Source organism: Halomonas sp. DQ26W (assembly GCF_003339685.1).
Lineage (GTDB): Bacteria > Pseudomonadota > Gammaproteobacteria > Pseudomonadales > Halomonadaceae > Halomonas.
In genome coordinates, this window is record NZ_QPKI01000003.1 from 60,301 (window position 1) to 117,513 (window position 57,213).

Annotated in this window: 52 protein-coding genes and 1 tRNA gene (1 of these 53 only partly in view); 22 read left to right on the top strand and 31 right to left on the bottom strand. The window is 62.9% G+C overall.

The genetic code is table 11. The features are described 5' to 3' along the window. Together DU490_RS02255 and DU490_RS02260 are read right to left on the bottom strand one after the other, a co-directional pair. Nucleotides 1-2,307: DUF3141 domain-containing protein (locus DU490_RS02255; RefSeq protein ID WP_258801143.1), on the bottom strand; the 2,307-nt coding region annotated here is incomplete at its 3' end. A gap of 168 nt (nt 2,308-2,475) precedes the next feature. Further along, complete coding sequence (locus DU490_RS02260) at nt 2,476-3,405, bottom strand: hypothetical protein (protein WP_181869930.1); 930 nt, start codon at nt 3,403-3,405, stop codon at nt 2,476-2,478. A gap of 111 nt (nt 3,406-3,516) precedes the next feature. Between DU490_RS02260 and DU490_RS02265 the strand changes: the two genes are divergently transcribed. Further along, nucleotides 3,517-4,506: a LysR family transcriptional regulator gene (locus DU490_RS02265; protein ID WP_114572721.1), complete on the top strand. Its 990-nt coding sequence runs from the start codon at nt 3,517-3,519 to the stop codon at nt 4,504-4,506. A gap of 182 nt (nt 4,507-4,688) precedes the next feature. Continuing rightward, a complete protein-coding gene (gene lipA, locus DU490_RS02270; protein ID WP_114572722.1) occupies nt 4,689-5,741 on the top strand; it encodes a lipoyl synthase in 1,053 nt (350 codons plus the stop codon). 91 nt (nt 5,742-5,832) lie between these two features. Here lipA and lipB read toward each other — a convergent pair whose 3' ends face one another. From lipB to DU490_RS02325, 11 genes are all read right to left on the bottom strand, one after another. Beyond that, a complete protein-coding gene (gene lipB / locus DU490_RS02275) occupies nt 5,833-6,483 on the bottom strand; it encodes a lipoyl(octanoyl) transferase LipB (protein ID WP_114572723.1) in 651 nt (216 codons plus the stop codon). Further along, nucleotides 6,483-6,797: a YbeD family protein gene (locus DU490_RS02280; protein WP_114572724.1), complete on the bottom strand. Its 315-nt coding sequence runs from the start codon at nt 6,795-6,797 to the stop codon at nt 6,483-6,485. Before DU490_RS02280 ends, lipB begins: the two co-directional genes overlap by 1 nt. Before the next feature lie 67 nt (nt 6,798-6,864). Next, nucleotides 6,865-8,067, bottom strand: a complete 1,203-nt coding sequence (locus DU490_RS02285) for a D-alanyl-D-alanine carboxypeptidase family protein (RefSeq protein ID WP_114572725.1) — start codon at nt 8,065-8,067, stop codon at nt 6,865-6,867. Nucleotides 8,068-8,115: 48 nt separating this feature from the next. Next, entirely contained in the window at nt 8,116-9,120 is a 1,005-nt protein-coding gene (locus DU490_RS02290) for a septal ring lytic transglycosylase RlpA family protein (RefSeq protein ID WP_114572726.1), read from the bottom strand. Continuing rightward, nucleotides 9,117-10,181, bottom strand: coding sequence for a lytic murein transglycosylase B (gene mltB, locus DU490_RS02295; RefSeq protein WP_181869931.1), 1,065 nt, complete (start codon nt 10,179-10,181; stop codon nt 9,117-9,119). The genes DU490_RS02290 and mltB overlap by 4 nt, the downstream gene beginning before the upstream one ends. A gap of 56 nt (nt 10,182-10,237) precedes the next feature. Continuing rightward, nucleotides 10,238-11,398: a rod shape-determining protein RodA gene (gene rodA / locus DU490_RS02300; RefSeq protein WP_114572727.1), complete on the bottom strand. Its 1,161-nt coding sequence runs from the start codon at nt 11,396-11,398 to the stop codon at nt 10,238-10,240. 3 nt (nt 11,399-11,401) lie between these two features. Further along, a complete protein-coding gene (gene mrdA / locus DU490_RS02305) occupies nt 11,402-13,309 on the bottom strand; it encodes a penicillin-binding protein 2 (RefSeq protein ID WP_114572728.1) in 1,908 nt (635 codons plus the stop codon). A 42-nt stretch (nt 13,310-13,351) separates the two neighbouring features. Then, nucleotides 13,352-13,819, bottom strand: a complete 468-nt coding sequence (rlmH, locus tag DU490_RS02310; protein WP_114572729.1) for a 23S rRNA (pseudouridine(1915)-N(3))-methyltransferase RlmH — start codon at nt 13,817-13,819, stop codon at nt 13,352-13,354. Next, nucleotides 13,816-14,178 (bottom strand): ribosome silencing factor, encoded by a 363-nt coding sequence (gene rsfS, locus DU490_RS02315; protein WP_114572730.1) that lies wholly within the window; start codon nt 14,176-14,178, stop codon nt 13,816-13,818. The genes rlmH and rsfS overlap by 4 nt, the downstream gene beginning before the upstream one ends. A gap of 67 nt (nt 14,179-14,245) precedes the next feature. Beyond that, the gene (gene nadD / locus DU490_RS02320; RefSeq protein WP_114572731.1) at nt 14,246-14,947 is read right to left on the bottom strand and encodes a nicotinate-nucleotide adenylyltransferase; all 702 of its coding nucleotides are present in this window, start codon (nt 14,945-14,947) and stop codon (nt 14,246-14,248) included. After that, nucleotides 14,944-16,248, bottom strand: a complete 1,305-nt coding sequence (locus DU490_RS02325; protein ID WP_114572732.1) for a glutamate-5-semialdehyde dehydrogenase — start codon at nt 16,246-16,248, stop codon at nt 14,944-14,946. Before DU490_RS02325 ends, nadD begins: the two co-directional genes overlap by 4 nt. A 95-nt stretch (nt 16,249-16,343) precedes the next feature. On the opposite strand from DU490_RS02325, the gene DU490_RS02330 reads away from it, so the two are divergent. Genes DU490_RS02330 through DU490_RS02340 form a run of 3 tightly spaced genes read left to right on the top strand, consistent with a single transcriptional unit; the run spans nt 16,344 to nt 19,576 of the window. Then, nucleotides 16,344-17,216: a hypothetical protein gene (locus DU490_RS02330; protein ID WP_114572733.1), complete on the top strand. Its 873-nt coding sequence runs from the start codon at nt 16,344-16,346 to the stop codon at nt 17,214-17,216. Then, on the top strand, nt 17,206-18,141 hold the full coding sequence (locus DU490_RS02335; protein ID WP_114572734.1) for a diguanylate cyclase domain-containing protein: 936 nt from the start codon (nt 17,206-17,208) through the stop codon (nt 18,139-18,141). The genes DU490_RS02330 and DU490_RS02335 overlap by 11 nt, the downstream gene beginning before the upstream one ends. Before the next feature lie 31 nt (nt 18,142-18,172). Further along, nucleotides 18,173-19,576 (top strand): bifunctional DedA family/phosphatase PAP2 family protein, encoded by a 1,404-nt coding sequence (locus DU490_RS02340; protein WP_114572735.1) that lies wholly within the window; start codon nt 18,173-18,175, stop codon nt 19,574-19,576. A gap of 44 nt (nt 19,577-19,620) precedes the next feature. Here the strand turns inward: DU490_RS02340 and DU490_RS02345 are convergent, their stop codons facing one another. Genes DU490_RS02345 through mpl form a run of 3 tightly spaced genes read right to left on the bottom strand, consistent with a single transcriptional unit; the run spans nt 19,621 to nt 22,275 of the window. Next, a complete protein-coding gene (locus DU490_RS02345; protein WP_404872825.1) occupies nt 19,621-20,229 on the bottom strand; it encodes a LysE family translocator in 609 nt (202 codons plus the stop codon). A gap of 11 nt (nt 20,230-20,240) precedes the next feature. After that, a complete protein-coding gene (locus tag DU490_RS02350; RefSeq protein WP_114572736.1) occupies nt 20,241-20,903 on the bottom strand; it encodes a flavin prenyltransferase UbiX in 663 nt (220 codons plus the stop codon). Then, nucleotides 20,896-22,275, bottom strand: a complete 1,380-nt coding sequence (gene mpl / locus DU490_RS02355; RefSeq protein WP_114572737.1) for a UDP-N-acetylmuramate:L-alanyl-gamma-D-glutamyl-meso-diaminopimelate ligase — start codon at nt 22,273-22,275, stop codon at nt 20,896-20,898. The genes DU490_RS02350 and mpl overlap by 8 nt, the downstream gene beginning before the upstream one ends. Nucleotides 22,276-22,464: 189 nt before the next feature. Between mpl and DU490_RS02360 the strand changes: the two genes are divergently transcribed. Continuing rightward, the gene (locus DU490_RS02360; RefSeq protein ID WP_114572738.1) at nt 22,465-23,724 is read left to right on the top strand and encodes a 6-phosphofructokinase; all 1,260 of its coding nucleotides are present in this window, start codon (nt 22,465-22,467) and stop codon (nt 23,722-23,724) included. 13 nt (nt 23,725-23,737) lie between these two features. Here the strand turns inward: DU490_RS02360 and DU490_RS02365 are convergent, their stop codons facing one another. Continuing rightward, nucleotides 23,738-25,390, bottom strand: coding sequence for a protein kinase domain-containing protein (locus DU490_RS02365; protein ID WP_404872826.1), 1,653 nt, complete (start codon nt 25,388-25,390; stop codon nt 23,738-23,740). Between the two features lie 379 nt (nt 25,391-25,769). Here DU490_RS02365 and ppa point away from each other — a divergent pair, with 379 nt between their 5' ends. The 8 genes from ppa to purH all read left to right on the top strand — a co-directional run bounded on the left by ppa (nt 25,770) and on the right by purH (nt 34,639). Beyond that, on the top strand, nt 25,770-26,300 hold the full coding sequence (gene ppa / locus DU490_RS02370; protein WP_114572740.1) for an inorganic diphosphatase: 531 nt from the start codon (nt 25,770-25,772) through the stop codon (nt 26,298-26,300). A 263-nt stretch (nt 26,301-26,563) separates the two neighbouring features. Continuing rightward, complete coding sequence (gene dsbD, locus DU490_RS02375) at nt 26,564-28,450, top strand: protein-disulfide reductase DsbD (RefSeq protein WP_114572741.1); 1,887 nt, start codon at nt 26,564-26,566, stop codon at nt 28,448-28,450. Between the two features lie 241 nt (nt 28,451-28,691). Further along, nucleotides 28,692-29,159: an acetyl-CoA carboxylase biotin carboxyl carrier protein gene (gene accB, locus DU490_RS02380; RefSeq protein WP_114572742.1), complete on the top strand. Its 468-nt coding sequence runs from the start codon at nt 28,692-28,694 to the stop codon at nt 29,157-29,159. Nucleotides 29,160-29,188: 29 nt separating this feature from the next. Beyond that, nucleotides 29,189-30,529 (top strand): acetyl-CoA carboxylase biotin carboxylase subunit, encoded by a 1,341-nt coding sequence (accC, locus tag DU490_RS02385; RefSeq protein WP_114572743.1) that lies wholly within the window; start codon nt 29,189-29,191, stop codon nt 30,527-30,529. A 67-nt stretch (nt 30,530-30,596) separates the two neighbouring features. Continuing rightward, complete coding sequence (gene prmA / locus DU490_RS02390; RefSeq protein ID WP_114572744.1) at nt 30,597-31,523, top strand: 50S ribosomal protein L11 methyltransferase; 927 nt, start codon at nt 30,597-30,599, stop codon at nt 31,521-31,523. A gap of 83 nt (nt 31,524-31,606) precedes the next feature. Further along, nucleotides 31,607-32,650 (top strand): tRNA dihydrouridine synthase DusB, encoded by a 1,044-nt coding sequence (gene dusB / locus DU490_RS02395; RefSeq protein ID WP_114572745.1) that lies wholly within the window; start codon nt 31,607-31,609, stop codon nt 32,648-32,650. After that, nucleotides 32,647-32,982 carry a DNA-binding transcriptional regulator Fis gene (gene fis / locus DU490_RS02400; RefSeq protein WP_258801157.1) on the top strand — a complete coding sequence of 112 codons (336 nt, stop codon included), beginning with the start codon at nt 32,647-32,649 and terminating at the stop codon, nt 32,980-32,982. The genes dusB and fis overlap by 4 nt, the downstream gene beginning before the upstream one ends. Nucleotides 32,983-33,055: 73 nt before the next feature. Next, complete coding sequence (gene purH, locus DU490_RS02405; RefSeq protein WP_114572746.1) at nt 33,056-34,639, top strand: bifunctional phosphoribosylaminoimidazolecarboxamide formyltransferase/IMP cyclohydrolase; 1,584 nt, start codon at nt 33,056-33,058, stop codon at nt 34,637-34,639. Between the two features lie 600 nt (nt 34,640-35,239). Here the strand turns inward: purH and DU490_RS02410 are convergent. From DU490_RS02410 to folE, 3 genes are all read right to left on the bottom strand, one after another. Further along, on the bottom strand, nt 35,240-36,697 hold the full coding sequence (locus DU490_RS02410) for an NAD-dependent succinate-semialdehyde dehydrogenase (RefSeq protein WP_114572747.1): 1,458 nt from the start codon (nt 36,695-36,697) through the stop codon (nt 35,240-35,242). A 65-nt stretch (nt 36,698-36,762) separates the two neighbouring features. Further along, nucleotides 36,763-37,083 carry a DUF4190 domain-containing protein gene (locus DU490_RS02415; RefSeq protein ID WP_114572748.1) on the bottom strand — a complete coding sequence of 107 codons (321 nt, stop codon included), beginning with the start codon at nt 37,081-37,083 and terminating at the stop codon, nt 36,763-36,765. Nucleotides 37,084-37,174: 91 nt separating this feature from the next. Further along, nucleotides 37,175-37,732: a GTP cyclohydrolase I FolE gene (gene folE, locus DU490_RS02420; protein ID WP_114572749.1), complete on the bottom strand. Its 558-nt coding sequence runs from the start codon at nt 37,730-37,732 to the stop codon at nt 37,175-37,177. A 264-nt stretch (nt 37,733-37,996) separates the two neighbouring features. Between folE and DU490_RS02425 the strand changes: the two genes are divergently transcribed. Continuing rightward, a complete protein-coding gene (locus DU490_RS02425; protein ID WP_114572750.1) occupies nt 37,997-38,548 on the top strand; it encodes a hypothetical protein in 552 nt (183 codons plus the stop codon). A 98-nt stretch (nt 38,549-38,646) separates the two neighbouring features. Here DU490_RS02425 and DU490_RS02430 read toward each other — a convergent pair whose 3' ends face one another. Beyond that, nucleotides 38,647-39,630 (bottom strand): serine/threonine protein kinase, encoded by a 984-nt coding sequence (locus DU490_RS02430; protein WP_114572751.1) that lies wholly within the window; start codon nt 39,628-39,630, stop codon nt 38,647-38,649. A gap of 45 nt (nt 39,631-39,675) precedes the next feature. Then, the gene (locus DU490_RS02435) at nt 39,676-40,392 is read right to left on the bottom strand and encodes a ComF family protein (RefSeq protein WP_258801159.1); all 717 of its coding nucleotides are present in this window, start codon (nt 40,390-40,392) and stop codon (nt 39,676-39,678) included. Between the two features lie 232 nt (nt 40,393-40,624). Here DU490_RS02435 and bioB point away from each other — a divergent pair, with 232 nt between their 5' ends. The 7 genes from bioB (at nt 40,625) to bioA (ending at nt 46,710) form a co-directional block, all read left to right on the top strand. After that, nucleotides 40,625-41,749, top strand: coding sequence for a biotin synthase BioB (gene bioB, locus DU490_RS02440; protein ID WP_114572753.1), 1,125 nt, complete (start codon nt 40,625-40,627; stop codon nt 41,747-41,749). Nucleotides 41,750-41,760: 11 nt separating this feature from the next. After that, on the top strand, nt 41,761-42,921 hold the full coding sequence (gene bioF / locus DU490_RS02445) for an 8-amino-7-oxononanoate synthase (RefSeq protein ID WP_258801160.1): 1,161 nt from the start codon (nt 41,761-41,763) through the stop codon (nt 42,919-42,921). Next, nucleotides 42,918-43,670, top strand: a complete 753-nt coding sequence (locus DU490_RS02450) for an alpha/beta fold hydrolase (RefSeq protein ID WP_114572755.1) — start codon at nt 42,918-42,920, stop codon at nt 43,668-43,670. The genes bioF and DU490_RS02450 overlap by 4 nt, the downstream gene beginning before the upstream one ends. Further along, entirely contained in the window at nt 43,667-44,461 is a 795-nt protein-coding gene (locus DU490_RS02455; RefSeq protein ID WP_114572756.1) for a methyltransferase domain-containing protein, read from the top strand. Before DU490_RS02450 ends, DU490_RS02455 begins: the two co-directional genes overlap by 4 nt. A 5-nt stretch (nt 44,462-44,466) precedes the next feature. Further along, on the top strand, nt 44,467-45,168 hold the full coding sequence (bioD, locus tag DU490_RS02460; protein ID WP_114572757.1) for a dethiobiotin synthase: 702 nt from the start codon (nt 44,467-44,469) through the stop codon (nt 45,166-45,168). A 44-nt stretch (nt 45,169-45,212) separates the two neighbouring features. Next, nucleotides 45,213-45,297 (top strand) — tRNA-Leu (locus tag DU490_RS02465). A 150-nt stretch (nt 45,298-45,447) separates the two neighbouring features. Next, entirely contained in the window at nt 45,448-46,710 is a 1,263-nt protein-coding gene (gene bioA / locus DU490_RS02470) for an adenosylmethionine--8-amino-7-oxononanoate transaminase (RefSeq protein ID WP_114572758.1), read from the top strand. A 69-nt stretch (nt 46,711-46,779) separates the two neighbouring features. Here bioA and lpxC read toward each other — a convergent pair whose 3' ends face one another. The 9 genes from lpxC to murD form a co-directional block, all read right to left on the bottom strand. After that, the gene (gene lpxC / locus DU490_RS02475; RefSeq protein WP_114572759.1) at nt 46,780-47,691 is read right to left on the bottom strand and encodes a UDP-3-O-acyl-N-acetylglucosamine deacetylase; all 912 of its coding nucleotides are present in this window, start codon (nt 47,689-47,691) and stop codon (nt 46,780-46,782) included. Between the two features lie 112 nt (nt 47,692-47,803). Beyond that, nucleotides 47,804-48,973: a cell division protein FtsZ gene (gene ftsZ / locus DU490_RS02480; protein WP_114572760.1), complete on the bottom strand. Its 1,170-nt coding sequence runs from the start codon at nt 48,971-48,973 to the stop codon at nt 47,804-47,806. Between the two features lie 33 nt (nt 48,974-49,006). After that, nucleotides 49,007-50,290 (bottom strand): cell division protein FtsA, encoded by a 1,284-nt coding sequence (gene ftsA / locus DU490_RS02485; protein WP_114572761.1) that lies wholly within the window; start codon nt 50,288-50,290, stop codon nt 49,007-49,009. Nucleotides 50,291-50,488: 198 nt separating this feature from the next. Further along, entirely contained in the window at nt 50,489-51,214 is a 726-nt protein-coding gene (locus DU490_RS02490; RefSeq protein WP_114572762.1) for a cell division protein FtsQ/DivIB, read from the bottom strand. Beyond that, the gene (locus tag DU490_RS02495; protein ID WP_114572763.1) at nt 51,211-52,140 is read right to left on the bottom strand and encodes a D-alanine--D-alanine ligase; all 930 of its coding nucleotides are present in this window, start codon (nt 52,138-52,140) and stop codon (nt 51,211-51,213) included. The genes DU490_RS02490 and DU490_RS02495 overlap by 4 nt, the downstream gene beginning before the upstream one ends. After that, nucleotides 52,137-53,549, bottom strand: a complete 1,413-nt coding sequence (gene murC, locus DU490_RS02500; protein ID WP_114572839.1) for a UDP-N-acetylmuramate--L-alanine ligase — start codon at nt 53,547-53,549, stop codon at nt 52,137-52,139. The genes DU490_RS02495 and murC overlap by 4 nt, the downstream gene beginning before the upstream one ends. Nucleotides 53,550-53,607: 58 nt before the next feature. Beyond that, entirely contained in the window at nt 53,608-54,663 is a 1,056-nt protein-coding gene (gene murG / locus DU490_RS02505) for an undecaprenyldiphospho-muramoylpentapeptide beta-N-acetylglucosaminyltransferase (protein WP_404872827.1), read from the bottom strand. Between the two features lie 29 nt (nt 54,664-54,692). After that, the gene (gene ftsW / locus DU490_RS02510; protein ID WP_114572765.1) at nt 54,693-55,913 is read right to left on the bottom strand and encodes a putative lipid II flippase FtsW; all 1,221 of its coding nucleotides are present in this window, start codon (nt 55,911-55,913) and stop codon (nt 54,693-54,695) included. After that, a protein-coding gene (gene murD, locus DU490_RS02515) for a UDP-N-acetylmuramoyl-L-alanine--D-glutamate ligase (protein ID WP_114572766.1) crosses the window boundary here: on the bottom strand, nt 55,910-57,213 show its 3' portion. It continues 76 nt past the right edge of the window; 1,304 of the gene's 1,380 nt are visible here — the last part of the coding sequence; the start codon falls outside the window, past its right edge; its stop codon occupies nt 55,910-55,912. The genes ftsW and murD overlap by 4 nt, the downstream gene beginning before the upstream one ends.

A 57,213-nucleotide genomic window follows, 5' to 3' on the forward strand; every position in this document is an offset into this window, starting at 1 on the left:
CTCGGCCTGCTTGGGCTCGGCCTGCTTGGGCTCGGCCTGCTTGGGCTCGGCCCTGGCACCACTCTCTACGTCCGCATGCGAATCAGCGAATGCCTGGCGTTGATTAGCCGGCTCGACCCGCTCCAGGGCCGTGACGAAGAGCTTACGGATATGTTCGTAGCGCTTGCTTGCCCGCTCGGTGAGTTCACCACTAGCGGCCAGCACATGGTCGATATGCTCCAGATGCCCGCGAATCTCATCGCCTGTCTCCCCCAGCAGCAGCTCCGGGATGGCATCGAGGGCAGCCTCTCGATCAAGCTTGAGGATGAAGAACTGGTCACGTACCAGTTGCTTGAAATCAGCCAAGTTACGCCCGGGCTCAAGCTCGGCCCGTGATGCCCGCAGGCGCTTGAAATTGCGCTCATCCGTGGTGGGCGAGCCGCCCAGCACATGGATCACCGAGCGCATCACGGCTTCATGGCTGCCTCCCTCGGCGACCCGGTGACGCAGCTCATCCTGGCGACGCTCGATGAAGCGGCGATGCTCGGGCTCACTACCCGGGCGCCGGCGATGAACGTGCGCATCGCCGCCCAGCCCCACCATGGACTGCAGCAGGGGCTGGCCGTAGACCTGCAGGAACAGCCGCTCGGTAGCGTTGTCGCGCAACTCACGCCAGGCATCGAGCCCCCGGGTAAGCTGGCCCGACGCAACACCTTCGAAGGTCCGGAAGATATTGTCTTCGCCCACCGGATGACGATCCTCACGCACCCAGTCGGCCAATACGGGCAACGGTACGGAAAGCGGATTGCGGTCCGACAGCAACTTGTAACCCAGGCGAATGGGATGCATGCGGCGGATCAAGCGCGACGCCTCGGGGGTCATCACGCCCCGCACCCACGGCTGGACGAAGAGTCGATACAGCCCCAGATTTATTTCGGACACCCGTGCCACGGTAGCGAAACGCGTGTCATCTTCTTCACTATGCCGGATGACGTCACGATTCAATCCCTCGATGGAGCGGGGCTTGAATTCGAGCAGATAGTCCCGTTCGATCAATTCTGCATCGCTGCGCTCGGACGCACTCGTGACGGCGGTCTCGTAGAGTCCCGGGGGCAATACGTCGATGTAGTCGATATTGGCCGTGAACTCGGCATGTTCCTTGCGGGAGACACTACCCGAGACGAAGATCCCTAGGTGGCCGGTAGTATCATGAACGCAATAGACAATGGTCTGCTCGCTGGCGATGATATCGTCTACATCTTCATAGAGATCTCGCACCCAGCCCAGTGCCTGGGGTGGCGGCGTGATGTCATCCCCCTGCGAGCAGAACACCACGACAGGGGAGCGCACGTTGCGCAGATCGATGCGTCGGCCGTCGGAGGTGACCAGCTGCGAAGTGGAGAGACGGTTGCCGATGAAGAGGTTATCGACGATGTACTGAATTTCCTCGCCACCGAGCACCACGTGCCCGCCCCACCAGCGCTCAAAGTTCAGGTAACGATCGGCTTCAGTGTCGACGTTGGCAAATAGCTGGTACTGCTTATCCCACCAGGTATTGGCCGGATTGAGCCTTTCAAAATTCTGTACCAGCATGGCGCCATCGAACAGGCCGCTACCGATGTCGCTGGCCAGCGTGGTCATCCAGCTACCCCCAGACATGCCTCCGGTATACCGCATCGGTGCCTTGCCACGTTCGCCAGCCCAGTAGGAGAGCGGTGCACCGGCAATCAGAATCGGTCCAAACAGATCGGGCTCGAGCGATGCCGCCATCATGATCTGCCATCCGGCCTGGCAGTTGCCAACCACCATCGGCTTCTCTTCGGCCACGGGGTGCAGTTCGATGACACGGCGCAGGAAGGCAATCTCCGCCTCCACGACATCCTCCACCGTCTGGCCCTCTTCGGGGTAAGGCAAGAAGCCGATGAAGTAGCAAGGGTGGCCGGCGCGCAGGGCCACACCTATCTCACTGTCGGGCTTGAAACCACCGATGCCTGGACCGTGTCCCGCGCGGGGATCCACGACCACGAAAGGACGGGACTGGAGGTCCAGCTCGACATCGGACGGTGGTAGGATTCGCATCAACTCATAGTTGACCGGTCGTGGCAGCGTGCGGCCATCCATGACGACTTCGGCCTCGAAACCCAATACGTTGGGGTTGGATTTTTCGATATGCTCCAGGTACTGGTTGCCACGCTCGCGCATCACGTCCATGTACAACACGCTGCGTTCGACGGCATCACGCCAATAATCGAATGCGGCACGGCCGAAACCGAAGGGGTCCATTAAGGACATCGCCTCTATAGGCGGTGTCGGCATCAGTGAGGTCATGTTCGACTCCAGGGTTCGCTGTTGCCGATTGTGTCGGCACCAGGAGGGAGATTGATTGCTGCGATGCAACAATCATAGTACGTAGGGGGACATGATGACGAGTCATTTTGTTGAAATTCTGTATCCAAAATTCGCAGCATGCTGTTTTATAGCTTTATTTAAGGATACCTAGAGGATACCCTGCCACTCCGTCAAGGCCCTTCGCTCCCTGCGTGCCGCTTCGTCAGCATCACGCCCCCAAACCAGTAATCTCGCGTCCGGCGTTCCGGCGCTTTCACCTCGGGGACGGTCGAGCCTGACTCCGGGCCCTCCACTCAAGAACCCCTCTGATCGCGACAACATGTGCAAGCGTGCCTGCCCGGGACGACCCGGCCCATGTCCCATCTGACCGATTCGCGGACGCCGTAGGCGACCACCGCCGACCAACCGTAGCTGTTCAACGGCTAGGTCGAGTCCGGTAAGCACTTCGGCCAAGCCCTCATAGCCTGTCAAGCCAGGCCGCATGCTGATGAAGCCCAAGCTATTTCCCACCAGTGTGAAGCTCAGCGTCACCAGGCCGACCAGTCCTGCCGACTGGGCGCCCTTGATGGCAAGTTGGCCGAGATAGATACGCTGCTCCGGAGTCAACCTGTCACTTGGTGCAACCGCACGGCCGGCATGAAGAATCTCATGTTCGATCAGGGCCAGCGCCTGCCCCCGGGAATCGACCAGTACCGGCAGGTGCAGAGACGGCGATTCATCGTTCAGGGGGCTGAGCGGGACTTGCACTTCTCGCATCAACTGCCGGCTAGCCAGTTGGTCGTGCATTGCCGCCAGCAGGCTGACACAGGGACCGACAAAGGCCATGCCGGCCTGTCGGCTGGCCTTCGCCAAGGTGACCTGGACGGCGGTTTCCGCCTCTGCCGGATGCAGCAGATCACAACCCAGCCGCCGAGCATGCCTCACCAGCTCGCCACCGATCTTGCCATCACTGCCGCGCCAGGCCAGCCCCAGCTCGGTACACGCTTGGCCGGCCCGCAGCGTCTCCAGGCCACTGCCCGCAACCATGACCGATTGCCAAGAGCCTGGCTGCCTGACAGCACTGTCGCTAGATTTCATGAAGCCTTTCCTCGTGGATGCCGAAAACCGGGCATGACCGCTGCCCGCAGGCGGTGATAGCATGAATTCCGATGTTAATGGGTGCCTGGCGCCCCTCCAGCGGATTGATCGATGACCACGCCAAGCCTGCTGAACCGCCTGACCTTTCGCCAACTCCAGGTCTTCCAGGCCGTGTATCGCCAACACTCCTACTCGCGGGCAGCGGAAACGCTGGGCCTTACCCAGCCTGCGGTCAGCGCGCAGATACGCCAGTTGGAACAGGTCATCGGCCAGCCATTGTTCAAGTACACCGGCAAGACCCTGCATGTGCTGCCCGCCGCCGATGCAGTGGCCGCCTCGGCCCAGGCCATTTTCGGCCAGGTATCACGGCTGCAGATGGCACTTTCGGACATGGCCGGCACCATCTCCGGAGAGCTCAACCTGGCGGCCGTCTCCACCGCGCAATATGTCGTGCCCCACCTGATCGCACGCTTTCGCGCCTACTATCCCAATGTCCAGGTGCGCCTGCAGGTATGCAATCGCAGCCAGGCACTCGAGCGTCTGGCCGAGCGCCGCGACGATCTGGTAATCATGGCCATGGTGCCCGAAGATGACGACAATCTGGTGTTCATGCCGATCCTGGAAAACGAACTGATACCGGTGGTGTGGCCAGGGCATCCGCTACTGACGGACTGCGCCCCCACCCTGGAGGACCTCGCTCGTCACTACCTGCTGATGCGCGAGTCGGGCTCCGGGGTTCGTACTGCCTTCGAACAGCAGGCGGCAGAGCAGGACGTCGTCCTGCTGCACACCATGGAGCTTGGCACCAACGAGGCCATCAAGCAGGGTGTGATGGCGCACCTGGGTGTAGCGGTCCTGCCGCGGCTGGCTGTGAAGCTGGAACTGAGGACGGGCCTGCTTTCCGAGCTCACGCTGCCTGGCTTTCCGCTGCGTCGCTCCTGGTGCACGGTCTATCCCCGCGACCGCTTTCCCACCCCGGTAACGGAACTCTTCCTGCGTTTCGTACGCGAGCGGTTGGGCGAGTTCGAGGCTCACTTCAAGGCACCAACGGAACCGATACCAAACCACGGTGTGGTGTGCCTACCGATACACCCAACCTGAGCGGAGACGACGCCGCCTCCGCTGTCCACTCGCGGCGCGAATATGGTAGATTAGCGGCCTGCGTCCAACGTATCAATCTGCGCGCCATGCAGCGCTCGTGCCATTGTCGGCGTCCCTCCCGGAGGCGAATGGTTCACAGCCACATGGCCCTGGCAGCCGCCGAGTGGAGGGGCTCACACCCTATGAGCGACAGCACCTCAAAACGCATTCCCAGCGGTGAGAAGTTCCGCAACGAGCACGGCATGGCCGTGATCAAGGATGGCATCAAGCAGCGCAACCAGGTCGAAGAGAGCCCCGAGCCGGGCCGGAAGCCCCAGTGGCTGCGCGCCCAGATCCCCGGTGGCGAACGCTTCGAGGCGGTCAAGAACAATGTCAGCACACACCACCTGAGCACCGTCTGTGCCGAGTCGCACTGTCCCAACATGGGTGAGTGCTGGAGCAACGGCACGGCCACCATCATGCTGATGGGCTCGGTGTGTACTCGTGCCTGCCGCTTCTGCGCCGTAGATACCGGCAACCCCAAGGGCTGGCTCGACAGCGAGGAACCGGCCAACACCGCCAAGTCCGTGGAACTCATGGGGTTGCGCTACGTGGTGCTGACTTCGGTCGATCGCGATGACTTGCCCGATGGCGGGGCCAGCCACTATGCCGACTGCATCCGCGCCATCAAGACCCACACCCCCGAGGTGGTGGTAGAAGCACTGACCCCCGATTTTGACGGTGACCACCAGGCCATCGAGCGTGTCGTCGATTCCGGCCTGGAGGTCTTTGCCCAGAACGTCGAGACGGTGGAGCGCCTCACTCACAAGGTCCGCGACCCACGTGCCGGGTACCGCAAGACGCTCGACGTGCTGGCCCATGCCAAGCAGCACAAACCAGAAATATTGACCAAGACCAGCCTCATGCTGGGCCTGGGCGAGACCGACGAGGAAATCCTGGCCACCCTAGACGACCTGCGCGCCATCAACGTGGATATCGTCACCCTCGGCCAGTACCTGCGACCCACGCGCAACCACCTGCCGATCGAGCGGTGGGTCACGCCCCATGAGTTCGAGCGCTACCGCCAACTGGGCCTGGAAAAAGGTTTTCTGGAAGTGGCCTCGGGCCCGCTGGTGCGCTCCAGCTATCGGGCCGACCAAGTGTTTGAGAAAAACAATCTCGGCCTCGCGGCGCCCGCCGAGCTACCGGGACAGGCAGCAGATCCTAACCGCATCGACGCCATCAACGTCGGTTAGATACCAGCTGAGCGTAGTTCGAGAAAAAAAGCAGCGCTCGCCATCGCCGGCGCGCGCTGCTCATCAATCGTTTGCAATCATGTAGTCCAGCTCAGGCGCTGGGGGCCAGTGGCTGGGCGCTGCGGAGACCTCTTCCCAACTCATGGGCCAGGCATTCGGCCAAACGTTCGCCCACCGCCTCGACGCCGGGGCAATCGACGACCAGATCGGACAGCCGGGTCATGGACATACCCGCGTAGCCACAGGGATTGATGCGGTCGAAGGGGGAGAGATCCCCATCAACGTTGAGTGCCACGCCATGGAAACTCGCCCCGCGGCGAATGCGCAGACCCAGCGAAGCGATCTTGTCCTGGCCCACGTAGACGCCGGGCGCGTCGGGTCGCGCTCGCGCCACCACATCGAATTCTGCCAGCACGGCGATCACCGCGTTCTCCAAGGCTGAAACCAGCTCCCGCACACCAAGCCGGGCGCGCCGTACATCCAGAAGCGGGTAGAGCACCACCTGCCCGGGGCCATGATAGGTCACCTGGCCGCCGCGATCAGTCTGTATCACGGGAATATCGCCGGGCATCAGTAGATGTTCGGGCTTGCCGGCCTGCCCCTGGGTGAAGACCGGATCGTGTTCCACCAGCCACAGCTGGTCGGGGGTATGCTCGTCACGGGTATCGGTCAGCGTGCGCATGGCCTGCCATACCGGTTCGTAGGCGCGGCGCCCCAGGCGGTGGAACTCAAGATCGCGCATCAAACCACCATATGTACGCGCCCGGTGGCCTTGAGCTCGGCGAACAGCGCCTTGAGCTGGGATTCACCGGTGGCACGCATGGTTAGTCGCACCGATTGAAAGCGTGCGTTGCGACTCTCCACCACTTCCAGCGTTGTCGCATCGAATTCGCTGTCGTGGCGTGCCACCACCTGACAGACCACGGCCGCGAAGTCCTCGGCGGCGTCCCCCACCACCTTGACCGGGTAATCGCAGGGAAACGTGATCGTCGGCGGCGCCCCGGGCGTGTTTGCCGTTGCCGCGCGACGCAGATCGCGCAGGTTGCTGTCGGTCATGAACGTCCTACCCTTCAGAGCATTTCCGAGCATGTTACTCGGCCGTTCCTCGGCATCCAAGGCTCGACTAGTCGAACCATCCACCGACCAGGTTGCTGAAGAAGCGCCTGACCTGATCGAACAGGCGCTTGAAGATATTGCCCTCTTCGATCGACTCGAGCGCCACCAGTGCCTGCTCACCAACGACGTCGTCACCCAACCGTACCTCCAGCGTTCCCACGCGATCACCCTGGCTGATCGGGGCGGTCAGATCCTGACGAATGTCGAGACGGGCACTGAGCTCCTGGTTGCGGGCGCGTGGAACGGTCATGAAGACGTTCTCGTCCACCCCAACGCGCAGCTCGTTTCTTTCACCGCCCCAGATCCGTGGCGCATTGAGCACGGCGCCCTGCTCATAGAGGTTCATCGTCTCGTAGTAGCGGAAGCCATAGCTCAGCAGTTTCTGTGTCTCCTGGGCCCGGGCCTCCTCGGAGCTGGTTCCCATCACCACCGAAATCAAACGCATGTCGTCACGTTTGGCTGACGCCACCAGACCGTAACCCGCCTCGGTGGTCCAACCTGTCTTCAGTCCGTCGACGGTGGGGTCACGCCACAGCAGGCGATTGCGGTTGGGCTGACGAATATCGCTGTAGGTGAAGTATTTTTCTGCGTAGACCGCGTAGTGCTCGGGATAGTCGTTGATGATGTATTGCGAGAGCAGCGCCATATCACGGGCAGAGGAGTACTGTTCCGGATGCGGCAGGCCGGTGGAGTTGGTGAAATTGGTATTGTGCAGTCCCAGGCGCGTGGCGTGCTGGTTCATCAGGTCGGCGAAAGGCGACTCTCCGCCGGCCAGGTGCTCGGCCACGGCGACACTGGCATCGTTTCCGGAGGCGATGATGATGCCGTAGAGCAGGTCACGGATCGACACTTCGGTGTCGACCTCGATGAACATCTTCGAACCACCGGTGCGCCAGGCATTTTCACTGACCCGTACCATGTCGTCCATGCCGATATTGCCGCGATCCAACTCCCGCTCCACCAGGTAGGCCGTCATGAGCTTGGTGAGGCTCGCCGGGGGCAGGCGCTCGTCGGCGTTGTGCTCGATCAGCACTCGGCCGCTATCGGCATCCATGAGAAACCACGACTTGGCAGCAACCTGAGGGGGGGCGGGAATCATGGTTTGCGGCGCAGGCCCAGCCTGGGCCAGGGCCTGGGCCGTCATCAGGACCAGACTCATCAGCAGCGCCGGCAACAGCAGTGAACGGCGTTTAGAAAACAGCACTCTCATTGGCTTGGATCTCATCAAAACATCGGAAAGTCAGGAGCAAGGTGCCGATCAATCGGCACCGTTGACGATAAAGGACTGGTCGAAACCGGCACGCCGCAGTTCGTCGCGTGCCGGTTCGACCAGGGCAGTGCTGGACAATGGTCCAACCTGAACCCGGTACATCCCAGCTGAATCGGCTACCCGCACGGGATGCGACAGCTCATTGTCGAGCTTTGCCTTTAGCGCTTGGGCATTGTCCACCGATCCAAGTGCCGCTATCTGCAGATAGATGGCGCCCTGGTCAGTCGTGGCTTTTGCCGTGGCTCGGCTCGGTACAACGCTCTCGCCAGCCGAACCATCGGCAGATTCAGACGGAGCCTGTCGAGCTGGTTCCGCCAGCGTAACCCGGGGCTCTGCGTCGGGCGGCGATTGGACCACCGGCGAGGCATTCCGGTTCTCGCCATTGCGGCCATTTTCGGCCAGCCACCGTTCCGGATCGATTGCCTCGACCTTCACCCGGCCGGTGCCCCTGTCCAGGATATCCAGGCGAGCCGCAGCTGCATAGGAGAGGTCGATTTCACGGTCATTATGAAAGGGACCACGGTCGTTGACCCGCACGATCACGGAACGGCCGTTTTCCAGGCTCGTCACCCTGGCATAAGTGGGCAACGGCAGTGACCGATGCGCGGCGGTCATCTTGTACATGTCGTAGATTTCGCCATTCGACGTGGCATAGCCGTGGAACTTCTCACCGTACCAGGAAGCGGTCCCCTGCCGGGCGTAGCCGCTGGCGTCGGGCAATACCCGGTAGGTCTTGCCCCACACCTCATAAGTCGGGCGGTTGCCGCCACGGGACGGAGCCTCGACACGCGGCACCGCATCCGGGATTTCGCTGACGTCTGGCGGGTTTTCGGGATAGGCATCGCCACTCATGGCGTAGCGCCCGCCGCCAGCAGGTGCCGCCGTGGGTGTCCTGCTCGATGTCTCACGCTCACCCGAGGGCGCCGAACCTCCGCCACCGGCACAGCCGGCCAGCAAGGTGGCCAACGCCAGGGCGAGATACCAGGGCTTCATTCCCCACCTCCGGCGCCGTTGCTTGTCGTTTCGAGCGGGTGAGCTCCCAGCGCACGCGAGGCTTCGATCGCTTCGGCCAGCTCAGTTACAGCCATGGCATAGAGATGACTGTGGTTGTAGCGAGTGATGACGTAGAAATTTTCGTGCCCCACCCGATAACGCCAAGCGGCTTCAGAGGTCTCCAGCGCTAGCGGCACCACCGAGGCATCGTCATCGAGATTGCCCGCGACCCTGATACCCGACTCGGCAAGCTCGGCAATGCTGGCATAGGGTCTGGCCGTGCGGTTGAAATCGACCGCCTCCGGCGGCGTGTCAGGCCCCTGGGCTTCATGGTAGATCGGGCTGCCCGGCTGCCAACCATGTTCCGCAAAATAGTTGCCTACGCTGCCGATGGCATCGACCGGGTTAGTCCATAGGTCACGCACCCCGTCACCGTCGAAGTCCACGGCATAGGCGCGATAGCTGGTCGGTATGAACTGCGGATACCCCATGGCGCCGGCGTAGGAACCTTTCAGACTGCCCGGATCCACGTCCTGCTCCCGGGTAATTTCGAGAAACGCCGTCAACTCGCCATGAAAGAAACCGCCCCGAACGGGGTGGTGGAAAGCAAGGGTCGACAGCGAGTCGATGACCCGATGGCGACCAGTAAACCTCCCATAACTGGTCTCGACGCCGATGATGGCGGCAATCATTTCCGCCGGTACGCCATATTCGGCTTCGGCACGGGCGAACGCATCGCGATGTGCCTCGATGAAGGCCACGCCCTTCTCGATCCTCTCCGGCTGCAGAAAGATGTCTCGGTACTCGTCCCAGCGCAGCCGGCGCTCAGCGGCGCCTTCCATGGCGTCCAGCACACCCTGCTGGAATTCGGCGCTGCGCAGAGCCGACTCCAGCCACTCGCGCTCGATCCCCCGGTCGACGAGGGTATCGACAAGCTGTCTCGCTCCATCGTGTTCCGCTGGGTCGAAGTCAGCGGCACTCAACCCTGGCGCCAGCACCCACAAGGCCAATGCCGCAACAGCGGTACCGCTCGCCCTTTTCCACTTTCCCACTGGCATCATTCGCTCGCCACTCCTGCAGGGGCTTGTCGGTCGGATATGGTCATCGTGCAGCGTCGCTAACGCGGCAACAGGCGACGGTGGCCATGAATGGACATGAGAATACCGAAACCCGCCAGCAAGGTCACGCTGGAGGTCCCGCCGTAACTGACCAACGGCAGGGGCACACCGACCACCGGCAGGATCCCGCTGACCATGCCGACGTTGACGAAGACATAGATGAAAAATGTCAGGATGATGCTGCCTCCAAGCAGCCGGCCGAAGGTATCGTGCGCCCCTGCCGCCAGCCACAGGCCGCGAGTGACGATCATCAGGTAGAGTACCAGTACGACCAACATGCCCATGAGCCCGAACTCTTCACCCAGCACGGCAACGATGAAGTCCGTATGCCGCTCGGGCAAAAACTCGAGCTGGGACTGGGTCCCCTGGAGCCAGCCCTTGCCCCATACCCCGCCGCTGCCGATGGCAGTGGTCGACTGGATGATATTCCAGCCGGAGCCCAGCGGGTCGCTTTCGGGGTTGAGAAAGGTCAGAACCCGTTGGCGCTGATAGTTATGCAGATTCATCCACAGCAGCGGCAAGGCGGCGGCGGCCAACACGCCCAGGAAGGCGATGAAGCGCCAGGAGAGGCCGGCCAGCAGCACCACGAAGATCGCAGCGCAGGTGACCAGCAGGGAGGTACCCAGATCCGGCTGGCGCGCGATCAACAGCACCGGAACGCCGATCAGCACGCCACAGACCAGCAGATCATGCCAACGGGGGGGCAACTCTCGGCGGCTCAGCCAGGCCGCCACCATCAGCGGCATGGCCAGCTTCATCAGCTCCGATGGCTGGAAACGTACCACTCCGGGAATCGTCAGCCAGCGCTGCGCCCCCATGCCAGTGTCACCCACTAACTCGACCGCCACCAGCATGAGCAGGCTGGCAGCGTAGACCAGCGGGGCCCAGCGCAGCAGGGTGGCAGGTGCCAGTTGCGCAAGCAACAGCATGACCACCACTGCCACCAGGAATCGGGATCCCTGGGCGATGACCGCATCCAGGTTCCGCCCACTGGCGCTGTAGAGCACGCCCAGACCGGCCACCATCAGTACCAGAAGCATGAGCAACAGCCAGGGGTCGAGATGAGTACGCTCCCAGACGCTCTTGCGCCGGGCAATACCGCTCTCCGGTGGGCGCACCGGCCGACGGCGCAGGCCTCTGGTCAGGTACGTCAACGCCATCGATCAGTTTCCCGCCACGGTACCGGTGTCATTCTCCAGTGCCTCCCGCAGTTCCTCGACATCCACTTGTTCTTCCTCAAGCAGCCAGGCATCGGTCATGGCCCTGGCAAGGTGGGCCGCATGGGTGCTGCCCCCCCCGGCATTCTCCACGATCACCGAAACGGCGATCTGCGGGTCTTCCAGCGGAGCGAATGCCATGAACAGCGCATGGTCGCGCAGGCGCTCGGCCAGTTCCTCGGCGTTATAGCGCTGATCTTGCCCCAGCGAGAAGACCTGGGCAGTACCCGACTTGCCACCCATGCGGTACTCGAGCCCCACGCCGGTTCGCCGGGCGGTTCCCTCGTGGCCTGTCATTACCTTCTCCATGCCGGAAAAAATCTTGTCCCACCAGTAGTCATTATCGATTTCCAGAAAGGGCGGGGTATCCGGCAAGTCGAGCGCAACGACCTCTTCCCCGATACGACTTGCCAGGCGCGGCTTCACCCATTCGCCACGGTTGGCCAGCACGGCCGTGGCGGTAGCCAGCTGCAGCGGGGTAACCTGCCAATAGCCTTGGCCGATGCCCACTGACAGCGTTTCACCGGGATACCAGGGCTGACCGAAACGGCCCCGCTTCCAATCCCGCGAAGGCATCAGAGCGGCGCTTTCACCAAAGACATCATGCCCCACCCGCTGACCGAAGCCGAAGGCGCTCATCTGGTCATGTATGCGATCGATGCCGAGATCATGGGCAAGCGAATAGTAATAGGTGTTGTTGGAGACAGCGATCGAGCGCTCCATGTCGACACGCCCATGCCCCCAGCGCAGCCAGTTGCGATAGCGGCGACTGTCGTTGGGCAACTGGTAGAATCCGGGATCGTTGATGGCACGTTCCGGGGTGATTACTCCTTCGGCCAGGCCTGCCATGGCAAGGAAAGGCTTGATTGTGGAACCCGGCGGGTACTGGCCACGGATGGCCCGATTGAACAGCGGCAGGTCGAGGTCTTCCTGCAGTGCTCGATAGGCGGCGAAATCGATACCGGTGACGAACTGGTTGCTGTCGAAGCCCGGTGCCGAAACCATGGCGAGGATCTCGCCCGTACCGGGGGCGATGGCCACGATAGAGCCACGCCGCCCGTCGAGCAGCTCATAGGCCAGGGTCTGAAGCGGCATGTCGAGGGTCAGGGTCAGGTCATGGCCAGGCACAGGGTCAGTACGCCCCAACTCGCGCAACACCCGCCCCCGCGCGTTGGTCTCGACCTTGCGCAGCCCGGCCTGGCCGTGGAGCAGATCCTCGTAGAATCGCTCGACACCGGTCTTGCCAATGAAGTGCGTCCCAGCGTAGCGGCCGAGATCCAGCGTCTTCAACTCATCGGCATTGATGCGTCCGACATAGCCCAGCGCATGCGCCGTAATATTGGCATCCGGGTAGTAGCGTAGAAGCTGAGCCTCGACCTCGATGCCCGGCAGGAGATGCCGGTTAACCGCCAGTCGAGCGATCTGGGCTTCATCCAGGTCGCTCATCAACAGCGCCGGCTGGAAAGGACGCTGACGCTGGCGTGAGCGCAGACGAAAGGCATCGGCTTCCTCTACGGAGAGTTCCAACAAGGCTTCCAGCCGGTCGAGGGTCCCATCCAGGTCCTCGACCCGTTCGCGGATCAGCGTCAGATTGTAGGTGGGACGATTCTCGGCGAGCAGCACACCATTGCGATCCTGAATCAGGCCTCGGGTCGGGGGCAACGGTTCGACCCTAACGCGATTCTTTTCCGAGCGGGTACTGTAGACCTCATGCTGAACTACCTGCAGGTACACCAACCGACCCATCAACAGCCCGGTCAATGCCACGATCAGCAAGGCGGCAAGCAGCGAACGGACTCGGAAGATGCGCAGCTCCTGCTGCGGATTCTTGAGGGTGTCACGGCGATCGCGCATGCCGGCAATGACCTCTAATGAGTGTTCCGGGGGACCCGCCAATCAGCGGTGATAGGGATGCCCCACCATCAGGGTCCAGGCACGGTAGAGTTGTTCAGCCAGGATCACCCTGACCAGCGGATGCGGCAGGGTCAACGGCGACAGCGACCACCGCCGGTCGGCGCTGGCGGAGAGCTCCGGTGAGAGGCCATCGGGACCCCCTACAATCAGCACCACGTCGCGGCCTTCCAGCCGCCACGCCTCACCTTCGCGGGCCAGGTGTTCGGTACTCCAGCCTTGGCCTTCGACTTCCAGCGCGACCGTGAGTTCATCCCCCCGCAGGCGATCGCGAATACGCTGCGCCTCGAGTGCAACGGCGCGAGCCACATCGGCATTCTTGCCCCTCTGCCCCGGAGCGATCTCCTCGATCTCCAGGGCGAAATCCCGGGGCAATCGCTTGCGATACTCCTCTATGCCTGTATTAACCCAGGCAGGCATGCGGGTACCCACCGCCAGCAGGCGGATCTTCATGCGCCGCCGCGCTCTTCTCTAAGCTCGACGTCGCTAGGCAGGTCCGCCCAGAGGCGTTCAAGATCGTATAGCTGGCGGGTTTCGGGAAGCATGACGTGCACGACCAGGTCACCAAGGTCCACAAGTACCCAGTCGGAACCGGCCTGCCCCTCCACTCCCAGGGGCGGATGGCCAGCGGCCTTGGACTGCTCAACAATGTGGTTGGCCAGCGCTGCCACGTGCCGGGTGGAAGTGCCGCTAGCCACTATCATCAGGTCCGTCACGCTGGTGAGTCGCGATACGTCCAGCATGGCCACATCCTTGGCCTTGAGATCTTCTAGTGCATCTACCACCAATGTCTTGAGCGAATCGTTGTGCATAGCCCCTCGTCAACTGGAAGTCTTGGTCGGTGCCCATTGTAGCGTCTAGCGCAGCCGCTGGCAGCGTTCAATGACGCCGATATAGCGCTCTTTTATCAATTCGCGCTTCCACGGCCTCGGGGAGCAAGTAGCGGATACTGCTGCCTGTGGCCAAGCGACGGCGTACCTCGGTGGCCGAAATCGCCATTTGCGTCGGCAGCGCCAGGCGTAACAACCTTCCCGCTGGTTCTTGAAACAGTGACTCGTCACAATCGACCTCCCGCTGGCCGATCAGTTCGAGCAGTGCGGCGGGCAATGGCGCGTCGTGATCCGGGCGATCAATCACTACCAGGTGGGCCAGCTCGAAGAGCCGTTCCGGTGTTCGCCAGTCCGCCAGGCGGAGGAAGGCGTCATGTCCCAAGACCATCACCAGCCGGGCCTCGGCGCCATACTCATCGCGTAGGCTGGCCAGGGTGTCGGCACTGTAGGAGGGCCCGTCGCGTTCTAGCTCGCGGGCGTCGGCCATCAGCCCTGGTGTCTGTCCAATACCGAGCCTCAGCAGCGTGAGTCGCTCTTCGGGCGGGACCGACGGCTCATCACGCAGCGGCGGCATGCTGGCAGGCACCATGTGTACCCGGTCCAGCATAAGGCATTCGTGCAGTTCGACGGCGCTGCGCAAATGGCCCAGGTGTACCGGGTCGAAGGTTCCTCCCAGCATGGCGATACGCGGCGGCCTTGACACGCCTGTGTCCACTCGACCAGCCGGCACCCCGGTGTGCGTCCGGCTCATCCTCTTACCTGACCGTCGCCAAGCACCACGTACTTGCGAGTGGTGAGGCCTTCGAGGCCGACCGGGCCACGGGCGTGCAACTTGTCGGTGGAAACCCCGATTTCCGCCCCAAGGCCATATTCGAAACCATCGGCGAAGCGGGTCGAGGCATTGACCATCACCGAACTGGAATCGACCTCGGTCATGAAGCGACGGGCCAGGCCATAGTGCTCGGTGACGATGGCGTCGGTATGGTGCGAGCCGTAGCGTTCGATATGTGCGATCGCCGCGTCCATGCCGTCGACCACGCGAATCGCCAACACCGGCGCCAAGTACTCGGCTTCCCAGTCGGCCTCGCTGGCGGGGGTGGCACTCTTCAGCACACGGCAAGTCCGCTCACAGCCACGTAGTTCGACACCATGTTCGGCGTAGGCCTCAGCCAACCGAGGCAACAGCGATTCGGCCAGCGGCGCATCGACCAGCAACGTTTCCATGGTATTGCAGGTGCCGTAACGCTGGGTCTTGGCATTGATCGCGATGGCCATGGCCTTTTCCATATCGGCGGTGGCATCGATATAGACATGGCAGACCCCGTCGAGGTGCTTGATCACCGGTACACGCGCTTCCCGGGTGATGCGCTCGATCAGCGACTTACCACCGCGGGGAATGATCACGTCGACATATTCCGGCATGGCGATCAAGCGCCCCACGGCGGCGCGGTCCGTGGTCGCAACCACCTGCACCGCGCCTTCGGGCAGCCCAGCATCGTCGAGCCCGGCGCGAATGCAGGTCGAAATGGCGGCATTGGACTCGCGAGCCTCCGAGCCGCCACGCAAGATGCAGGCATTACCGGATTTTAGGCACAGGCTGGCAGCCTCGAGAGTCACATTGGGGCGTGACTCGTAGATGATGCCGATGACACCCAGCGGCACCCGCATCTGACCAACCTGGATGCCGCTGGGCCGCATTCTCATGCCATCGATCTCCCCAACCGGGTCGGGCAGGGCCGCTACCTGAAGGAGCCCTTCCACCATGGCGTCCAGTCGTCCATCATCGAGTGCCAGCCGGTCGAGCAGGGCGGCATCGAGCCCGCTATCGCGGCCACGGGCAAGATCCCTTGCATTGGCGGCAAGTATCTCGCCGCGGCGGCGCTGGAGATGATCGGCCATGGCCCGCAGGGCGCTGTTCTTGTTGGCGGTAACGGCGCGGCGCATGTGTGTGGCGGCGGTACGGGCGACCTGACCTAGGCGCACCATATAGGCATCGACATCGCCGATAGTATGCTCGGCGGTGGATTCGGTTCGGGAGGCGTGAGCGGACATGCGGTATCAATATCTCCTGGGCTACAGCCTCAGAGGTGGCTGTGGACGTTATACTGGCGCGACGTCGTGTCGATCACCATAGATAGTAAGGCACCATGCAAAGCAAGTACAAAGTTGGGCTGATGCGCCTGAACCTGCTAGCCGCGGCCATGATGCTGGCCCTGCTGGCCTACCAGACGGAACTCTTCGCCAGTGCCTTGCTGTTATGGCTGGCTGTCGCCTGGCTGGCGGTTACGGCAACTCTGCTCGAATTCAGCCATCGGCGGCCCGCCACAATCCCCTGGCAACTGCTCCCCGGCCTCCTGCTGGCCGGCCTGCTGTGGACCGACCCCGAACGCCACGCATTATGGATCTGGGGCTGGCCGGCCCTGCTGATGCTGCCTCAGCCGGGCTGGATGCTGGGTCTCACCTTCGTGCTCGCCAGCCTTGCCTGGTGGTCGCTCATCGCCGTGCTCGGCTTCGAACAGGCCCTCTTCTCAGGCCTTCTCCTGTTGATTCTGATGCTGCTCGGGCTGGCGCGTAATCTACAGCTCCAGCCGCTGCGACTGGCTTCACGCCAGCGCGTCCGCCTGGCTCCCGGGCTCCCACTATGGACCGCGCACCAACTGGCCACCGACCTGCGTCGTGAGCGAGCACGCTGTCGTCGTGAAGGAGTCCATGGAGAGTTGCTGCTACTCGGCACATCCCGCCATCAGCTTTGGCCATTGGCCCACGACCTGTGCCGCCAGACACACGATTTCGAAACCTGCTACCGCCTCAATCAGCGCACGCTGGCCGCCCTACTGCTCAGCCGGGACCCTGAGCAGGCCAGCTCCCGCCGCCAGGAACTGCTCAACGGCTTGCACGCCCCGGTAAAGGCAAGATTTACCCTTCTCGAAGCCGCCGGTTCTCTCGACGAACAGCTGGCTCTATTCGACGAGCAGGACAGCGTCCTTGAGATCGACCCGGAGACCGACCATGGACGATGAAAGCAATTGGTCGTCAACACGCATTGCCATTGCCTATGCCGCTGGATCCCTGTTGCTGGGCGGCTACGCCGTATGGCATTACCTGATGGGCGACTACGACCGCATCCTGATCCCTGCCATACTCGCCCTGCTGATGCTGGTCGCCACACTGCTGCGCCTCGCACTGGCCACCAAGGCACGTCTCTCAGCTTACCTAGTGCTGATAGCCGGCTACCTGATGCTGGCACTGGAACTGCCGCAGTTGGATAACGTCGCCCCCTTCTGGGCCGGCCTGGCTCCCCTGCTGACACTGCTGCTGGTGCCTTTGCCGCCGGCAATACTGCTCAACATTCTGCTGGCACCGGTCTGGCTGGTGTTGGTCAACGATGGCCAACTCGACAGCGAGCTGGTCCTGGGCTTCCTCGCCCTGATGGTCGTTGCGGCACTGGCGCCCTGGGAACAGAGCCGACAGCAAGCCTTGTTGAAGGCCACCGATCCCAGGGATCCACAATGCAACGCACTGGCCAAGGATACCCTGGACGAACTCCTCGCCAGTGAATATCAGCGCACCGAACTACTCCACCAATCGCTCGCCGTTCTGGTCATCCATCTTCCTCAGCTGGAAATGGCCAGCGAACAGTTCGGCAGCCGGGCACGCCAATCGCTTCTGGACTCACTGTGCCGGGAGGTCAACCGCTGCTCCCGACGGCACGACTTCCTGGGGCGCCATGGCCCTGCCACTTTCTGGCTGGTGTTGCCCGATACCAGCCAGAGCGGTGCCCAGATGGTCCAGCAACGAATCGATCAGGCCATTGACCGAACAGTACTGGTGGATACGGGGCCACTTCGCGCACCCACCGTGCTCTGCCAGCGTCTCGCAGGCGAATCATGGCAGCGGTTCGAACAGCGCCTGCAGACCCTGACACGGCGACTCGCAGAGCAATGAAACTCACCGCCACCCTCAAAGGAGCCGATGCTTGAGCCTGACCGAGAACCTCTACCAGCTCGCCCCTTCGCCGGAAATGCTGCTCTTTTTCATTGGCCTTATCGCCCTGCTCGAGTCCCTGGCGCTGGTCGGCCTGCTACTCCCAGGCGTCATCCTGATCACCGCCGCGGCATCGCTGGCCGGACACCAGGATATGTCCGTCTCTGCAATTCTCCTGGCGGCCTTCGCCGGCGCAGTCATCGGCGACGGGCTGAGCTTCATTCTGGGCTACACCCAGCGTGAGCGGGTCACCCAACTCTGGCCTTTCTCGCGCCACCCGGAATGGCTGGCGCGAGGCGCCCAGTTCTTCCAGCGTTACGGCAGCCTGTCGGTGTTCTTCGGGCGTTTTGTCGGCCCGGTGCGTCCGGTGATACCGCTGATTGCCGGCATGCTGCACATGTCGCCGCGCGCCTTTATCTGGGCCAACCTGGCCTCGGCGGCCCTGTGGGCGCCGGCCTATGTCCTGCCCGGCTACCTGCTGGGCCAGACCTGGCAGCAACTGCTCGGCCTGCCCCCGGGCCTGGGCGGGCTGCTGATCGCCCTGACGCTGCTGGTGGTGATGCTTGCGATCACCTTCTCCTGGCTGCGCCAGCAGTTCAGCCGCAGCGGCCGGCTCTATCGCCTACTGGCAAGCGGGGCACGGCGCCACCCGGGCATGCGCCGCCTGTGGCTGACCCACAGCTGGCGAGGTCGCAGCGAAATACCGTTGGCGAGCTGGTTGCTGCTCATCTTCTCACTGGGGGGGCTTTCGGGCCTGACCATCGCCGTAATACGCCAGCGCGGTCCCTTCGAACTTGATCTCAAGGTACACGCCCTGTTCGACAGCCTGGTGGTTCCGGCCTTGCCCGCTGCCGGCCAGATACTGGCACGCATCGGCGACATGTACGGCATTCTGGCACTGGTCATTCCCTGGGGGCTCTGGCTACTGGCAAAGCGACATCTGTCGGCTTTCACCCATATCGCCGCAGGCCTGGGTGCCATCGCCCTGCTCAATACACTAGGCAAAGCGATCATCGGCCGATCGCGACCGGATACCCCGGACTATCTCACCGGCTCGCTGGCCTATCCCAGCGCCCATGCCTCCTCCGCCGTGGTGCTATACGGCCTGGCAGCCGCCTTCCTTGCCCAGGGACTGCCACACCAGCGACGCTTCTTGGCCTACTGGTTCGCCATTGCACTGACGCTACCGATGGCCCTGTCTCGTCTCGTCATCGGCGTTCACTGGCTCAGCGACCTGGTCGGTGGCGCCCTGCTGGGGCTGGTGGTCTGCGCGCTCGTCCGCCTCTCCTGGCAGCGCAGTCCACGCCCAGCCCTGACGCCCTGCCCCTGGATGATGCTGACCGCGGCGTCGCTGGTACTGCTCGGAGCGCGAATGGCCTGGCTGCCACCGGTATAGAGCCTGGCCGGTGGCGGCATGGCTTATCGTTTGCTCATCCTTGTTCAGCCCAGCGCCAGCCACAGCCCCACTCCGACCATCAGTGAGCCGGCTATGCGGTTGAGTAACTGCACGTTGCCGCTGACGCCGAGCAGACGCCGCAGGCTGCGGCCACCGGCGGCATAGAGTAGCAAGCAAAGAAACTCGATCGTCAGTATCAGCGTGATCAGCACGACCAGTTGGCCCATCAAGGCTCGAGAGGCATCCAGGAAGGGCGGCAGCAGTGCCACGAAGAAGGCCCAACCCTTGGGATTGGCCACCGCGGTGAGAAAGCCCTGAAGTGCCAACTGACCACGACCCGCCGGCGGCAGATCGACGTTTTCCAGAGGAATTGCCATGCGCCCCCGGGAGCGCCACATCATCACGCCCAGATAGCCCAGATAGATGCCCCCGACCCATTTGAATAGGGCGAAGAGTTCCGGCTGGCGCAGCATCAGCGCGGCAACGCCGACACCCGCGGCGACGGCCACCAGCCCCACACCCACCAACTCGCCGGCCATCATCCACAGGGTGCGCCTCACGCCTTGCGTCATGCCCAGCACCATGGAAAGCGTCATGCACATTCCGGGGGTCAGCGAGACAAAGAGAAAAGTCGGAATGAAGACCGACAGCATCGATAGCTTGATCAAGCGCTCTCTCCTCCACTCTTTCCAGCTTCCTGCTCTCCCCAGTGAGGTATCAGCCGATGCTCAATGTCGAGTTGGTTGAGGATCCGGGCGACGATGAAGTCGATGAGATCATCGACTCCTTGTGGCTGGTGGTAGAACCCCGGCGTAGCGGGCAGGATCACTGCGCCAAGGCGGGACAGATCCAGCATATGCTGCAGGTGTATCGACGACAGCGGCGTCTCCCGGGGCACCAGAATCAGCTTGCGGCGCTCTTTGAGCGCCACGTCGGCAGCCCGCTCGATAAGGTTGTTGCTGGCGCCAGTGGCCACTGCCGAAAGTGTCCCGGTGGAGCAGGGGCAGATCACCATGGCCGACGGGGCGCCTGAACCGGAAGCCACCGGGGCCATCCAGTCCTCGCGACCGAAGCAGCGAATCTGGCCTGGCGCCGCAGCGCTATGCTCGGTCAGCGCCTGAGCCAGACGCTCGGGCCGCGCCGGCAACTCCCGGTTGGTCTCGGTAGCGATCACCAGGTGCGCTGCCTTGGAAACCATCACCCACACCTCATGCTCCGCCGCTACCAGCACTTCGATCAGTCGCAGCCCGTATTGGACCCCCGAAGCGCCGGTAATGGCGACGGAGACCGGCGCCTTGAAGCCTTTAAACGATCCCGCCTCAGCCATGCGCCACCTCCAGGGCCTTGAGCAGCTTTTCATGGACGCCGCCGAACCCGCCGTTGGACATCACCACGATACGGTCCAACGGCCTGGCCTCAGCCACCAGCACCGCAACCAGCGCATCGATATCAGTAACCAGCCGGGCGGGCTCGGGGATGGCCGCCAGTACAGGCTCCAGCGACCAGTCGAGGCCGTCAGGCTGATACCAGAAGCTCAGGTCGGCAGCGGCAACGCTCGCTGCCAGCCGATCACTCAAGGTGCCTAGGCGCATGGTATTGGAGCGCGGCTCGATCACCGCCAACAGTCGACCCCGGGTCGTTGCCGCACGCAGCCCTTCGAGCGTTGTCGCGATCGCCGTGGGATGGTGAGCGAAGTCATCGATGACCTGGATACCGGCCACCTCGCCACGCACCTCCTGGCGCCTCCGCGGGGTCTCGAAGCGCGCCAGAGCCGCACAGCCCCTGGCCAGGTCGACGCCGCACGCATGCGCCGCCGCCAAGGCCGCGAGGGCATTGCGTGCGTTGTGGGTGCCAGTCAACGACCAGTCGACTACTGCGTCTTCATCGACTTCCGCCTGCTGGTGGATGACTCGAAAACGGCTCGCATCATCACGTTCCAGCATGAACCTCCAGGGGCTCGAGGGTGCCGCGCCCAGTCGCTCGACAGGGCTCCAGCAACCTTGCTCCAGCACACGGTCGAGGGCGGGTTCATCATCGGCCACCAGCAGTCTGCCTCGGCCAGGCACGGTCCTCACCAGATGATGGAACTGTCGCTCGATGGCGGCGAGGTCGTCAAAGATATCCGCATGGTCGAACTCCAGGTTGCCAAGGATGGCGATTTCGGGGCGGTAGTGAACGAACTTGGAGCGCTTGTCGAAGAAAGCGGTATCGTACTCGTCGGCCTCGACGACGAAGGGGGCATCCGCCGCCCCGAGGCGGGCAGAGAGGCCGAAGTTGCGAGGCACCCCGCCGATCAAAAAGCCCGGCGCAAGGCCGGAAGACTCCAGCAGCCAGGCCAGCAGGCTCGCCGTGGTGGTCTTGCCATGGGTACCCGCGACGGCGATGACCCGGCGCGCCGGCAAGACATGTTCCGCCAGCCACTGGGGGCCGGACACGTAGGGCAGCCCCTGGTTCAACACCGCCTCCACTTCGAGATTGCCGCGGGAGAGCGCATTGCCGACGATCACCAGGTCCGGGCGAGGGACGAGATTGGCCACAGCATACCCCTCGCGAAGCGCGATGCCGGCCTCCTCCAGCTGGGTACTCATGGGAGGGTAGACATCGGCATCCGAACCGCTGACTTCGAAACCGAGCTCGCGCGCCAACAGCGCCAGGCTGCCCATGAACGTGCCACAGATGCCGAGAATATGAAGGTGCATCAGGATCTGACCTTATCGACAGGAAAGCGGGCGCCAACGCCCTGCATGGGAGAGTCGGCAGACTATCATGGCCAGTCGACACGCCTCCAGCGGCGTGCAGTGGCGCTGACTTTCGTCTAGAATAATCCGCCTTTTCGTGAAGCATGAAATGGACCTTTTCCCGCACGAGATCAGGAGCACGCAAGTCCCATGGCCCAGCATAACGCCTTCTATGCCCAGTCTGGCGGTGTCACCGCCGTGATCAACGCCACCGCCTGTGGAGTGATCGAAGCCTGCAAGCGTCACTCCGACCGCATCGGCAAGGTCTATGCCGGACACAACGGCATCATCGGTGCCCTGACCGAGGACCTGATCGACGTCAGCCAGGAAAGCGACGAAACCATCACTGCACTGCGTCATACCCCCGGCGGGGCCTTCGGCTCCTGTCGCTACAAGCTCAAGGATATCGAGACGCACCGCGCCCAGTACGAGCGCCTGATAGAGGTCTTCCGCGCCCACGACATCCGCTATTTTTTCTACAACGGCGGCGGCGACAGCGCCGACACCTGCCTCAAGGTGTCTCAGCTCTCCGAAAAGCTCGGCTATTCCCTTACCGCGATTCACGTACCAAAGACCGTCGACAACGATCTGCCGATCACCGACAACTCACCGGGATTCGGCAGCGTGGCCAAATACATCGCCACCTCCACACTCGAGGCTTCGCTGGATATCGCATCCATGTGCGCCACCTCCACCAAGGTCTTCGTACTCGAAGTCATGGGACGCCATGCCGGCTGGATTGCCGCTGCCGGGGCGCTTGCAGGAAACGGCGAAGGAGAACCGCCCCACCTGATAATTTTTCCCGAGGTGGCCTTCGATCGCGCCCGGGTCATGGCCCGGGTGGAAGAGGCAGTAGAGAAGTATGGCTACTGCGTGATTGTGGTCTCCGAGGGCGCACGCTACGAAGACGGCACCTTCCTGGCCGATTCGGGCAACACCGACGCCTTCGGGCATCGCCAGTTGGGCGGCGTGGCGCCAACCCTGGCAGGCATGGTCAAGCAGGACCTGGGCTACAAGTATCACTGGGCGGTGGCCGACTACCTGCAGCGCGCCGCACGCCACCTGGCCTCGAGGACCGATGTCGAGCAGGCCTATGCGGTCGGGGAGAAGGCGGTGGAGCTGGCCATCGAAGGCAAGAACTCGATGATGCCGGCCATCAAGCGGGTCAGCGAGACACCTTACGAGTGGTGCATCGTAGCCGCACCGCTGGCCGAGGTGGCAAACCGGGAAAAATTCATGCCCGCCGAGTACATCCGCAAGGACGGATTCGGCATCACTGAAGCCTGCCGCCAGTACCTGTCGCCGCTGATCCAGGGTGAGGATTATCCGCCCTACGAGAACGGCCTGCCCAAGGTCGCCCGGCTCAAGCTAGCCAAGGTTGAACGCAAGCTGGAGGAGTTCAAGCTTTAAGAACCGAGCCGACTTACCTTAGCAGCCAGGACAAAACCAGCAACAGCAGCAGTATCCCGGCGATGCCCTGCCAAAAATTGGCCGGCTCGCGCAGCAGCCGCGAGGGCTTCGTCACCCGCCTTCCCCGCCCGCCCTGGTGACGCAACGCATAGAGAAACTCCGACATGCGTCGGAAGCGCAGCGGGCGCTGCGGGTCCAGCGCACGGCGCAGGGTATCGTCCAGTTCCAGCGTGATCTCGGGATTGAACAGCCGAGCACTGCGGTAGCTCAATTGCTCGAGGTCGGTGTGGCCTCGCAGCTGGTTCGGTGCCAGCTCGTAGGGCAGCTTGTCGGTCAACAACCAGTAGATGGTGGACGCCAGCGAGTACTGGTCGCTGCGCCGGCCCACGCTGTCACCCAACGCATATTCCGGAGCATTGTGTTCGCTTAGCCCAAGCTGACGGGCCAACTCGCGGGAGCGACGATGCCCCTCCAGATCCCGCATGTGGCAAGCACTGAAATCGGTCAACACGACCTGGCCATGGGTGTCGATGAGCACATTCTCGGGATGAATCCGCTGATGCAGCAGGTCGCGATGGTGGAGCGCCTGTACCGCCTTGCCCAGTTGGACAGCAATCTCCAGCCGTTGTGCCAGGCTGGCCTGGGGATGGCGCCTGGCCCAGGCGGCCAGGGTCATGCCCTCCACGTAGACCATCAGATAATAGAGATACCGACGCGGACGGGAAGGCTCCATGACCCGGGCCACGAAGGGTGACTTGACCCGCTCCACCACCCACTGCTGCAGCAGGAAGTGCTCGAGATAGGCGTTGCGATTCGAGAGCTCCGGGCTCGGAGCCTTCATCACCATCTCGCGCTCGGAGCGCGTATCACGCACCCGATAGACACGCGACTGGGCGGTGCGCGACAGCACTTCCTGTATTTCCAGGCCATCGATGCGCTCGCCGGGCGAAAGCTCAGGGGGGATCGGCAGGTCGCCATAAATTCGGCCGGGATGGTCACGGCCTTCTTCAGGCAGTTGGTCGATGCGCACCAGTTGAAAGCAGAACTGGTCGGCACCGTAACCACGAGACTGGGCGCGGTCACGCGCTGCGCTGGCCAGCCGTTCGCAGGCGGCATCGAGATCGCTGGCATCCTGACGTATCAGTTGAACATAGTCCGACGGCATCAGCGTACCCCGTACCGCCTGAGTCGTGAACAGAAAGATGTCGCCTTGCTTGAGGGGAAGCTGCATGTAGTCGATGTCGATGCTGCCATCCAACCCCAACGCACGGGACGGATAGCGATACCCACCCAGATCGGTGATATGGTCTCGCGACAGCTGTTCGAATTCCGCCCCACGCAGGCGAAAGACCAGGGTGTCGCCCATGTGGAACAGGTGGGTCTCGCGTGACCGGAAGACCATGGCAGAGAGCGACGAGACATAGCTACCGTCCTCGACGAAGGTACTCTGGCTGTAGCACCAGCCGTTGAGGGCGCGCAGCACACGGGTCGCGGAGGTCTTGACGTCCCAGTGATCGGGCGTGGAAAAATAGTCGGCGAGAAAGCCACGCACGCTCAGATCACCCGCCTGCTTGGCGATGGCGTTGCGCGAGCTGGTATCGCTGATCAGGGCACAGGCCCCCTTCGCCGCGAGCTGCCCCGCCTCATCAGGAATCCGAACCGACATGGAACTGCGGTGGCGACATCGGTCCGGGGCCACGAAGGCCTGACCGACACTTAGTGACAGCTGGAAAGATACCAAGGCACGCTCCTCACGATTGCCGCTTGCGCTATGTTTTGCCAGGTGCTGCCGTCGATCGGCCGGACTGCTACTTGCGCAAGCCATCATACACGCTTGCCACGAGCCAGGCCTGTCAACCAAAGCCCAAAGCCGTCAGCAACAAGCCGATCCATCACCTATGTAGCATTGGTAATCCCCCGCACAGCTCCGTATAATTCGCCGCATTTCAGGCCACCCAGCATTTCAGGCCACCCAGCATTTTCGCCAAAGCATTTTCGCCAAAGCATTTTCGCCAAAGCATTTTCGCCAAACCAAGGAAGCGACGATGAACTTCGACAACATCCCTGCCGGCAAAGATCTCCCCAATGACGTCTATGTGGCGATCGAGATTCCTGCCCACCATACTCCGGTCAAGTACGAGATCGACAAGGAGATGGGCACCCTGCTGGTGGATCGCTTTATGGCCACCCCGATGTTCTATCCGGCCAACTACGGCTTCATCCCACACACCCTGGCCGACGATGGCGATCCCCTAGACGCTCTGGTGGTCACTCCCGTTCCGGTTCAGGCAGGCAGCATCATCCGCGCCCGACCGGTGGGCATCCTGAACATGACCGATGAAGCCGGAGAGGATGCCAAGCTCGTCTGCGTGCCTCACGCCAAGCTGAGCACGCTGTATGACGACGTGAATGAGGTCACCGACCTGCCCGAGCTGCTACGCCAGCAGATCGCCCACTTCTTCGAGAACTACAAGGATCTCGAAAAAGGTAAATGGGTGAAGGTGGAGTCCTGGGAAGGTGCGGACGCCGCGCGCAAGGCCATTGAAAAATCCGTGGCAGCCTACGAGAAAGCCTGATTCCACTTCTCGTCCAGCATGATGCCGCGGGCCGCCTACCAGGCGGCCCGCGGCGTTATCGGCAACCAATCCAGATCGGACGTCTCCCGAGCCGGTGGCGTGATGCGTCGCCAGTGCGACAAACGAACGCAGTCGGGCAGTAACAGCAATGTTCAATACTGTATCGACGTGAGTTATTCTGGCAGTGTCCCTTAAGACGCCTCATGCGCGGAACTCCACATGGTGAAGCGAGTCTCAAAGGCGCTTACCTGACCTGGAAAAGGATGACTAAGTTGCCGATTCACTACCCCGCTCGATGGCTTGCCCTGGTACTGCTCCTGTGCATGCCGCTCGTAGCCAACGCACAGTGGTTCTCCTCATCGAGCAACCAGGGCGACTTCCTGCCGGTCATGGAGGCCTTCCAGCCCAGCGCCTGGCACGACGGCGAGACGCTCTACATCGGCTTCGAAAACGCCGAGGGATATTATCTCTATCGTCACCAACTCGGCGTCGAAAACCGTGACCTCGACCCCGCGCTGGGCGAGCCGATAATTCCGCCGGGTGAGTTCAGGAACGACGAGTTCCTGGGCGACGTCTATGTCTTCTATGACCGGGTCGTGTTCGAAGCCCCCATTGACGGCAATGCCGTCGGTCCGCTGGAGATCACGGTTCGTTTCCAGGGCTGTGCCGACGCTGGACTCTGTTACCCACCTGAGCAGGTCGACCTGCAGGCACCTGAGCGCGCCATGCCTGCCGCCTTCGTGGGGTGGCGAAACGGTGGCGGCACCGGCGACAATGCGACTCGCAACGATTACGCGAGCCGCGCAACGAGCTCAGCCGGCACACTGCAGACGCCACAAAGCGAAGACGGCCGCTTCAATGCCCTGATCAGCAATGCCAGCCTACCGATGACCCTCGGTCTGTTCTTCCTGGCCGGCCTGGCGCTGACCTTCACGCCCTGCGTGCTGCCGATGGTGCCGATCCTCTCCTCAATCATCGTCGGCCAGAATCCGACTCGCCCCCGAGCCTTTGTGCTCTCAGCTAGTTATGTCGGCGGCATGTCACTGACCTATGCCGCCGTCGGTGTGCTGATGGGCCTGTTCGGCGCCGGTCTCAACCTGCAGGCGCACCTGCAGTCGGCTCCGGTTCTGATCGTCTTCGCCGGTCTCTTCACCCTCTTCGCCCTGGCCATGTTCGGCTCCTTTGACCTGCGCCTGCCCCCTAGGCTGGCCGGGCGTGTCGATGCCTGGCAGGTACGCGCCCAGCAGAGCGGCCCACTCGGCCTGGCCGGTGCCGGCTCACTCTCGGTGCTGGTCGTCTCGCCCTGCGTCTCGGCACCGCTGGCCGGCGCCCTGGTTTTCATTTCCACCACCGGAGATGCCATGATGGGGGGCGCCGCCTTGCTTGCGCTGGGTCTGGGCATGGGTGTCCCGCTACTGCTGGTAGGCACCTTCGGCGCCACGGCACTGCCGCGCACCGGCGCATGGATGAACGGGGTCAAGATTCTCTTCGGCATACTGCTTCTTGGCGTGGCGATTTGGCTGGTGGAGCGTCTGCTACCACCCCCGGTCACCTTGCTGCTGTGGGCCGCCCTGGCCATTGGCAGCGCCCTGGCCCTGGGCGCGCTGTCGCTCAATCTCGCACAGGGTTGGCCACGGGTTCGCCAGGCAGCGGGCCTGCTGCTGCTGGCCTGGGGAATCACCCTGGTGATCGGTGCGGCCCGAGGCGCCCACGACCCCCTTCGCCCCCTGGCTCCACCGTTCGCCCAGGCGGGCGGCACCCAGCAAGGGGTCGAGATAACCACCGTCGATGACTTGACCACGCTGGAGGCCGCACTGCAGCGCAATGCCGAGCAGGCGGTACCCACCTTCGTCCACTTCACCGCCGACTGGTGCATTTCCTGCAAGCAGATGGAACGACAAGTCTATCCCGTCCCCCAGGTGGCCGAGCCCTTGTCGCAGTTCGCCCGCATCAATGTCGATGTAACAAGCACCGGCGAGTCGTCTCGCGAACTGCTGGATCACTTCGGCCTGTTCGGCCCACCTAGCCTGATGTTCTTCGACCAGGGCGAAGAGATTCGTGAAGCCCGTATCCAGGGCGAGGTGCGAGCCAACGAGTTTGCCGGTCACCTGCAGGGCGTCCTTGACTGGCTGGGCCAGCGCAGCAGTTGATCCCAGGCCCACCACCCGCTGCCCCAAATCTTGATTGACAGTCGCTATCCGACCGAGATGGCGAACACTGTTCCCTCTGGCTGGACATCCCTCGCAATTTTAGGCACACTTCGCTAATAGCACGCATCAAGGCCAATAGCGTCGGCAATATTCGATATCTTGCCGGGATCTATCGAAAGTTGGCTTGGGTTAACAGCGCCCCCTGCCAGCCGTCACCCTACCCACCGATCGAGACAGAGTCATGGATATCCGCAAGGTCAAGAAACTGATCGAGCTGCTCGAAGAATCCAATATCAGCGAAATCGAGATTCAGGAAGGTGAGGAATCTGTGCGCATCAGCCGACACCCCAATGGCGTGAGTTGTCCGCAGCCCCAGATGCCGCCGCAGTATGGGGCGCCGCAATACGCTCCTGCCGCTCCTGCCGCCACTTCTCCCTCAACGGAACCGGCTGCCGATACGGCACCCCCCTATGAGGGCCACGCCTTGACTTCGCCCATGGTCGGCACCTTCTACCGCAGCCCGGCGCCGGGCTCGAAGCCCTTCGTGGAAATCGGCTCCAGCGTCAAGAAAGGTGAGACTGTGTGCATCGTCGAAGCCATGAAGATGATGAACCAGATCGAAGCCGATTGTGATGGCGTGGTCGAGGCAATTCTGGTCGAGGACGGCGAGCCCGTTGAATTCGACCAGCCGATGCTCGTCATCTCCTGATCTTTCACCCAGAACTGGCGGACTCCATCATGCTGGACAAGGTTCTCATCGCCAACCGCGGCGAGATCGCTCTGCGTATCCTGCGTGCGTGCAAGGAACTGGGCATCAAGACCGTGGCCGTTCACTCCAAGGCAGACCGTGAACTCATGCACGTGCGCCTGGCCGACGAGGCCGTGTGTATCGGGCCGGCGCCCTCGGCTCAGTCCTATCTGAACATCCCGGCACTGATCAGCGCCGCGGAGGTCACCGATTCCAGCGCCATACACCCCGGCTACGGCTTCCTCTCCGAGAACGCCAATTTCGCCGAGCAGGTGGAACGCTCCGGTTTCGTCTTCATCGGCCCGCGGGCCGAGACCATTCGTCTTATGGGCGACAAGGTCAGTGCCATCGAAGCCATGCAGGTAGCCGGCGTGCCCACGGTACCCGGCTCCGATGGCCCACTAGGCGATGACGAAGGCGATATCGTTGCCATTGCTCGACGCATTGGCTACCCGGTGATCATCAAGGCCGCCGCCGGCGGTGGCGGCCGCGGCATGCGAGTGGTACATACCGAAGCCCACCTGCTTTCGGCCGTCAATGTGACACGCACCGAGGCACACTCCTCCTTCGGTGACGGCACCGTCTACATGGAGAAGTTTCTCGAGAAACCGCGCCATGTCGAGGTACAGGTACTGGCCGATGGCCAGGGCAATGCCATCCACCTATACGACCGCGACTGTTCACTGCAGCGACGCCACCAGAAAGTTCTGGAGGAAGCTCCAGCACCCGGTATCGACCCCGAGGCACGGACCCGGGTGCTGGAGGCGTGCCGCCAGGCTTGTATCGAACTCAACTATCGTGGCGCAGGTACCTTTGAATTCCTCTACGAGGATGGTGAATTCTTTTTCATCGAGATGAACACCCGGGTACAGGTCGAACACCCCGTCACCGAGATGGTGACCGGAATCGACATCGTCCGCGAGCAGCTTCGCATCGCCTCCGGACTGCCGCTGTCGATCAGCCAGGAAGACGTCAAGCTCAACGGTCATGCCTTCGAGTGCCGCATCAATGCCGAGGATGCACGCACTTTCATGCCCTCTCCCGGAAAGGTGACGCTTTATCACCCTCCCGGCGGCCTCGGCGTGCGCATGGACTCGCATCTGTATACTGGCTATACGGTACCCCCACACTACGACTCGCTGATCGGCAAGCTGATTACCTGGGGCGACAATCGCGAGATCGCCCTGACTCGCATGCGCAACGGACTCGATGAGCTGCTGGTGGAAGGCATCAAGACCAATATCGACCTGCACAAGGATCTGGTTCGCGACGGCTACTTCCAGCAAGGTGGTGTAAACATCCACTATCTGGAAAAGAAGCTCGGCAGTTGAGCCCGGCTTTCGATCCCGGCGGGGTGGCCCATGGCCACCCCGCCTGCGTTACGCACGGAGAACTACCATGCCCTGGCTGCAGTTGAAGGCTCGCATCGCCCCGGAACAGGCGGAGTTGCTCGAGGAACTCCTTATGGCAGAAGGTGCCACCGCCATCACCCTGCAGGACGCCCATGACGACCCCGTCTTCGAGCCCGAGCGAGGCACCACGCCGCTATGGGACGAAACCGTGCTGACCGGCCTGTACGACGACCTGGAGGGCCTCACGGCCATGCTAGAGCGCCTGACAGTAGCCTGGGGCCAGGCCATGCCAGGCGAACCCTGTCCGGAAATCGAGCACGAACTCCTGGCCGATCGGGACTGGGAGCGGGAGTGGATGGACGATTTCCAGCCCCTCCGCATGGGCCAGCGGCTGTGGATCGTGCCGAGCTGGCACGAGCCTCCCGACACTGACGCGGTCAACCTGCACCTGGATCCGGGGCTTGCCTTCGGCACCGGCACCCACCCGACCACGGCGCTCTGCCTGGAATGGCTGGACGGTCTGGCCCTTGTGGACGAGCTGAGTGGACGAGACATACTCGACATTGGTTGCGGCTCAGGCATTCTCGCCATAGCAGCCCTCAAGCTGGGTGCGCGCCAGGCCATCGGCACCGATATCGATCCCCAGGCGCTGCAGGCCAGTCGGGACAATGCCTCCCGCAACGCGATTGCCGAGGACGACTTGCGCCTCTGCTACCCTGAGGAGCTGGTTGAAGTTGGCACTAGCGCAGCGACATTTCCGGTGGTGATTGCCAATATTCTGGCCGGCCCGCTGATCGAAATGGCAGCGACCGTTGCTGACCACGTGGCTCCCGCCGGCCGACTGGTACTGTCGGGCATCCTCGAAAGCCAGGCCGACGAAGTGCTCGATGCCTACCGAGAACAAAACCTGGTCATGGAGGAGCCTGAAATTCGCGAGGGATGGGTGCGTCTAAGCGGTCGGCGCCCGGCCTGAGCCGGGTACAACACCTATTGGCACCTTCACCATCAGTCCCCGGGGGCGTATGATATGCAGCCCCCGAGCCACTGGACCGCATCATGTCCGATAGCCGCCCCTTGCCACAGATCGGCCGACATCGCCTCCCCAACCGTGTGGTTCTGGCGCCCATGGCCGGCGTGACCGACCGCCCCTTTCGGCAGCTATGCCGTCGACTCGGAGCCGGCCTCGTGGTGGGCGAAATGGTGACCTCGGACCCTTCGTTGTGGCATACCCGCAAGTCCCGCCAGCGCCTGGATCACCGAGGTGAGCCAGGCCCCCGCACGGTGCAGATTGCCGGTGGCGATGCGGCGATGCTCGCCGAAGCCGCCCGACTCAATGCCGAGCGAGGGGCAGAGATCATCGACATCAACATGGGCTGCCCGGCCAAGAAGGTGTGCAACAAGGCTGCCGGCTCGGCACTCCTACGCGACGAAGCCCTGGTGGCCGAGATTCTCGAGGCAGTAGTAACCGCGGTGGACGTACCGGTGACGCTCAAGATCCGTACCGGCTGGTGTGCCGACAGCAACAATGGAATACGTGTGGCCCGACTCGCTGAAGCGGCTGGCATCCAGGCGTTGGCGGTACACGGCCGTCACCGCCAGCAGCGCTATAGCGGCGAGGCTGAGTACGAAACCATCGCCGATATCAAGTCAAGGGTGAGCATTCCGGTGTTTGCCAACGGTGATATTGATTCTCCCCAGAAGGCCGCCTTCGTTCTCGACTATACTGGAGCGGATGCGGTAATGGTCGGTCGCGGCGCTCAGGGCAATCCCTGGCTTTTCCGCGAGATCGATTATTACCTCCGCCATGGAAAGGCAATGCCCCCTCCCGTGGACCGCGAGCGCGCCGACGTATTACTTGGTCACCTGTCAGCCCTGCACGCCTTCTACGGAGAGACAATGGGTGCGCGCATTGCGCGCAAACACCTCGGTTGGTATCTCGCCTCGGACCCTCGCTTGAGCGAGGGCCGGCAGCGAGAGCTACGCGCTGCCTTCAACATCCTGGAGCACCCAGCCGAGCAGTATGACTTCATCCACGACCTCTTTTGCCCCGGGAGAGACCCAGCCAAGCCCGGGGCAGCGAATGGAATCAGTGCCGCATGAATCGTGAAGCCTTCAACCGGAAACCCGACCTGTCGGATATTGACATCGGTCCTTGCGCCGAGCTGGACGGGCTCGAAACGCCGACCTCATCGTCAGCATCGGTAGAACAGCCGCTGCGTGAAGCCGTGGATTGTGCCATGCGACGTTACTTCGACCACCTTGACGGCGGTACTGCGACCGATCTCTACGCCATGGTAATGGCCGAGGTCGAGGCGCCGCTGATGTCTGCCGTGCTGGATTATACCCAGGGCAACCAGACACGCGCCGCCGAGATCCTGGGCCTCAATCGTGGCACGCTGCGCAAGAAGCTCAAGCAGCATGACTTGATCTGATTCCGCAGGCCCATGGACCCGGTCGTATACACCGCTTCAACCCGTTTTTTCATCACCAACATAGAGTCGCACCATGTCCGATATCCCCGCCTCCCGACCGGTTCGCCGCGCCCTGATCAGTGTTTCCGACAAGGGCGGCATCGTTGACTTCGCCCGGGGCCTAATTGAGCAAGGGGTCGAATTGCTCTCGACCGGCGGCACCTTTCGCCTGCTTGCCGAGAACGCTGTCGCCGTGACGGAAGTCTCTGAGCACACCAGCTTCCCCGAGATCATGGATGGACGAGTCAAGACACTGCACCCCAAGATCCATGGCGGCATCCTCGGCCGACGAGGCGAGGACGATGCGGTCATGGCAGAACATGACATCGCCCCCATCGACATGGTTGTGGTCAATCTTTATCCCTTTGCCCAGACCGTGGCCAAGCCTGGCTGCAGCCTGGAAGATGCTATCGAGAACATCGATATCGGCGGCCCCACCATGGTGCGCGCCTGCGCCAAGAACCACGCTTACACCACCATTGTGGTGGATACCGGCGACTACGATCGTGTGCTGGCCGAAATGACCAAGCAGCGGGGCACCATCAACGATGCCACCCGCTTCGACCTGGCCGTGAAGGCCTTCGAGCATACCGCTGGTTACGATGCCGCCATTGCCAATTACCTGGGAAGCCGAGTGCCCGGTGGTGAAGATGGCTTCCCGCGCACCTATAATCGCCAGTTCCACAAGAAGCAGTCCATGCGCTATGGCGAGAATCCGCACCAGAGTGCGGCCTTCTACGTGGAGGCCGATGCCCGCGAAGCCAGTGTGGCGACTGCCACCCAGCTACAAGGCAAGGCGCTCTCCTTCAACAACGTGGCCGACACGGACGCCGCCTTCGAGTGCGTCAAGGCCTTCACCGATACCGCCTGCGTGATAGTCAAGCATGCAAACCCCTGCGGCGTGGCGGTTGGCGCCAATGCCATCGAAGCCTACGACAAGGCCTTCGCTACCGACCCCACCAGCGCCTTTGGCGGGATCATTGCCTTCAATGTGCCGCTGGACGCCGACACGGCACGCGCCATCATCGACCGGCAGTTCGTCGAGGTGATCATCGCCCCCGGCGTCGAAGAGGCAGCCCTGCCGATCATCGCCGAGAAGCAGAACGTGCGCCTGCTCGACGTTGGCGACAGCTGGCCCGGCAAGCGCGAGCACGTCCACGACTTCAAGCGCGTGACGGGTGGGCTTCTGGTCCAGGATAGGGATCTGAGCATGGTCGGCCACGATGAGTTGACCGTCGTCAGCGAACGGGTGCCAAGCGAGCAGGAAATGCGCGACCTGGCCTTTGCCTGGAAAGTGGCCAAGTACGTCAAGTCCAATGCCATCGTCTACGCCAGGGCTGGCCAGACCATCGGTGTGGGTGCCGGCCAGATGAGCCGCGTCTACTCCGCCAGGATCGCCGGCATCAAGGCCTCCGACGAGGGGCTGACAGTGCCCGGCTCGGTCATGGCTAGCGATGCTTTCTTCCCTTTCCGGGACGGTATCGATGCCGCCGCTGCCGCCGGTATCACGGCGGTGATCCAGCCTGGCGGATCGATGCGCGACCAGGAGGTGATCGATGCCGCCAATGAGGCGGGCATTGCCATGGTGTTTACCGGCATGCGCCATTTTAAGCATTAAAAACGCTGGATCTCGGTCATGCGTTTTCTCAGCCGCATAATGGAAACCCCCATCGGTTTGAACCGATGGGGGTTTGCCTTGATTGCCGACGCGAGCGGCGCCGGGGACAGGCCGAAGCGGAGGTCCTTTTCCAGGATCTTCACACTTTGGCGTGAAATGGCAAGGGAAGTCATGGCCGCGCTGTAGGAGTATATTCAGATCACGACTGGAGGCCGAAGGACTCCCGGCGGCGTTACCGATGGTCGCGGTTATTGCCAGCGCGGCAGCCTCCGCCGGGCGCCTATCGGCGCCAGTCGCGATGGGAACCAGCGCTCCAACAAGGAGCGCCTGCGTCGCTATCGCCGATGCGACCTTCCGCAATGCAGCCTATGCAGAGCAGGTTCACGCCAAAATGCGATGAACCCTTTTCCAGGGGTGAGGAGTACTGCTCCGAACGGGCTGGCCATGGATGGCCAGCCCCGGCCCTGCAAGCGGAGCAGGATGCGAGAGCGAAGCAGGGAAAAGGTAGCGCCCATGGAAGGGTTCACAGCGCCTCCGCGTAGCGCCTGTCGCCGGTTCAGCCGCGGCTTGGAGCCGCTGACCTTGGCGGGGTTTTAACTGTCAGCCAAGATCGATGCAGAGGTACTTGGTCTCGAGAAACTCCTCCAGCCCCTGATGGCCGCCCTCGCGGCCGAGCCCGGACGCCTTGACACCGCCGAAGGGCGCGGCGGGGTTGGAGATGAGGCCGGTGTTGACGCCGACCATGCCATACTCAAGCGCATCGGCCACACGCCACACTCGACCCAGGTCACGGGAATAGAAATAGGACGCCAGCCCATACTGGGTATCATTGGCCATCCGCACGGCATCCTCTTCATCTTCGAAGGGGAAGACCGCGGCAAGGGGGCCGAAGGTCTCTTCGTGAGCCACCTTCATTTTATCGGTAGCGAAGCTGATCAGGGTGGGGGTGAAGTAATTCCCCCCAAGCGGATGCGGGTGCCCCCCCAGCAGCAGTTGTGCACCGTGATCCACGGCGTCATGCACGTGCTCGCTAACCTTGTCCACCGCCTTGTCATCGATCAGCGGCCCGATATTGACACCCGCTTCGGTGCCATCCCCCACCTTGAGCTCGCTGTTCATGGCAACCGCCAGCTTTTCGCAGAAGGCGTTGACCACACTGGACTGCACCAGGAAACGGTTGGTGCAGACGCAGGTCTGTCCGGCATTACGGAACTTGGCGGCCATGGCGCCTTCCACGGCGGCATCCAGATCGGCATCCTCGAAGACAATGAAGGGGGCATTGCCACCCAACTCCAGCGATATCTTCTGAATGTTCTGTGACGCCTGAGCCATCAGTTGGCACCCCACCTCGGTGGATCCGGTGAAGGTGATCTTGCGTACCACGGGTGATTCGGTCATGGCCGCCGCAATCTCGCTGGCCCGCCCGGGCACCACGTTGAATACGCCGCGGGGAACACCGGCCCGCTCGGCCAGCAACGCCAGCGCAGTGGCGGAGAACGGGGTCTGGCTGGCCGGCTTCACGACAATGGTACAGCCCGCGGCCAATGCCGCCCCGGCCTTGCGCGTGATCATCGCCGCAGGAAAGTTCCAAGGGGTGATCGCACCTACGACGCCCACCGCCTGCTTGGTCACCACGATGCGCTGATTGCTCTTGGCGGCGGGAATGGTTTCGCCATAGACGCGTCGCGCCTCTTCGGCGAACCAACGCAGAAAGCTTGCCGCATAGGCGATCTCACCGGCGGCTTCCTTGAGAGGCTTGCCCTGCTCATGGGTCATGATCATGGCCAGGTCCTCTTGATGCTCCAGCATCAGGTCATGCCATTTCATGAGGATATCGGCTCGTTCCTGGGCGGTGAGGCCCTTCCATCCGGGAAGCGCCGCCTCGGCGGCAGCGATTGCACGCTCCGTCTCGGCCCGTCCCAGACGCGGTACATTGCCAAAGGGCGCTCCGGTGGCGGGATTGACGACATCGATCTGCTCGCCGCTGTCGGCGGCGACCCAGCTGCCATCGATGTAGGCAAAGGGGCAGTAGAGCTGCGTTTCCTTCAAGGCTTCCATGTTCGTCTCCCGGCCGGCGAGCGGCCCTGTGGTCTAAATGTGTAAGCGTGTGATGCGAGGCTATGTCACTCCGTCGTCTCGACGCCCTGTTCCGGCACCATGTGCTGCTCGGCCCCTTCCTGAAGCGGGGGCTGGACCATGGCTGTCAGTATGGCAAGTATCAGCACCAGTGCGATGGCGATCCAGCAGAAAGCACGGCCGATATAGCGCTCAGGGTTGCCGCGAATCTGGCGCAGCCCCATGACCCCGAAGATGGCGGCGGCGATGTTCAGCAGGGGCATGCTGCCCGCAAGAAGAAGCGCGAAGATCGCCGTGACGATGGACGCCATGGCCCAGGGGGAATAGTGTCGGCGTAACGTGGAACGGGGGGCATTGTCACTGCGCAACGAAGCATCACTCCCTGTGAGTCCAGTCTAGATCCCCCCCATGCTACGCGCTCAGCACCCGCGCACCAAGTTCAGGCAGCATGAAGCGAGATCAGCGACTGTTGACGAGGGTCAGAAACTCCTGGCGAGTCGGCTGGTTTTCGCGAAAAGCCCCCAGCATCACCGATGAGGTCATGCTGGAATTCTGTTTTTCCACGCCTCGCATCATCATACAGAGATGCCGCGCCTCGACGACGACCGCCACCCCCCTGGCATCAGTGACCTGCTGGACCGCCTCGGCGATTTGGCGCGTCAGGTTTTCCTGGATCTGCATGCGTCGGGCAAACATGTCGACGATGCGTGCAAACTTGGAGAGTCCCAGCACCCTGCCATTGGGAAGATAGGCGATATGGCACTTGCCGATGAACGGCAGCAGGTGGTGCTCGCACATCGAATAGAGCTCGATGTCCTTGACCAGCACCATCTCGTCGGTTTCGGATTCGAAGACCGCCCCGTTGATGATTTCCTCCAGCGTCTGGGCATAGCCACGGTTGAGAAACTGCATGGCCTTGGCAGCCCGCTTGGGAGTGTCACGTAGTCCTTCTCGCTCCGGGTTTTCCCCCAATTCGAGAATAATCTGGCGATAGTGGTTGGCAAGTTCTTCGATCATGGTCAGGCCCTACGCTTACCGATGGCTTGGTGATGGCCGGCCATCACATAATCCACAAATAATATACAAAGAAACATTCTTGTATAATAAAAATTTGCTTGGAACGGTGATTCTATCGCAACCGCGCCCCGATCGCAGTCCATGCTTACATCGCTGCCGATCCCTGCGACATTCCTTTGCTACGGCCCCTCTGGCAGCTATGGTAGAATCGAATTTTTCGAATGCCTGCCCCCTATGCGCAGCCGTGTCTATCGAGAGCCTGACATGATCCATACTCCGATCCTCGCAGCCGCTGGCCTGTCCCTGCTGCTGCCCTTTGCCGCTTCTGCCGCCACCTTGTCGCTGCCCTCCGATTCCAGCGTCGCCGTTCAGGTTATCGACGAATTGACACTCGACGCTGACAAGCCGCGCCAGGACGACATTCTGCTCAAACCGGTCAGCGGCGATACCAGCACCTCTCACGAGCTGCCAGAGTACTGTGTCCTGGTAGGCGATGCCCGGCTGGACGATGAGCGGGTCCGCATTACCGCCAATTCACTGACCTGCATCGAGACAAAAGGCGCATACAGCGAGATATTCAGTGGCGAGATCTCGGCCGCCGCCTACGAGATGGACGGCAGCTACGGTATAGACGCCTGCGACGCCGGCCGCTGCGAGTTGACGCCGGAGCACGCATTCCAGCTCAAGCTAGCCAGCGCGCTGGATATCGAGCAGCAGGACAACCCGGCGGCTCGCATCAATGAACAACGCCGCCAGGCAAATGGCGCCGGTATTGCCAATCCCATACCCGCCGAGCGTCCCGACCCGGACCAGTAACCCTCTACCAGTAACCCTCTATCAGAACGTACGAACGCGCCCCCAGCCTTTAGGGCGCGTCTGCTTTATTCCGCCAATCGCTTCCCGCCGCTAACCGCTCAGGCCAGCCAGCGCGGCGCCTTTTCCAGCAACAGACGCTGCTGCTCGAGCATACGAATATGGCCGTCCCAATAGCCTGCATCGGCCAACCAGGGAAAGGCCGGCGGGAATGCGGGGTCCTCCCAGCGCGCCACCAGCCAGGCGCTGTGGCGCATAAGCCGAAAGGTCCTCAGCGGCTCGATCAGCGTCAGCTCATGCCGATCGAAGTCGCGGTGCTGCTCATAGCCCTCCATCACTTCGGACAGCTGCATCTGCCATTCAGCGTCGTGCTCCGCCGTAAGCAGCATCCAGAGGTCCTGTATGGCGGGTGCCGTCAGGCAGTCGTCGAAGTCCACCAGGGTAAAGCTCTCGTCGCGCCCGAGTACATTGCCGATGTGGCAGTCGCCATGCACGCGGATCGCCTTCTCCCCGGCCCAGGCATACGGCTGAAGGGCCTGGTGAAGGGCGGTGGAGATTCGCTCATAGGCCCGGCGTTGCTGACGCCCCAGCCAGCTGCTGCCGAGCACCCGCTCCATCGCTTCCAATACCATGGCATCCAGGTTCAAGGTGCAGCGGTGCTGAAACGAGGACCGCTCACCAACGGCATGCAGCGCACCGATGACTTCGCCCAAGGCAAACAGGTGAGCAGGCTTTTCCAGCTCGGGGGCCTGCCCCGACACCTGGGGAAAAAGGGCGAAGCGAAACCCCTGGTCATGGTGCAGTGAGCCGCCTGTCGCGTCCTGCCAGGGCGCTGACACTGCGACCCCGGCCTGCTCCAGCTCGATCAGGAAGTCATGCTCTTCCTGTATCTGAGCATCGGTCCAGCGCTCAGGCCGATAGAACTTGACCACCCAGCGCCGGCGCTCATCGTCATGCACCAGGAACACGCGATTCTCGTAGCTGTTCAGGGCAAAGGGTTCACCGGGCAGCCAAAGGCCCAGGGACTCCACCGCCGCCACGATTCGTGACGGTTCAAGCCGGGCAAAGGGGTGCGTCGACGCCATGCTGCCTCCGAAGTTCCAGTAAGGGACCAGTAACGGAGTAGCATGCTACCAGAGTTGCGAAAATGGCGTACGCGCCACCGCCCAGGCCTCCACCTCTTCGGCCCCGGCGCGGCGGCACGCCTGGGCCAGGGCATCCAGCGTCGCCCCGGTGGTCATGACATCGTCCAGCAGCGCCACTCTCCCGGATAACGAGGAAGTGACTTCGAAGCCATCCTTCAGGTTGCGCCGGCGTTCGCTGCGGTCGAGCCCCCGCTGGGAGGGGGTATCCTCCAGGCGCCTGGCCAGCCACAGCGGAACGCCGAGGCGCGGGGCCAGTCGCCGGGCCAGCCACTCGGCCTGGTTGAAACCCCGCTGCCTGGCCCGGTTCGGATGCAGCGGCACGGCGAGCAGTGCATCGGGGTGCGGGATGTCGGCCAGCCGGGTTTCGAGCATCGCCACCAGCACGCTGCCCGCCCGGGGCGAGGCCTGGAACTTGAAGCGCTGCATGAGGGACGCCACCTCGTCCTGGTAGCGCAGTGGCACCCAGGCCCGGTCGAAGCTCGGGGGGTGCTCCAGGCAACGCCCGCAGAGCCGCCCCGCCAGCGAACCAGACGGCTGCGGTTCGGCACAGCGGGGGCAGGCCGGGAGATTCCAGGGCAACGCCTCGAAGCAGGGCTGGCACCAGGGCTGCCCCGCCTGGCCGGGCGCCAGGCAGAAGGCACAGCGACCGGGCAGCACGCGTCTCAGGCCAGCGTCCAGAGCCGACAGCATCTGACGAGGCAAGAGCGTCCAGCGATGCCCTGTGACAGGCTCTCGTCTCCGTTTCGCTGTCGCCTTTCTTACCATGTTCGTTGCTCCCTGCTGTCCTGCCCCCCTATCTGGAGGGCTTTGCGCCTGTCTGTAGGGCTCTTCACGTCAACCTAACCTGTCCGAAGGGTTGACAGTAATGGCAATCTTAAGCAATCCTACCGTCAACCAATTATTTTCAACCGGTTGACCATAAGCGAGTCTGATCATGCCCTCAGCGCCCAACGCCCCCAGTCCCCCTGAGCAGACCCTAGCCGGAAATCTTGAGGTCCGCCACGACTGGTCCCTGGCCGAGATCGAGGCGCTGCTTGCCCTGCCCTTCAATGACCTGCTATTTCGGGCACAGCAGGTGCACCGCACCCATTTCGACCCTAACGCCGTGCAGGTTTCCACCCTGCTGTCGATCAAGACCGGCGCCTGCCCCGAGGACTGCAAGTATTGCCCCCAGTCGGGCCATTACAATACCGACCTCGACAAGGAAAAACTGCTGGAAATCGAGAAGGTGGTAGAGCAAGCCAAGGCGGCACGCGACGCGGGAGCGAGCCGCTTCTGCATGGGAGCGGCCTGGCGCAGCCCGCGGGAGAAGGATTTCGAGGTGGTGATGGAGATGGTGAGTCGGGTCAAGTCGCTGGGGCTAGAGACCTGCATGACCCTGGGCATGGTGGACAGCGACCAAGCGAAGCGCCTGGCCGGCGCCGGGCTCGACTACTATAACCACAACCTCGATACCTCCCCGGACTACTATGGCGAGATCATCACCACGCGCACCTATGGCGACCGGCTGGAGACCCTGGCGAGCGTGCGGGAAGCCGGCATGAAGGTCTGTTCCGGGGGGATTCTGGGCATGGGCGAAACGCCTCGTGACCGGGCCGCCCTGCTGCAGCAGTTGGTCCGTCTGGAGCCCCACCCCGAATCGGTACCCATCAACATGCTGGTCAAGGTGCCCGGCACGCCGCTGGAGGATGTCGAGGATCTCGACCCCATCGTCTTCATCCGCGCCATCGCCGTGGCCCGCATCCTGATGCCGAAAAGCCATGTGCGACTCTCCGCCGGGCGCGAACAGATGAGCGAATCCACCCAGGCACTGGCCTTCCTGGCCGGCGCCAACTCCATCTTCTACGGCGAGCGACTGCTGACCACCGCCAACCCCCAGGCGGAACGCGACCGCGCCCTGTTCGACAAGCTCGGCTTGCACCCCGAGCACGTTGAGAAAAGGGTCCGCGAGACCTGCACGGACGACACATGCCAGCGAGAGAATCTGGAGGCGGCCATGGCGCTCAAGTCCAGCCAGTCCAGGGCCGACACCCTCGCCTACGACGCCACCCTGGCCTGAGGCGCGACGTGATGCAGCAACCTAGCCACTGGTCCCGGCGGCTGGCTGCCCGGGCACAGGAGCGCAGGCTCCAGGGGCTCTGGCGCCAGCGAGTTACGCACGGGCCTGACAGCGGCATGCATGACTTCGCCGGCAACGACTATCTCGGCCTGGCCCGGGACCCACGCCTGGCCCAGGCCCAGGCCGAGGGCGCCAGCCGCTTCGGTGCCGGTGCCGGTGCTTCCCACCTGGTCAGTGGCCACCTCGGCGTCCATGAGGCCCTGGAGCAGCGCCTGGCCGAGCTTACCGGCCGGCCACGGGCGCTGCTCTTCTCCACCGGCTACATGGCCAACCTGGGCACCTTGCAGGCGCTCTGCGATGGCAATACCCACCTCTTCCAGGACCGCCTCAATCACGCCTCGCTGCTCGATGGCGCGCGCCTTGCCGGCGCCCGGTCGCGACGCTTCCACCACCGAGACCTGGATGACCTTGACCGCCTTCTTGCACCGGTGCCGTCCGACACCCTCAAGCTGGTGATCAGCGACGGCGTCTTCAGCATGGATGGCGACGTGGCCGATATCGAGGGCCTGGCCGCCGTCAGCGCCCGACACGATGCCTGGCTGATGATCGATGACGCCCATGGCCTGGGTGTCCTCGGCGACCGCGGGGAAGGGTGTGCAGGACGAGCCCAGGATGCCGCGCGGGTGCCGATCCTGGTCGGCACCCTGGGCAAGGCCCTGGGAACTGCCGGTGCCTTCGTCGCCGGCAGCCATGAACTGATCGACCATCTGATTCAGTTCGCTCGTCCCTATGTCTATACCACGGCCCAGCCGCCGGGGGTGGCCGCCGCCACTCTGCAGGCGCTGGACATTCTCGCTGCCGAACCCGAACGACGCACCCGGCTGCTGAGCCTGGTACGCTATTTTCGCCATGAGGCCGAGCGGCTCGGGCTGCCCCTTGCCCACTCCGACACGCCGATCCAGCCCCTGCTCCTTGGCGATAGCCTTCGCACCATGCACTGGGCCTCCGCACTGCAGGAAACCGGCTTTCTGGTGGGCGCCATTCGACCGCCCACCGTGCCGCCAGGCCAGGCGCGCCTGCGCATCACCCTCAGTGCGCGACATACCCACGACACCCTCGATGCCCTGCTGGAAACCCTGGCCGGCCTTCAGCAGGCGGAGCGCACGCCATGACGAAACTGGTACTGCTCTCCGGCTGGGGCATCGATGCCCGGATCTGGCAGCCCCTCGCCCCCTACTGGCCTGACGGCGTCAAAGTGACGACACCCGACTGGCCGGGCTATGCCGGTCAGGCGCTCGATGAAATGCTGGCCCCCGATGACCTGGCCGGCCTTGGTCACCGGATGGCGGCGGCGCTTCCTGCCGATGCGGTCTGGGTCGGCTGGTCGCTGGGTGGGTTGCTTGCCTGTGCACTGCTAGCGCACCTGCCTGCGCCACGCACTCTGCTCATGCTGGGAACGGGGTCCCGATTCTGCAACGCCGAGGGCGTTACCCCGCAGGAGCTGGCCACCTTCCGTCGTGCCTTTGCGCGCAACCCGGAAGCGACCTGGCAACACTTTCTGCGCTGGCAGATGCAGGGCGAACCCGATCCACGTACCGCACATCGGCGCCTGCTCAGCCTGATCGGCAGGCAGCCCAGCGCACCCCACTCGACACTGGCCGCAGGGCTCACCCAACTGGCCACGCTCGATGTCACCCATATGCTGGCGGCACCGCCCTGCAGCGTACTGCGCATGGCCGGCCAGCAGGACCCCCTGCTCTCACCCGCAACGCGGCACGCCGCCGACGTGACACTCAGTGCAACGGGGCACTGTCCGATGCTCACCCGTCCAGACCGGCTGGCAGACCACCTGGTAGATATCGCCCAGCGCGCTGGCGATGGCCGGAACGAAACCGCCGGCAGCAGGGAGGAGGTGTCATGACAGTGGCCGCTCAAGTCGTCATCACCCCTGTCGAGACCGAGACATGGCGCAGCCGGGTGGCCCACGCCTTTTCCCGCGCCGCTCCCCGCTATGCCATCTTGGCCGGAGCGCAGCTATCCATGGGCGAGGCGCTCTGGCGCCACCTGCCCTCGCATGCCACAGCCATCCTCGACCTCGGCTGCGGCCCAGGACACTGGAGCGCGCGCCTGGCCTCTCGCTACGGGCAGAATGCCCGGGTAACCGGCCTCGACCTGGCCCCCGGCATGCTCGCAAAGGCTCGCAACGACCATGGCGAATGCATCCGGTGGCTCCAGGCCGATGCCGGCGCGCTGCCGCTGGACGATGCGACGCAGGACCTCGTCTTCTCCAACCTGGCCATTCAGTGGTGCCCCGACCTGGATGTCGTGCTGCCGGAGATTCAGCGCGTACTGCGCCCAGGCGGCCGTGCCCTGATCAACACCCTGGGGCCGGGCACCCTGGGCGAAGTGGCCCATGCCTGGTCCTCCTCCGCCCTGCTCGGCTTCCGCTCCCGCGAGCACCACCTGATCGGTGCGCAACTGGCGGGCTTCGACGGCGTCCGGCTGGAGGAGAAAATCGAGCGTTTCTTCTATCCGGACCTGGCCGCGGTGATGGCATCCATCAAGGGGGTCGGCGCTCAGATGCCCCGCCCCGATGCTCGCCTCACCCGGGCCGACCTGGCTCGCGCCAAGCGCCGCTATGAGTCTCTTCGCGTGCCCCGGGGTCTGCCGGTGAGCTACACGCGGCTGACGCTGATTCTCGACAGGAAATGAGCACAATGCCTGCCTATTTCGTCACCGGAACCGACACCGATGCCGGCAAGACGCTGGCCACCGCCGGCCTGCTGGCCCTGGCTCGTCGCCAAGGCTTCACCACCCTGGGGCTGAAGCCTGTCGCCTCAGGCTGCCGACTCACCTCAGCAGGGCTGCGCAACGACGATGCCCTTGCCCTGCAATCGCGCAGCGAGCCGGCCGTGCCCTATGCCGTCGTCAACCCCTTCGCCTTCGCGCCCGCCATCGCCCCCCACCTGGCGGCGCGACGTGACGTCGGCGATGTGACCCTGTCGGCACTGACCAACCATGTCGAGCCACTTCTCATGAGTCCCCGCGACCTGACCCTGATCGAAGGCGCCGGAGGGTGGCGCGTCCCGCTCAATGACAGCGAGGACCTCTCCGGCCTGGCCGTGCGCCTCCAGCTCCCGGTGATCCTCGTCGTCGGCCTGAAGCTTGGCTGCATCAGCCATGCGCGACTGACGGCGGAGGCGATCCAAGCCGATGGCCTGCGCCTCGCCGGTTGGATAGGCAACCTGCTCGACGCCGACTTTGCCACCGATGCGACCCTCTATGAAGAGAACCTGGTCACCCTCGAGCGCACCCTCCCCGGGCCCTGTCTCGGCATAGTGCCACGCCTGGACGCCGTCGATGAGCAGAGGCGCCCCGAGTCCGCCGCTACCTGTCTCGTGCTGCCCAATGACGATTGACTTGCCGGCGCGCGTCCGTACAATGTGGACGCCTGCCCAACCCTGCGGATGTGGTGGAATTGGTAGACACGCCAGATTTAGGTTCTGGTGCCTTCGGGCGTGGGAGTTCAAGTCTCCCCATCCGCACCATTCCAATGTATTGATTTTCTTTATTTCTTCCCGCTTCGCAGCACGAGGCAATCCCTGTGTGTGCCTGTCATATTCGCAGCGCAGCGTGTTGCAAGCCTCGTCCTACCCTTGCTTCATCCCTGTCCGCCGCCACCCAACGGAGGCTCGCCTATGTCCCACGTTTGGCACCCCTACGCCCATCTCAAGACACAGTCACCGGCGCCGAAGGTAATCGGTGGCGAAGGCCCTCGGTTTACCCTGGAGGGCGGGGAAAGGCTACTCGACGCCACCTGCTCCTGGTGGTGCATGATCCATGGCTACGGCCACCCACGCCTAGTGGCCGCGATTCGCGAACAGGCCGGCGAGCTGTGCCATGTCATGCTAGGCGGGCTGAGCCATGAGCCTGCCGATCGCCTGGCTGACGAGCTCGTACGCGTGACCCCCGACGGTCTCAATCACGTCTTCTTCTCGGATAGCGGCTCGGTGGGCATGGAAGTGGCGATGAAGATGGCGGTGCAGTATCACCAGTTGAAGGGCAAACCCGGCAAGCACCGACTGCTCTCCCTGATGAAGGCCTACCATGGCGATACGGTAGGCTGCATGGCGGTCTGCGATCCCGAGGAAGGCATGCACTCCCTGTTCGCCGGCTACCTGCCCCAGCACCATTTCGCTCCCGCCCCCACGGCCCCCTTCGGTGCCGAACCGGCATCGGTCCAGGCCGATCTCGATCGCTTACAGGCCGTGCTGGAACGTCATCATCAGGAGATCGCTGCCCTGCTGATGGAGCCGTTACTGCAGGCGGCAGGTGGCCTGAACATGACCTCCCCCCATTACCTCCGGGGGGCTCAGGCGCTATGCGAAGCGTACGATGTGCTGCTGGTCTTCGACGAAGTAGCGACCGGCTTCGGCCGCACGGGCACGCTATTCGCCGCCGACCATGCCGGTATTACGCCGGATATCATGGTGCTCTCGAAGGGACTGACCGGCGGATACCTGGGCCATGCCGCAACGCTGGCCACGGACCGAGTGCATGACGCATTCATCGGTGACAGCCCCTATCATGCCTTCATGCATGGCCCCACCTTCATGGGCAACCCGCTGGCTTGCCGGGTCGCACTGGAGAGTCTCGCCATCTTCGAGGAGGAACGCTACCTGGAGCGGATAGCCTGCCTCAACCAGATCCTGCGCGAAGAACTGGTGATGGACACCCGGCTGAGCATGCACCCCCAGGTTGCCGACGTCCGCACCCTGGGAGCCACCGCCGTGATAGAGGTCGTGGATCCGGCTTCACTGAAAGGGGTAGCAGAATTCGCTCGCGATCAGGGAGTCTGGCTGCGTCCCTTCGGCCGCTGGCTATATACCATGCCGGCCTATATCACCTCGGAGACGGACATGCGCCATATCACAAGCGTCATGAAAGGGTGGTTCTCGTAAGACAAGAACGCCGCTCTCCTAGGGAGAGCGGCATCTGTCGTCAATCGTCTGCGGGAAACTTGCCGGATGTCAGGCCATGGCGGGCTGGGCGTAGGAGATCGGTGCCAGCTCGCGCTCGTCTTCAAATGTCACGATCTCGTAGGATTCGGGCTGTGCCAGCAAGGCACGACAGAGCTGGTTATTAAGCGCATGGCCCGACTTGATGCCGCGAAACTCACCGATCAAACTAAAGCCCAGCAAGTAGAGATCACCGATGGCGTCGAGTACCTTGTGCTTGACGAACTCATCTTCGTAGCGCAGGCCGCCTTCGTTGACGATGCGGTAGTCGTCGACCACGATGGCGTTGTCGAGACTACCGCCCAACGCCAGGTTATTGGCACGCAGGTACTCGAGATCGCGCATGAAACCGAAGGTACGTGCCCGGGACACCTCCTTGACGAAGGAGGTGGTGGAGAAGTCCACCACGGCGGTCTGCTTCTGGTCTTCGAACACCGGGTGATCGAATTCGATGGCAAACGACACCTTGAAACCCTGATGCGGCAAGAAGCGCGCCTCCTTGTCATCCTCCTGGACCAGCACCTCACGCTTGATTCGAATGAACTGCTTTGGCGCCTCCTGCTCGGCGATGCCCGCCGACTGGATCAGGAAGACGAAGGGGCCGGCGCTTCCATCCATGATCGGCACCTCAGGGGCGCTGACATCCACATAGGCATTATCGATGCCCAGGCCCGCCAGGGCCGACATGAGATGCTCCACAGTGGCGACCTTGACACCGTTCTGCGACAGCGCGGTACACAGCGTCGTGTCGGTAACCAGGGAGGCACTGGCTGGAATCTGGACCTCCGGGTCGAGGTCGGTACGCACAAACACGATACCGGTATTCACCGGTGCCGGACGCAGCGCCAGATAGACTTTCTTACCGGAATGGAGTCCAACGCCGGTGGCGCGGATGCTGTTTTGCAGGGTGCGTTGTCTGATCATGGGCAGTAGCCAGGCAGTTGTTAGTTATCAAACACTGTTCACTATAACACCGAACAGACGTTTCAACAAAAAGACATCTCCTGACCCTGCCTGATCGCGCAAACAGCCGCTATCAATCAGCTTGGCGGCGCAGGAAGGCCGGGATGTCGAGATAGTCATCCAGCTCCTGAGGGGTGCGGCGCTTCTCTGGCTGCGGCTTCGGAGCCTCCTGTGGCTCGGCCTTGGCAGCTGCACTCTGCTGGCGCATGGCCGGCTGAGCACGCTGGCGATAGTCGCTGCCCTCTGAACGCTTGGCACTCTCGCGGCCAGCCACTTTCTGCTGGCGTCCTTCGAGCCCGGCCGCCACGACGGTGACGCGCAGTTCATCTGTCATGTCCATGTCGATCGAGGTGCCCACCACGATGGTGGCATCCTGGGAGGCAAACTCCTGAACGGTCGCACCCACATCGTTGAATTCACCGATGGAAAGATCCGGCCCAGCAGTGATATTGACCAGTATACCGCGGGCGCCATGCAGATCGATGTCTTCTAGCAGCGGGCTGCGAATCGCCTTCTCGGCGGCCTCGCGGGCGCGGTTCTCGCCGGTGGCACCACCGGTGCCCATCATGGCCATGCCCATCTCGGACATCACGGTGCGTACGTCGGCGAAATCGACGTTGATGATACCGGGGCTGGTGATCAGCTCGGCAATGCCCTGAACGGCGCCCAGCAGCACATCGTTGGCGGCACTGAACGCGGTCAGCAGGCTGGCGTTCTTGCCCAGCACGGACAGCAGCTTCTCGTTGGGGATGGTGATCAGGGAGTCGACGTGCTCGGAGAGCTCCTTCATGCCCTCCTCGGCGACCCGCATACGCTTGGGGCCTTCGAAGGGAAAGGGTCGCGTGACCACCGCCACCGTGAGGATGCCCAGTTCCTTGGCCACCTGGGCAACCACCGGAGCACCGCCAGTGCCGGTGCCTCCACCCATGCCCGCAGTGATGAAGACCATGTCAGCACCGCGGATCAAGTCCGCGATGCGTTCACGATCCTCCATGGCGGCCTGGCGACCGACATCGGGATTGGCACCCGCTCCCAGGCCCTTGGTGATCTCGCCACCGAGCTGGAGCACGGTTTTAGCCGACACTCGCTTGAGCGCCTGAGCGTCGGTGTTGGCACAGATGAACTCCACGCCTTCGATGTTGCTCTCGACCATGTGGTTGACGGCATTGCCACCGCCACCGCCCACGCCGACGACCTTGATGACCGCACTGCTCGAGGGTGCGCTATCTACCAGTTCGAACATAAGCCCCGTCTCCTGGACCGCGCCGCGGCCCTGTCAGAAATTTCCTTTCAACCAGCCCCTGATTCTTGCCAGCGCCGGAATCCCTTCCACTACCCCACGCCGGGAGACGTCATCACGCCCAGGCTGTGCCGTGACCAGTCTGCCCTCGCGACCTCGCCCACTGCGCACCTCCTGAAGAGCGTAATGTAGCAAACCCACGCCGGTGGAATAAATCGGATTGCGGACCACATCGGCCAAGCCGCGCACGTTGAGCGGACAGGCGATACGCACCGGCATATGGAAGATTTCCTCAGCCAGTTCGACCACCCCCTCCATGCGCGACGTCCCGCCGGTCAGCACCACGCCAGCCGCCACCATATCCTCGAATCCGCTGCGACGCAGCTCGTCACGTATCAGGGTGAACAGCTCCTCGTAGCGAGGCTCGACCACCTCTGCCAATGCCTGGCGGGAGAGGTCCCTGGCCGGACGGTCGCCAACGCTGGGTACCTTGATCATTTCGTCGCTGGAAGCCAGCTGCGTCAAGGCGCAGGCGTACTTGACCTTGATCTCCTCAGCGTACTGGGTCGGTGTTCTCAACGCCATGGCGATATCGTTGGTGACCTGGTCGCCGGCGATGGGTATCACTGCCGTGTGGCGAATGGCCCCTTCGGTAAAAACGGCAATATCGGTGGTGCCACCTCCGATGTCCACCATGCAGACGCCCAACTCCCGTTCATCCTCGGTGAGTACCGCCATGCTCGAGGCGAGCTGCTCGAGGATGATGGCATCTACCTCGAGACCACAGCGGCGAACGCACTTGTCAATATTCTGGACCGCGTTGAGTGCCGCCGTCACCAAGTGGACACGAGCCTCGAGCCGAACGCCTGACATGCCCAGCGGCTCGCGAATACCGCCCTGGGTATCGATGGAAAATTCCTGGGGCAACACATGCAGGACTCGTTGCCCTTCCGATATTGCCCTTGCCCTTGCCGAGTCGATAACCCGATCGATGTCGGTTGACATGACTTCGCGATCTTTTATCGCGACGACGCCGTCCGAATTCATCGAGCTGATATGGCTGCCGGCAACGCCTACATAGACCGAATGAATATCGCAGCCGGCCATCAATTCGGCCTCTTCCACGGCACGTTGAATGGATTGCACCGTGGATTCGATATTGATCACGACGCCTTTCTTCATGCCGCGAGAGGGGTGTGAGCCGATGCCAGCAATCTCGATGCCGCCATCATCGGTTGGCTGCCCAACGATCGCCACCACCTTGGATGTTCCGATATCCAGTCCGACTACCATGTTAGATGAATTGGAAGTGACTGCCATGCGCCGGGGTATCTCCTAAAACTTGACACACTGGGAATTCCACTATTCTGCTTTAAATGGCCATTGCGCCCATTATAGGAACAACTAGCGTTAAACCACCAGTCCAATACGTAAAACTGCGCTCACCATACGGGTTATTTCTCACAAAAGGAACACCGGTTTCGTTAGAATCCTGTAGCCGAGGATTCAAAAAAGGACTCAGCCTGCATCGTCGTTATCCGTCTCTTCAATACCCGTTTCGCCGTGCCATGCCACCGCAACGCCATTGGGATAACGCAGATCGATATAACGTATATGCTCAGCCTGCTGCCCCAGCTGTCGTTGCCAGGCAGCGCCCAGACGAGCCAGGCGTGCTTCGCGATCGCTGCGCCCCAGCATCACCCAGACCCCATCATCGAGCTGCAGCCGCCAGGCGCCGCGCGGCTCGAGCCTGAGTTGGGTGATGGTTAATCCAAGAGTGTCGAAGCGTGGCACCAGGCGGTCATGGTAAGCCAGCACTTCGGCCCCGCTGCCGACGGGACCGGCAAGATCGGGCAAGCCGGAAGGAGGTAGTACCGGTGCAAATGCGAAAGGCTCGCCTTCAGGATTGAGCAGATAGACATCGTTCCAGCGGGCCACCGGTACTTGTTCGACCAGTTCGAAGGCCAGCGCATATGGCCACTCCCGTGCCACGCGAACTTCCGCCAGCCAAGCCACCGACCGCGCTCGCCTGCGCAGTGCCGGCAGATCCGCCGACAGCCAGGTCTCTCCCTGGACCAGAGGCGCCAGCTGAGAGCGAAGGTAATCGGCGTTGACATGGCTGAGATCGCCACGAATCGAAACTCGCTCGATGGGACGGTCAAGCCATGTCCAGAGCGCGCGCCCGCCGGCCCCGAGGAGGATCAGTAGCAGCAGCAGCCCCGTCAGCGAGCCGCGCTTGCTCATGTCAGCCCGGACGGTAGCGTGGCGGCAAGGATGCGACACACCAGCGTATCGAAATCGATACCCGCGTAGGCGGCCGCCTGCGGCACCAGGCTATGATCGGTCATGCCCGGCGAGGTATTGACCTCGATCAACCAGAACCGCCCCTCTCCATCGCGCATGACATCGACTCGCCCCCAGTCTTCCCCGCCGACGGCATCAAAGGCCTGGCGGCAGAGCTCACCCAACTCTGCCTCCTCGTGAGCCTCCAATCCGCATGGCAGGTGATAGAGCGTATCGTTGGAGACATATTTGGCGTCATAGTCGTAGAGGCCGCCGGGTACCTCGACGCGAATGGCGGGGAGTACCGCTTCACCCAGCAACGATACCGTGTACTCATCGCCTTCGATGAAGCGCTCGGCCATCACCCGTGTATCGTAGCGGGCGGCATCGCGGTAGGCGTTAACCAGCGCCTCTCGACTGTCGACGATACTGATGCCCAACGTCGAACCCTCATGAACCGGCTTGACGACCAGCGGCAGGCCCAGGCGGGCCATTACGTCGTCCCAGTCGGCATCCGGCACGAGCATCAGCGACTCCGGTGTCGGCAGGCCCACCGACTGCCATATCTGCTTCGTCAACCGCTTGTCCATCCCCAGGGCAGAGGCCAGCACGCCGCTACCAGTATAGGGAATGCGCAGCAGTTCCAGTGCACCCTGGAAGGTGCCGTCCTCGCCACCACGCCCATGCAGGGCAATGAAGACGCGATCGGGGGCAAGCGCTTCGAGTCCGACAAGCCCGCCATTCGCGGGATCATAACCGATGACGTCGACGCCGCTGCGCTCCAGCGCCCTCAGCACCGCCGCCCCGCTGTTGAGCGACACTTCACGCTCGGCGGAGTCGCCACCATACAGCACCACCACTCGCCCAAAGTCTCTAGCCGCAATCATAGCGACACCTCATCGAGATTGAGCCCACTCTCGGCAAGCCCCAGGGCAATGCCACCCACGTCGCCAGCACCCTGGGTGATCAGGATATCTCCCGTGCGCAGCACTCTGGCCAGCAGGCCGGGCAGCTCAGACTTGTGCTGCACGAATATCGGATCGAGCCCTCCCCGCTGGCGAATGGAGCCCGCCAGTGTCCGGCCATCGGCGCCAGGAATCGGTGCCTCGCCGGCACTGTAGACGTCAAGCAGAAGCAGCGTATCGACCGCACCGAGCACCCTCACGAAGTCCTCGTAGAGGTCCCGGGTGCGGGTGTAGCGATGAGGCTGATAGACCATCACCAGCCGGCGCTTGGGCCAGCCGGCGCGAACCGCGCGAATGACCATCTCCACTTCCCGCGGGTGGTGACCGTAGTCGTCCACCAGCATGACTTCGCCCTCACCATCGGGCGGCGGGAAGTGGCCATGGACCTGGAAGCGACGTCCCACTCCGGCAAAACCGGCCAGGCCACTCAGGATGGCGGCATCTTCGACGCCGGCATCGGTGGCCACGACGATTGCCGCCAAGGCATTCAGAGCATTGTGGCGCCCCGGCATCGCCAAACGCACCTCCAGCGGTGCGAATCCATCGGGACGCAGTGCGGTGAAGCAGACATCGCCGCCCTGCTGGACGAAATCCACGATGTGATAATCGGCATCCTCACTGAAACCGTAGGTCACGAACTGCCGTTGGACTCGCTCCAGCAGACCGCGTACGTGCTCATCGTCAATGCACAGAATGGCCAGTCCATAAAAGGGCAGGTTGTGAAGAAACTCGATGAAGGTGTTCTTGAGACGCTCGAAGTCGCCTCCGTAGGTGCTCATATGGTCGGCGTCGATATTGGTGACGATCGACACCATGGGCTGAAGGTGGAGAAAAGAAGCATCGGATTCGTCCGCCTCGGCAACTAGATAGTCTCCCTCACCCAGCTGGGCGTTGGTGCCGGCGCTGGTCAGACGTCCGCCGATGACGAAGGTTGGGTCCAGTCCCCCTTCACCCAGTAGCGTTGCCGTGAGGCTGGTGGTGGTAGTCTTGCCATGGGTTCCGGCAACCGCGATGCCGTGTCGAAAGCGCATCAGTTCGGCCAGCATCTCAGCTCGGCGCACCACCGGCAGACGATGCTCATGCGCCCAGAGTATCTCTGGGTTGGACGCGTCCACGGCGGTGGAGACCACCACCACGTCGGCGCTCATCACATTCTCCGCGGCGTGACCAATGGCGACCTGGATACCCATCCCCCGCAGCCTTTCGACGACTGGAGAGGCCTTGAGGTCGCTGCCGCTGACCCGGTAGCCCTGATTGGCGAGTACTTCGGCGATGCCGCACATGCCGGCGCCACCGATGCCCACGAAATGGATGCGCCGGATACGGCGCATGCCCAGCCCTCGCCCATGGCGGGGCAAGGTTGCCTGGCCGGGAACCGGCCTCAGGGTGCTATCGCTCAAGAGCTGTCTCCATGCAGCCGGCCACAAGTCGCTCGACGGCGTCGAGGTGCGCGCACGCCCGTGCGCGCTGCGCCATGGTGGCCAGGGTATCGGGTTGCAGCAGTGTCGTCAGGCGCTCGGCAAGAGACACTGCCGTCATATCGTGTTGCGGCAGCAATTCGGCCGCCCCCGCCGCAACCAGAGCGCGTGCATTGGCAGTCTGGTGGTCATCGACTGCATGGGGCAAGGGCACAAACAGCGCAGGCTTGGCGGCGGCGGCCAGCTCGGAGACGGTCAGTGCCCCGGCACGACACACTACCAGGTCGGCCCAGCCGTATGCCGCCGACATGTCATCGATGAAGTCGACCACCTCGGCCTCAACCCCTTGCGCGGCATAGGCCTCTCGGGTCGCTTCCTCCTTGTCCCGGCCGGCCTGATGCCGAACCGCGGGCCGCAACGTTTTCAGCAGCCGGGCAAGCCCTTCGGGCACGCGTTGGTTCAATGCCAGCGCCCCCAGCGAACCGCCGACCACCAGCAGCCGCAGTGGGCGGCCAGTCATCGTTTTGCTGTCCCGCGGGGCCTCTCCCAGGGCAGCGATATCCCCACGCACTGGGTTGCCAATCACCTCAGCACGTCCAGTAAAGGCGTGATCGAAGGCGGCATAAACCCGCTTCGCCAGGCGTGCCAGGGTCCGGTTGGTCAGCCCTGCCACAGCGTTCTGCTCATGGATCACCAACGGCCGCCGCATCAACCAGGCGGCAAGCCCGCCCGGACCGCTGGCAAAGCCGCCAAGCCCCACCACCAGTTGCGGATCGAGAGCTCTCAGAATACCGGCGGCCTGCCATATGGCACGGGTCAGGTTTAATGGCGCCAGCAGCCAGCCGACCAGGCCATTGCCGCGCAGCCCGGCCACTGAAACATGGTTGAGCGGAATACCGGCGGCAGGTACCAGGCGGTTCTCGATGCCGTGCGGGCTGCCCAACCAGTGGATCTCCATCCCCTGTGCCTGAAGCCCTCTGGCCAGCGACAGGGCGGGGATGACATGCCCACCTGTACCACCCGCCATGATCACTACGCGCCGTGCCTTTGCCTCGCTCACTTGCCGACTCCTTGTACTTCGGGTGCCCGGCGCCCGGCCGTGGCCTCACGCCGAGCGACGGGGTTCGCTCTTCGCCGTGCCAGACGAGTTTCGATATCGGCGCGCAGCAGTAGCGCCATCATAATCGCGCTGATCAACAGGCTCGAGCCACCGTAGCTCAATAGAGGGAGGGTCAAGCCCTTGGTGGGCAACATGCCGGTACTGACGGCAATATTGATGAAGGCCTGGGCACCGACCACCAGGGCAATGCCGTAGCTGAGATAGGCCGCATAGGCGAGCCCGGCCAGTTCGGCGCGGCGCCCAACCGCCATGGCTCGGAAGATTAACAGAGCAAAGAGGCCTACCACACCGATCGCACCGAACAGCCCCAATTCCTCGGCCAGCACGGCAAAGACAAAATCGGTATGGGCCTCCGGCAGGTAGAAGAGTTTCTGCACACTATTGCCCAACCCCATGCCCAACCAGTGTCCACGGCCATAGGCGATCAGTGCCTGGGTCAACTGGTAGCCGCTAGCGAACTGGTCCGCCCAGGGATCGGAAAAACTGGTCAGTCGAGCCAGGCGATAAGGCTCGGCGATGGCGACGTAAAAACCCAGCACCCCGACACCGCCAAGTATCAGCACAAAGCGAAGCCAGGGCGCCCCTGCCATCAGCAGCATGCCCATTACGCAGCCGGTCATGACGACCATGGCGCCATAGTCGGGCTCGAGAATCAGCAGCACGGCGATGACCCCCATCACCAGCAACGGACGCAGGAAGGCACCCCACTGACGCCGCACCTGTGGCAGGAATCGTTCCAGGTACCCGGCCAGGTAGGCAATCAGACAGAGCTTGGCGACTTCCGACACCTGCAGGTTGAAGGGTATCCCGGGCATGGAGAGCCAGCGTCGGCTACCGTTGACCTCTCGCCCGACGAACAGTACCAGCACCAGCAGCACAATGCTGACCAGCAACAGCAGAGGGCCGTTGGCACGCCACCAGGCCAGCGGAGTGCGTAGCGTAAGACCTGCCGCCACCAGGGCCAAGATTACGAACAGCGCATGGCGTTGACTGAAATACCAAGGGTTTCCCGTCAGCCCGGCGGCCACTTCCGTGGAAGCCGATGTCACCATCACCCAGCCGATAAGCATCAGCGCAACGGAGGCAAACACCAACCAGCCGTCAAAGGGCTGATGCTGGGTAGAGAGACGCTGACGCAGCCTGGCAAGGCGAGTCACGATGCCCTCCCTTTCGCAAGACGTCGAACCCAGCGGCGGAACACCTCACCGCGCTCCTGGTAGTTGGCAAATTGATCGAGACTGGCGCAAGCTGGCGAGAGCAGCACGCAGTCTCCTGGTTCGGCGATAGCCTGTGCCCGGGCCATGCCCTCCTCGAGGTCATCGACCAGGCTCACGCTAACAGCGCTGCCAAGCGCCTTTTCTAGGCGTTCGGCGTCCAGGCCGAAGAGAATCGCTTCACGGCCATACCGGGCAAGGGGTTCGGCCAGAGGATGAAAGTCGGCCCCTTTACCCATGCCGCCGGCAAGCAGGATAAGCCGGCCGTCCAGGGTCGGCCCCAGCCCTGCTATGGCAGCAAGAGCAGCACCGACATTGGTGCCCTTGGAGTCGTTGATCCAGCGCACGCCACCAACCTCGGCGATGACCTCCCCGCGGTGCGGGAGCCCGGTAAAGCGTCGCAACACACGGCACATGGCCGCCATCGGGAATTCCAGGCGATGCCCCATGGCCAGGGCGGCCAACGCATTGGCATGATTGTGCCGGCCTGCCAGCCGCATCTCGCGCACCGGCATCAGCGGTGTGTCGCCGTGCATCAGCCAGTCACCGCCCTCATGACGAGCGACACCCCATTCATCCTTCTCCGGCGCTCGGGTGGTGAAGCAGTCCTGGGCAGGCAGGCGCTCCAGCGGCCGGGTCATAGCGTCATCGGCATTGATAACTCCGTGCCGTGCGCCACGGAAGATATTCAGCTTGGCGGCACGATAGTTCGCCATGTCGCCATGCCGGTCAAGATGATCTTCCGAGAGATTGAGAAAGGCCGTGGTCTCGGCCCCCAATCGCGGCGTGGTCTCCAACTGAAAGCTGGAAAGTTCGAGCACGTAGCAATCGGCATTCGGCTCGTCATCGAGCAGGTCCAGTGCTGGCGTACCCAGGTTGCCGCCCACCGCCACGCGCCGGCCCGACTCCCGGGCCATCTCGCCAAGCAGGGTGGTGACAGTAGACTTGGCATTGGAGCCGGTGATGGCAGCGATCGGCGCACGACAGACACGCACGAAGAGCGCAATCTCGCCGATCACCAGGGGCTCGCCGGTAGCGTCACGCATCCGTCCGGCAAGTTCGGCGAGCCCCGGCGTGCAGGGATCCACTCCAGGGCTGAGTATTACCTCCTCCACCTCGCTCAGGTCCAGCGACGTCAGCGGCCCACAGTGAATCTCGACCCCTGGATGCGCCGCATGGAAGTCGTCGACACCGGGCGGTACCGCACGGGTATCGGCCACCATGTAGGGCACGCCCTGCCGCG

Excerpts from the sequence above, each read along its gene's own strand:
- accC (WP_114572743.1), top strand. The coding sequence starts at position 29,189 with ATGCTGGACAAGGTTCTCATCGCCAACCGCGGCGAGATCGCTCTGCGT.
- DU490_RS02360 (WP_114572738.1), top strand. The coding sequence starts at position 22,465 with ATGGCCCAGCATAACGCCTTCTATGCCCAGTCTGGCGGTGTCACCGCC.
- DU490_RS02495 (WP_114572763.1), bottom strand. The coding sequence starts at position 52,140 with ATGATTGCGGCTAGAGACTTTGGGCGAGTGGTGGTGCTGTATGGTGGC.
- DU490_RS02490 (WP_114572762.1), bottom strand. The coding sequence starts at position 51,214 with ATGAGCAAGCGCGGCTCGCTGACGGGGCTGCTGCTGCTACTGATCCTC.
- DU490_RS02455 (WP_114572756.1), top strand. The coding sequence starts at position 43,667 with ATGACAGTGGCCGCTCAAGTCGTCATCACCCCTGTCGAGACCGAGACA.
- DU490_RS02425 (WP_114572750.1), top strand. The coding sequence starts at position 37,997 with ATGATCCATACTCCGATCCTCGCAGCCGCTGGCCTGTCCCTGCTGCTG.
- purH (WP_114572746.1), top strand. The coding sequence starts at position 33,056 with ATGTCCGATATCCCCGCCTCCCGACCGGTTCGCCGCGCCCTGATCAGT.
- accB (WP_114572742.1), top strand. The coding sequence starts at position 28,692 with ATGGATATCCGCAAGGTCAAGAAACTGATCGAGCTGCTCGAAGAATCC.
- ftsZ (WP_114572760.1), bottom strand. The coding sequence starts at position 48,973 with ATGTTCGAACTGGTAGATAGCGCACCCTCGAGCAGTGCGGTCATCAAG.
- DU490_RS02345 (WP_404872825.1), bottom strand. The coding sequence starts at position 20,229 with ATGCTGTCGGTCTTCATTCCGACTTTTCTCTTTGTCTCGCTGACCCCC.
- bioA (WP_114572758.1), top strand. The coding sequence starts at position 45,448 with ATGTCCCACGTTTGGCACCCCTACGCCCATCTCAAGACACAGTCACCG.
- bioF (WP_258801160.1), top strand. The coding sequence starts at position 41,761 with ATGCAGCAACCTAGCCACTGGTCCCGGCGGCTGGCTGCCCGGGCACAG.
- DU490_RS02430 (WP_114572751.1), bottom strand. The coding sequence starts at position 39,630 with ATGGCGTCGACGCACCCCTTTGCCCGGCTTGAACCGTCACGAATCGTG.
- DU490_RS02410 (WP_114572747.1), bottom strand. The coding sequence starts at position 36,697 with ATGGAAGCCTTGAAGGAAACGCAGCTCTACTGCCCCTTTGCCTACATC.
- mltB (WP_181869931.1), bottom strand. The coding sequence starts at position 10,181 with ATGATGCCAGTGGGAAAGTGGAAAAGGGCGAGCGGTACCGCTGTTGCG.
- DU490_RS02325 (WP_114572732.1), bottom strand. The coding sequence starts at position 16,248 with ATGTCCGCTCACGCCTCCCGAACCGAATCCACCGCCGAGCATACTATC.
- DU490_RS02265 (WP_114572721.1), top strand. The coding sequence starts at position 3,517 with ATGACCACGCCAAGCCTGCTGAACCGCCTGACCTTTCGCCAACTCCAG.
- murG (WP_404872827.1), bottom strand. The coding sequence starts at position 54,663 with ATGGCGGGTGGTACAGGTGGGCATGTCATCCCCGCCCTGTCGCTGGCC.
- ftsA (WP_114572761.1), bottom strand. The coding sequence starts at position 50,290 with ATGGCAGTCACTTCCAATTCATCTAACATGGTAGTCGGACTGGATATC.
- rsfS (WP_114572730.1), bottom strand. The coding sequence starts at position 14,178 with ATGCACAACGATTCGCTCAAGACATTGGTGGTAGATGCACTAGAAGAT.
- DU490_RS02335 (WP_114572734.1), top strand. The coding sequence starts at position 17,206 with ATGGACGATGAAAGCAATTGGTCGTCAACACGCATTGCCATTGCCTAT.
- rlmH (WP_114572729.1), bottom strand. The coding sequence starts at position 13,819 with ATGAAGATCCGCCTGCTGGCGGTGGGTACCCGCATGCCTGCCTGGGTT.
- mpl (WP_114572737.1), bottom strand. The coding sequence starts at position 22,275 with ATGCACCTTCATATTCTCGGCATCTGTGGCACGTTCATGGGCAGCCTG.
- DU490_RS02365 (WP_404872826.1), bottom strand. The coding sequence starts at position 25,390 with ATGTCGGTTCGGATTCCTGATGAGGCGGGGCAGCTCGCGGCGAAGGGG.
- dsbD (WP_114572741.1), top strand. The coding sequence starts at position 26,564 with ATGACTAAGTTGCCGATTCACTACCCCGCTCGATGGCTTGCCCTGGTA.
- prmA (WP_114572744.1), top strand. The coding sequence starts at position 30,597 with ATGCCCTGGCTGCAGTTGAAGGCTCGCATCGCCCCGGAACAGGCGGAG.
- lipB (WP_114572723.1), bottom strand. The coding sequence starts at position 6,483 with ATGCGCGATCTTGAGTTCCACCGCCTGGGGCGCCGCGCCTACGAACCG.
- lpxC (WP_114572759.1), bottom strand. The coding sequence starts at position 47,691 with ATGATCAGACAACGCACCCTGCAAAACAGCATCCGCGCCACCGGCGTT.
- dusB (WP_114572745.1), top strand. The coding sequence starts at position 31,607 with ATGTCCGATAGCCGCCCCTTGCCACAGATCGGCCGACATCGCCTCCCC.
- rodA (WP_114572727.1), bottom strand. The coding sequence starts at position 11,398 with ATGGCGTTGACGTACCTGACCAGAGGCCTGCGCCGTCGGCCGGTGCGC.
- mrdA (WP_114572728.1), bottom strand. The coding sequence starts at position 13,309 with ATGCGCGATCGCCGTGACACCCTCAAGAATCCGCAGCAGGAGCTGCGC.
- nadD (WP_114572731.1), bottom strand. The coding sequence starts at position 14,947 with ATGAGCCGGACGCACACCGGGGTGCCGGCTGGTCGAGTGGACACAGGC.
- DU490_RS02285 (WP_114572725.1), bottom strand. The coding sequence starts at position 8,067 with ATGAGAGTGCTGTTTTCTAAACGCCGTTCACTGCTGTTGCCGGCGCTG.
- DU490_RS02330 (WP_114572733.1), top strand. The coding sequence starts at position 16,344 with ATGCAAAGCAAGTACAAAGTTGGGCTGATGCGCCTGAACCTGCTAGCC.
- DU490_RS02280 (WP_114572724.1), bottom strand. The coding sequence starts at position 6,797 with ATGACCGACAGCAACCTGCGCGATCTGCGTCGCGCGGCAACGGCAAAC.
- bioD (WP_114572757.1), top strand. The coding sequence starts at position 44,467 with ATGCCTGCCTATTTCGTCACCGGAACCGACACCGATGCCGGCAAGACG.
- murC (WP_114572839.1), bottom strand. The coding sequence starts at position 53,549 with ATGCGCCGTATCCGGCGCATCCATTTCGTGGGCATCGGTGGCGCCGGC.
- lipA (WP_114572722.1), top strand. The coding sequence starts at position 4,689 with ATGAGCGACAGCACCTCAAAACGCATTCCCAGCGGTGAGAAGTTCCGC.
- DU490_RS02450 (WP_114572755.1), top strand. The coding sequence starts at position 42,918 with ATGACGAAACTGGTACTGCTCTCCGGCTGGGGCATCGATGCCCGGATC.
- ppa (WP_114572740.1), top strand. The coding sequence starts at position 25,770 with ATGAACTTCGACAACATCCCTGCCGGCAAAGATCTCCCCAATGACGTC.
- DU490_RS02350 (WP_114572736.1), bottom strand. The coding sequence starts at position 20,903 with ATGGCTGAGGCGGGATCGTTTAAAGGCTTCAAGGCGCCGGTCTCCGTC.
- folE (WP_114572749.1), bottom strand. The coding sequence starts at position 37,732 with ATGATCGAAGAACTTGCCAACCACTATCGCCAGATTATTCTCGAATTG.
- DU490_RS02260 (WP_181869930.1), bottom strand. The coding sequence starts at position 3,405 with ATGAAATCTAGCGACAGTGCTGTCAGGCAGCCAGGCTCTTGGCAATCG.
- DU490_RS02290 (WP_114572726.1), bottom strand. The coding sequence starts at position 9,120 with ATGAAGCCCTGGTATCTCGCCCTGGCGTTGGCCACCTTGCTGGCCGGC.
- bioB (WP_114572753.1), top strand. The coding sequence starts at position 40,625 with ATGCCCTCAGCGCCCAACGCCCCCAGTCCCCCTGAGCAGACCCTAGCC.
- fis (WP_258801157.1), top strand. The coding sequence starts at position 32,647 with ATGAATCGTGAAGCCTTCAACCGGAAACCCGACCTGTCGGATATTGAC.